The following is a 57,192-nucleotide window of genomic DNA, read 5'->3' as shown; positions in this document are numbered from 1 at the left end:
CGCGGCGGCATGCTGTCTTTGCGCCCCGACATGGCTTCGCTATCTGTAGGGTCCAACAACTTCCCCACCCGCGTGTATGAGAACCCGCCGGAGCTCGTGGACTGGTTGGCTTCCGAAATGCAAACCTATGAGGTTAAGCCCGAGATCGAAGCCTTTGATCTGAGCCATATCCACCAAGCGGTGAAAATGAATCAGGACGGGCGCATACAGGGCAAGCTCTATGTGCAATTTGTCATGGGCGTCAAAAACGCCATGCCGGTGGACCGCGAAACTTTTGATTTCTATATTAAAACCGTTCAACGCCTGGCGCCAGAGGCCGAATGGTGCGGCGCAGGGATCGGCCCCGGCCAGATCCAGATCAATGAATGGGCCATCGCCGCAGGGGGTCATACCCGCACCGGACTTGAGGATAACCTGCGCCTTACCCGCGAAACCCTTGCGCCTTCCAACGCTGCCCTGGTCCAGCGGGCCGTTGATCTGTGCGACAAATACGAGCGCCCCGTCGCCAGCTGGCAACAAGCCCGCGAGATACTAGGTTTGCGCCCACAATAATCAAGCTGCGCGGCGAAGGGCTGATCCTCATATCAGTCCTCGCCGCTCGTCCATTTTGGAACGCTGCCGATCCGCTATCGGGCAAGCGTCATGAAACTCAAACATTTCTGTCAAAAATCCATTACCGGTGACCGCTAGCTGCCCTCCAGACCAACTGGAGACACAGCCAATGCTGCACCCTGCCTTTGCCGCCCCCGGCACCTTTCATCGCGGAAATCTGCACACCCATTCCAACCGTTCGGATGGGGTTTTGGATCCCGCGGAGGTGTGCCGCCGCTACAAATCCGAAGGCTATGATTTCATCGCGCTGACCGATCACTTTGTTGGCCGTTATGAATACCCCATCACAGATACCGCCGCCTTTCGCGATGAGGTCTTTACCACCCTCCTCGGCGCTGAAGTGCATTCCGGAGCAATGGAAAACGGTGAATTGTGGCATCTGTTGGCCGTGGGCCTGCCCGCAGATTTTGCCCCCTCCAACTCCCCTGACTTCCATCCCGTCGAGGGGCAGGAAACCGGGCCGGAGCTAGCGCAGCGTGCGCGCGATGCCGGAGCCTTTGTGGCCGTGGCGCATCCCCATTGGTCCGGGCTGACTCGGACCGATGCCAATTCGATCAAGGCCGCCCATGCAGTGGAAATCTATAACCATGGCTGTGCCGTGGAATGTGACCGTGGCGAGGGTCTGCATGTTGCGGACCTGCTGCTGTCCGAAGGGCGCGATCTGACCTTCATCGCCACTGATGATGCCCATTTTTCAGGCCCCGACCATTTTGGCGGCTGGGTCATGGTCAAGGCCGAGGCCAATGAACCCGAACTGCTTCTCGAAGCCTTAAAGGCAGGGCATTTTTATTCTTCTCAGGGGCCTGAACTCAAAGCTCTCGCCGTGAATGATGGTTTTGTCGATCTGGCCTGTTCGGCGGTTTCCACCGTTATCGTTCAGGGGCACGGGTCTGCTGCCGTGTCGCAGCACGGTAATAGCCTGACCCAGGCACGCATCCCGCTGGACCGTTTCAAAGACAGCGCCTGGCTGCGGGTCACGGTGATTGATCGCGCTGGCAAGCGAGCTTGGTCCAATCCGATTTGGCGCTAGCCGCACCTCAGACAGTACAGGCCGCCCTGTTAAACCTTGCCGGAGAGATCCTTCAGGATCGGGCAATCAGGGCGGCTGTCACCTGCGCAGCAATGAACCAGCTCGGTCAGGGTGTCGCGCATCGCCTGAAGATCAGCGATCTTGGTTTCGATCTTGCACAGGTGTTCTTGGGCCAGGCGTTTCACATCACCGCTGGCCCGGCTTTCATCCTCGTAGAGCGCCATCAACATGCGGCAGTCTTCGATGGTAAAGCCCAGCGCCCGCGCCCGCCCCAGAAAGGCCAGCTTGTGCAGATCTGCCTCGACAAAACAGCGATAGCCGTTTTCGCTGCGCTGCGGTTTGATCAGCCCGATATCCTCGTAATAGCGGATGGTCTTGGCCGGCAGTCCCGAGCGGGTTGCAACATCACCAATATTCATGCGGACCTCATTCTATGCCATCAGGTAGCAGGGCGGAGCGAAGCAGCGCCGGGTTTCGGCAGCACTGCCACTTCATTTAAGCTAGATTTCACGTGATGCAAGCGCAGGGCGTTGCTGAGGACAAAGACGCTGGACAGGGCCATGGCCCCCGCCGCCAGGACCGGCGACAGCAAAGGTCCGCCAAAGGGATACAGCACCCCCGCCGCCACAGGCACCAGCAACACGTTGTAACCAAAGGCCCAGAGCAGATTCTGCTTGATATTGCGCAGAGTGGCACGGCTGACCGTCAAGGCATCCTCCACCGCGCGCAGATCACCCGAGACCAGCACCACATCTGCGGCTTCAATCGCCACATCTGTGCCAGTGCCGATGGCCATGCCCACGTCTGCTGCCGCCAAGGCCGGCGCATCGTTGAGCCCATCGCCAACAAAGGCAAGCGTCCCGTAGCCGTCTTGCAGATCCTTCAGCGCCGCGACCTTGTCGCCTGGCAGGCATTCAGCGCGGATCGCATCAATGCCCAGTCGCGCGGCAATAGCCTGCGCCGTGGCCTCGGCATCGCCAGTTATCATTGCCACCTTCAGCCCCTGCCCCTGCAAAGCCCGGATCGCCTCTGGCGTGCCCTCTTTGATCGGATCCGCCACTGCCAGAGCGGCAGCGGCCTGACCCTCAATCGCCACATAGAAGGGTGTCTCCCCTGCCGCGGCCCAGAGGGCTGCGGTCTTGGTCAACGGGCCAAAATCAATGCCTTCGCGCTGCATCAAGCGCGCAGCCCCAATCAGGATCTTCTGCCCCTCAACCTGCGCCTGTAGGCCATAGCCGGGAATGGCCTCGACACTGTCGGCCTTGGGCAGGTCCTTGCCTGCCGCCTGCACAAGCGCCTTGGCGATGGGGTGTTCCGACTGGGCCTCGGCGGCACCGATCAGGCGCAACACCGCGTCGCGGGTAAAGCCTGTGGCGGGCGCCAGATTGGTCAGGGCCGGATGTCCCTCGGTCAGGGTGCCAGTCTTATCCAAGGCAACCACCCGAACCGATTGCAGCTTTTGCAGGGCGTCACCTTTGCGAAACAACACCCCCATCTGTGCGGCGCGCCCAATACCCACCATGATCGAGGTCGGCGTCGCCAGTCCCATGGCACAGGGGCAGGCAATGATCAGCACCGACACCCCGGCCACCAGCGCCAGTGGCAAGGCCGGTTCCGGCCCAAAGACCAGCCAGACCACTACCGTCAGCGCCGCTGCCAGCAGCACTGCAGGCACAAACCACAGGGTGATGCGGTCCACCAACCCCTGCACCGGAAGTTTGGCGCCTTGCGCCTGTTCGACCATCTGGATGATCTGCGCCAGGGCTGTCTCGCGGCCCACATGGGTGGCGCGGAATTCCAGCACAGCGGATCCATTCACCGTCCCCGCGGACAGGCGCGCCCCCCGGCTCTTCTCTACCGGAACCGCCTCGCCGCTCAACATGCTTTCATCCACAAAGGAACTGCCCGAAGTCACCTCACCGTCCACCGCAATGCGGGCGCCCGGGCGCAGCCGGATCAGATCCCCCGGAGCGATATCTTCAACCGGCGTTTCAATCACGCTATCACCGCTGATCAATTCAGCGGTTTTGGGTTGCAGTGAAACGAGTTTACGGATCGCGGCCCCGGTCCGCCCCTTGGCGCGGGCCTCCAACAGACGCCCCACCAGGATCAATACCACGATGACACAGGCGGCCTCAAAATAGACATTGGCGGAACCCGGCGGCAAAAGCTGCGGAAAGAAGGTTGAGATCACCGAGAACCCATAGGCGGCCGCCGTTCCCAATGCCACGAGGGCATTCATGTCCGGTGCGCCGCGCAGCAGGGCCGGCACGCCTTTGCTGTAAAACTGACGACCCGGCCCGATCAGCACCAGAGTGGCAAGCACAAATTGCAACAGATAGCTGTTGCTATGGCCGATATTGGCCATCACCCAGTGATGCAAGCCCGGGATCATATGGCTGCCCATTTCGATGACAAAAACCGGCAGCGTCAAAACCGCAGCGACCATTACCTGACGGGCCAGCGTGGTGATTTCCTGCTCGCGGCGCTGTTTCGTCTGCTCCGCCGCATCCACTTCTGCGCCCCGCAAGGAGGCCGGATAGCCCGCTTTGGTGCAGGCCGCCCGCAGGTCCGCGGCACGAATGGCCCCTGTCAGATAGCTGATCTCTGCCCGTTCGGTGGCCAGGTTCACCTCAGCCGAGACGACACCGGGAACCGCCCGCAGGGCTGCTTCTGCCCGCCCCACACAGGAGGCGCAGCTCAGGCCTTCGACATCAAGGCTCAACCGGGACAGGGCGGCCGGGTAGCCGGCCTGTTCCAGGGCCGTGACCAGCACAACCGGTTCAAGGTCCGGCGCAGCCTGAACCTGGCCCTTGGCCGTCGCCAGATTGACTGAGGCCTCCGTCACACCCGGGAGCGCAGCCAGGGCTTTTTGAGCCCGCCCAGCACAGCCTGCACAGTTCAATCCGGTGATTTGCAAAGAAATTTGGCGCTGTTCCATGATGGGAATCCCGAGTGCTGTGCTGTTGTTGTGATCGGATATGGGGCTTCCAGCGAGGGGAAGGTCAAGCCCGTGAGCGGCAGAAAATTTGATTTATCTCTGCATCGTTTCCTCCTAAGCCAAGAGGCCATGATCCCAGAGGTTTGGCTGGAATACGTCATCATTCGTCGCATTTGGATGGGGCGCATTGAACTGAGAAAGATAGAGCCAAAGGCAAGGCTTGCCTGATCCCTGCAGCAAATGTAACGCTAGGCGGATCGGGCTCTGGTCAGGCCGGATGCGCCAATCCACAGGACCGGGCCGAACAGACATTCGCAGGGATCTATGCCAAACCATGGCGTGGCCCCTCACAACAGGACGAAGGATCGCAATCATGATGCGTACACGTGCAGCCGTTGCTGTTGCTCCGGGCAAGCCGCTCGAAGTGATGGAAGTGAACCTCGAAGGCCCCAAGGCCGGCGAAGTTCTGGTGGAGATTAAGGCAACTGGCCTGTGCCACACGGATGAATTTACCCGGTCCGGCGACGATCCCGAAGGCATCTTCCCTGCCATTTTAGGCCATGAGGGCGCCGGTGTGGTGATCCAAGTCGGCGAAGGTGTGACCAGCCTGGAAGTGGGCGATCACGTGATCCCGCTCTACACGCCTGAGTGCCGCGAGTGCGAATACTGCCTCAACCCCAAAACCAACCTGTGCCAGTCGATCCGTTCCACCCAGGGTCAGGGCCTGCTGCCTGATGGCTCCACCCGCTTCTCGATGCTGGATGGCACCCCCATTCATCACTACATGGGCTGCTCGACCTTTGCCAATCACACCGTGGTGCCGGAAATCGCCCTGGCCAAGGTGCGCAAGGACGCGCCCTTCGACAAGATCTGCTACATCGGCTGCGGTGTCACCACCGGTATCGGCGCGGTGATCAACACCGCCAAAGTGGAAATCGGTTCGACTGCCGTGGTCTTTGGTCTGGGCGGCATTGGTCTGAACGTGATCCAGGGTCTTAAACTGGCAGGTGCCGATCAGATCGTCGGCGTTGACCTGAACCCCGGCAAGGTCGAGATGGCGACGCATTTTGGCATGACTCATTTTGTCAATCCAGCCGAGGCCGAAGGCGATCTGGTGGCTCATCTGGTCGAGCTGACCGGCGGCGGTGCCGATTACACCTTTGACGCCACTGGCAATGTCAACGTCATGCGCACCGCGCTGGAATGCGCCCACAAGGGCTGGGGCGAGAGCATCATCATCGGTGTGGCCCCTGCAGGTGCCGAGATCTCCACCCGTCCCTTCCAGCTGGTCACCGGCCGCAGCTGGCGCGGCACCGCCTTTGGTGGCGCCTCCGGCCGCACCGATGTGCCCAAGATCGTTGACTGGTACATGGACGGCAAGATCGAGATCGATCCAATGATCACCCACAAGCTGACACTGGACGAGATCAACCACGGCTTTGATCTGATGCACGAAGGCAAATCCATCCGCGCCGTGGTGGAGTTCTAAGACCTCACCGCCGATAGCGGTATCCATAACGAGAAAGGCGCGACCCATCACAGGTCGCGCCTTTTTCAATGTTGCTCCACGGAAGTGCAGCAGGGGCAGCCCCTAGCTGCCGACAATGGTCAGCTCTTTGGGGAATTGGGTCAGCACCTGACAGCCCTCTTCGGTGATCAGCACGTCATCTTCGATCCGCACGCCAAACTTTCCGGCAAGATAGAGCCCTGGTTCGTTGGTGTAGACGGTGCCCGCAGGCAGCACCTGATGATTGCCCCGCATGATATAGGGAGCTTCATGCACATCCCGCCCCAAGCCGTGGCCTGTCTTGGTTTCGATGTGTTCGGCGTAAGGAGAGGCTTCCAGTACACCGATCACTACATCATCAATCTGATGCGCGGTGACCCCGGCCCGCGTCGCCGCAAGCCCCGCCATATTGGCCGCCAGAACCGTCTCATACACCGCGCGGGCCTCATCGCTTACCTCAGCGACAAAAACGGTACGGGTGATATCGGCGCAAAAGCCATCCTTGCGGGCGCCAAAATCAAACAGGAGCGCGTCACCGGACTGGATTTTATAGTCTTCGCGGGCATGGCCATGCACCCGTGCCGAATTGTCACTGGCCACCACAATCGGGGTAAATGCAAGATCATCAGCCCCCTCGGAAAAAAGCGCCTGAATGAGGCGACTCTCGATCTCCTTCTCGGTTTGGCCCTCCTGAACCTCAGCCAGAACCCGATGCAGCGCGCGTTCTGACAGGGCAATCGCCTTTTGCAAGGCCGCGACATCGGCTTCACTCTTAACCATCCGCAGCCCTGAGATTTGCTTTTCAGCGTCGATGATTTCCAGCTCCGGGCTGGCCTGTTTCAGCGCGTGATGCACAAAGACCCGCATAACCTGACCCTCGACCGCAAGACGCTTCATGGGCATATGGGCGGCAAGCGCATCAAAGGCGGCCTGGTAGCCATCCTGATCACGCCAGTCAAAAACCTTGCCCTCAAAGTTCACCAGCTCCCAAGACCCAAGTTCCAAGTTCGGCACAATGGCAGCCGGTGCACCCACTGCCGGGATCACCAACACAAAGGGGCGCTCATGGCTCATAAAGCTATGGCCCAGCGCCCGGGTGAAATTTGGCCCAGGGACCAGAGCCAGCGCATCCACTGATAGGGATTGGGCCAGCTGGCGATACTCAGCAAAAGAAGCAGTCATATGAATTCTCCAAAGGACAAAAACAAGGGTGACGAAACAGCCTGCGATCTTGGGGCGACAAAGACGCAATAAGAGGCGAGTTTTGTCCGACCACCCTTTTTGGAATATTGTATCCAATTCAATCTGAGCTCTGTCAATGCCGCTTGTGTCCACGCCCGGCGACAAGTATCAGCCTTGCAATTATCCTCCCTAGGGGGATAATGCGCCTATGAAACAGCAACACACACATCTCTCTCACCCGCGAATTTCCGCCCGGCTCAAACGCGCAAATGGCCATCTGTCCAGTGTCATCACCATGATGGCAGAGGGACGCCCCTGCGCGGAAATCGCCCAACAGCTGCAAGCCGTTGAAAAGGCGATCACCAATGCCAAGCGGGAGTTGATCTTTGATCACATCGATCATTGTCTGGAAAATACAGACGAAGGCGCCCGGGCTGAGGCGCAAAGCGAGACCTTCAAAGATATCGCGCGGTATCTGTGAGCCATGTTTACAGTCTTGAAAAACCGCACCTTTCGACATCTGTTTGCTGCTCAGGTCATCTCCATTACCGGGACCGGGTTGGCGACGGTGGCGCTGGGGCTCATTGCCTATGATCTGGCCGGAGCAGATGCTTCGATTGTTCTGGGCATTGCGCTCACCATCAAGATGATCAGCTATGTGACCCTGGCCCCGATTGCAGCGGCCCTTGCCAGCCAATATCCCCGCCGCAACTGGTTGGTCACCCTGGACATCCTGCGGGCCCTGGTGGCACTGGCCCTGCCCTTTGTCAGCGAGATCTGGCAGATCTATGTGCTGATCTTTGTGATGCAGGCCTCCTCTGCCGGCTTTACACCCGCCTTTCAGGCCACCATCCCCGATGTGTTGAGCAATGAGGAAGACTACACCAATGCACTGTCGCTGTCGCGGCTGGCCTATGACATTGAGAGCATGCTTTCCCCCTCACTGGCAGCGCTGCTGCTGACTTTGGTGGCGGCCAATGCGCTGTTTTTTGGCACCGCCCTTGGCTTTGTCGCCTCGGCACTCCTGGTGGTTTCTGTTGCGCTGCCCTCGCCCAAACCCAGTGAGCCAAAGGGCTTTTATGATCGGACCACCCTGGGCATTCGCATCTACCTGAAAACGCCCCGCCTGCGCGGGTTACTGGGGCTTTCGGCTGTTGCCGCCGCCGTGAGTGCAATTGTTATCATCAACACCGTGGTCATCATGCGGGCCGAGCTGGGATTGTCCGAACATATGGTTGCCCTGGCGCTGGCAAGCTTTGGAGCCGGGTCCATGCTGGCCGCCTTTACCCTGCCAAAGCTTCTGGCGCGGTTTCAGGATCGGCCGGTCATGATTTCCGGGGCGCTGATCGCCATCCTGGCCCAGACAGGGCTGGCCGCCTATGTCTCAATCTTTGGCGCAGCGGTGACCCCGGTGATGACCAGCTGGCTTCTCTCTGGCCTTGGCTATTCTACCATTCTCACCCCGTCGGGACGGCTGCTGAAACGCTCCGCCCGGCCTGAGGATCGCCCTGCGGTCTTTGCTGCACAGTTCACCCTGTCACATGGCTGCTGGCTGATCACCTATCCCCTGGCAGGCTGGAGCATGAGCAGCCTTGGCATGGTGCCCGCGCTTTTGCTGTTGAATCTCTTGGCGCTGCTGGGGTTGCTATTTGCCCTGCGACACTGGCCTAGGCATGACCCGGAAAGCCTGCTCCATGATCACCCGGAGCTGGCAGCCGATCATCCCCATCTGCAAGACGGCAGCGGGCAAAGCCCTCAGCGCCATGCCCACCCCTATGTCATTGATGACCTGCACAGGGCCTATCCGCCGCGCGACAGGTGAGGAGCCGGAGCGGCACGCAAGTGCCGCTCTGATGGAGACATCAGGGCTCGACCAAGGTTTCGACCGCATTCAGACAGACCTCATAGCCCCAGAGGACGCGCAGGTGTTTCAGAACCTCGCGCTTGTTGTCTTCCTCCAGGTGGATGCCATCGCGCACCGTATGGGACAGGATCAAGCGCCGATCACCGCTCAGATCCGCGTCCGTAACCTGGATGTCCGGCTCCAGATAAGCCAGATCATACTGCTGCGCCAAGGCCCGGCGGATCTCCTTATAGCCAGCACGGTTGTGGATCTGGCTCACCACTAGGTCCTTTTGCTCCTCCTGATCCACCAGGGCAAAGAGCTTGAACTTGCGCATCAGATGCGGCGAGAGGAACTGCTGGATAAAGCTTTCATCCCGGTAATTAGCCCAGGCATCGCGCAGCACCCGCCGCCAGTCTCCACAGCCTGCGATATCCGGGAACCAGTCGCGATCCTCCTGCGTTGGCTCTTCGCAGATACGCTTGATATCCATCATCATGGCAAAGCCCAACGCATAGGGGTTGATCCCCGAATAGCGCGGATCGTCATATTCGGGCTGCAGAACCACATTTGTGTGGCTGTGCATCATCTCCATATAGGCGCCTTCAGTGAGCCGCCCCTGCGAGAACAGCTCGTTGATAATGTAATAGTGCACAAAGGTGGCGCAGCCCTCGTTCATCACCTTGGTCTGTTTTTGCGGATAAAAATACTGCGCCAGCATCCGCACGATGCGCAGCAACTCACGCTGCCAAGGTTTCAGGATTGGGCTGTGTTTCTCTAAGAAATACAGGATATTTTCCTGCGGCAGGTTCAGGCTCTTGCGCCGCGCACTATAGGGTTCATCGTGATCCGCCTCATCCTTGTCCTTGCCCATCGTTGCATCGGTCCAGATGTCGAGCAGGCTACGCGCGCTTTCATGGCCGTCGCGCACCCGCTGCATCGCTTCCAACTCTTGCGAGGTGGGTTTGGGTGGGCGTCCATAGCGAAACACGCCCTGGGTCTGCAACGCATGCGCTGCATCCAGCACCTCTTCGACCGCATCCAGACCATAGCGCTCCTCGCAGGCCGAGATGTAGTTCTTGGCAAAGGCCAGATAGTCATGAATGCCATCGGCATCGGTCCACTGCAGGAACAGGTAGTTGTTCTTGAAGAAATGGTTATGCCCAAAGGCCGCATGGGCCATCACCAATGTCTGCATCGACATGGTGTTTTCTTCCATGTTGTAGCTGATGCAGGGGTTGGAATTGATCACGATCTCATAGGCCAGCCCCTGCCGCCCGGTCCGATAGAGCGCCTCGTCGCGGGCAAAGTGTTTCCCAAAGGACCAGTGCTGATACATCAAGGGCAATCCGGTGCAGGAATAGGCATCCAGCATCTGCTCGGCCGAAATGATCTCGATCTGGTTCTGGTAGACATTCAACCCTAGATCGTTCAGCGCGATCTCCTCAATGGCATCGCGGGCCTTTTCCAGCAGCTCAAAACTCCACTCTGGACCGTCAAACAACAGGTTTGATCCCGGTTTTGCGTCAAGCATTTTGACCTCCCCTCAGCCGTGGCAGGAAAAACTCCCTGAATATCGGATAGATATGGGCCGCGTGTGCCACCCGTTGCATCTCGAAATGCGGTGCCTGCGCTTTGACCAGGCGATAGTTCTGCCACAGGTCATCCCCAGCCTCGGTGTCATTCAGCAGTGTCTCAGCGCTCTCTTCCACGATCTCCATATAGGCGTAGTACTGGCAGACCGGCAGCAGATCCTCGAGCAGCAGTTTCTTGCACCGCGCCGAGTCGTTGCCAAAGTTTTCACCATCCGACACCTGCGCCCCGTAGATGTTCCATTCCTCCGCCGGGAACCGCTCGGCAATCACCTCACGCATCTTATCCAGGGCGGTCGAAACAATGGTCCCTCCGGTTTCTCGGGCATAAAAGAAGGTCTCCTCATCCACCTCTTCGGCCACATGGGTATGGCGGATAAAAACCAGCTCAGTCTGTTCATAGCAGCGCGACAGAAACAGGTGCAGCAGCAGAAAAAACCGCTTGCCCAGATCTTTTTCACGTTCCTGCATCGATCCCGACACATCCATCAGGCAAAAGACCACAGCACGGGATTTGCGGATCTTCTCCGGCACATGCGTGTCAAAGCGCAGATCAATCGGGTCAATGTAGCCTACCACCTTGCGCTTGCGTTGCAGACCATCCAGACGGGCCTGCAATTGCTCAAGCAGCTCAACCTGTGCCGCGGATCGGCTTGGCAGCGCCTCGAGCATGTCGATTTCTGCCAACAGATCCTTTTCGGCCTGAGCAGAGGGGCGCCGCAGGGCAATCCGCCGCCCCAGTGAGTTGCGCATGGTGCGCACCAGATTGAGGTTGTTTGGCGTTCCAGCCGTTGTAAGCCCCGCGCGCCGGGTGCCGATGGTTTCGGTCTCTACCGTGGATTTTTCCACCAGATCAGGCAGCTCCAACCCATCAAAGAGGATCTCAAGATACTCGTCTCGGGTCAGGGTAAAGGAGAACTCATCCTCGCCGTCCCCCTCTTCCGAGGCCTTGCGTCCGCCCTGCCCGGATCCGCCCTGTGGTTTGGGAATGGCATCCCCCACCACAAAATCCTTGTTCCCGGGCAGGACATGTTTGCGGTTGCCGCCGGATCCATGAAAGAACCGCGGCTCCTGCAACCCCCGCGAGGGGATTGTCACTTTTTCGCCATCTGTCGGAACGCCATCGCCATCTTGAATGGATCTGTCCCGCACCGACCGGTCAACACGCTCCTTGATATTCTCCCGGGCGCGGCGCAGAAATCTCTGTCGATTGCCGTGGCTCTTGCCCTTGGGATTGGCGCGTCTGTCGATGAATTGATGCATCTTTCAACGCCCCTTTTATCCGGCCTTATTGACCCGCATGTACCATTCAACCAGGCGTCGCACCTGACGGTCGGTATAGCCATGGCTGCGCATGCGCTCGACAAACTCCTGGTGCTTGCTTTCGGTCTTGCTGTCCTTCTTGCTGCCAAAGCTGATCACTGGCAGCAGTTCTTCGACCTGGCTGAACATGTGTTTCTCGATCACATCGCGCAGCTTTTCATAAGAGTTCCAAGCCGGGTTTGACCCGGTATTGGCGCGATGCCGCAACGCAAACTTGACCACCTCGTTGCGGAAATCCTTGGGATTGGCGATGCCGACAGGCTTTTCAATCTTGCTCAGTTCTGCATCCAGGATCTCACGATCATATAGCTGGCCGGTATCCGGATCCTTGTAGTCCTGCTCTTCGATCCAGGCGTCCGCATATGAGATGTAGCGATCAAAGACGTTCTGGCCATATTCGGTATAGCTCTCAAGATAGGCCTTCTGGATCTCATTGCCGATGAATTCCTCATAGCGCTGCGCGAGATCGGTTTTGATGAACTCGAGGTATTTGGCCTCGGTCTCTGCCGGGAATTGCTCGCGCTTGATCATCTGCTCCAGAACATACATCAGATGTACCGGATCGGCGGCAATTTCTTCGGTATCAAAGTTAAAGGTCGAGGACAGCACCTTAAAGGCAAAGCGGGTGGAGATCCCGTTCATCCCCTCATCAACGCCAGCCCGGTCCTGATACTCCTGCACCGTCTTGGCCTTGGGGTCGGTGTCTTTCAGGCTTTCACCATCGTAGACCCGCATCTTGGAATATAGGTTGGAATTCTCATGCGGCTTCAGCCGGGTCAGAACCGAGAACCGGCTGAGGATTTTGAGGGTTTCCGGCGCGCAAGGCGCCTCGGCCAGTTCGCTGTGCTGGATCAGCTTGTCATAAATCTGCGCCTCATCGCTGACGCGCAGGCAATAGGGAACCTTGACGATCGAGACCCGGTCGATAAAGGCCTCATTGTTCTTGTTGTTCTTAAAGGTCTGCCACTCGCTCTCGTTGGAATGGGCCAGCACCAAGCCAGTAAAGGGTATGGCCCCAAAGCTCTCGGTGCCCATGTAGTTGCCCTCCTGTGTCGCGGTCAGCAGTGGATGCAACATCTTGATCGGGGCTTTGAACATCTCGACAAATTCCAGCACGCCCTGATTGGCACGGTTCAAACCGCCCGAGAAACTATAGGCATCCGGATTGTCCTGGCTAAAATGTTCCAGCTGGCGGATATCCACCTTGCCCACCAGGGTCGAAATATCCTGATTGTTCTCATCGCCCGGTTCGACCTTGGCGACACCCATGCGCCGCAAACCCGAAGGATAGATCCGCGCCACGGTGAATTTACTGATGTCCCCCCCAAACTCATCCAACCGCTGCACCGCCCAGGGCGACATCAGCCCCGGCAGGCGATGGCGGGCAATACCGTATTCCTCTTCCAGGATTTTGCCCATCTTGACGGGATCAAAGAGACCCAGGGGGCTTTCAAAGATCGGCGACAGCTGGTCCCCGGCCTTGAGCACATAGATGGGCTGATCTTCGACCAGGCGCTTCAGCTGTTCAGCCAATGAGGATTTACCACCGCCCACAGGCCCCAGCAGGTAGAGAATTTGCTTGCGTTCTTCCAGCCCCTGGGCCGCATGCCGGAAATAGCCAACGATGCGCTCGATGGTGTCTTCCATCCCGTAGAAGTCTTTGAAAGCGCGGTATTGCTTGATCGTTCGGTTCTGAAAGATCGGCCCTAACCGGGCGTCCTTGGATGTATCAACCAGCTCCTCTTCGCCAATTGCCTTGAGCATGCGCTCGGCAACATTGGCATAAAGGCTTGGGTCGCTTCGGCAGGCATCCAGATAGTCATAGAGTGACATCTCCTGCTCACGCGTCTGGCCGTACTGCTCAACAAATATCTCGGCAATGTCTTTCATTGGGATCTAGCCTCCTGGGTTACGCTTCGCCCTTCCTCCTGGCGGTGGTGAAAACGCGCAGACATAGAGACCCCAGAGTCTGGGCCACGGATGTCCGCGGTCGTTTGTGGTTTTGATTTCTGCTCTTGGTCGACGGCGTCGTAAACACCGGATGCCCACTCTTATCAGGGGGGCTTGGTCCGGAAATTAAGGGTTTCGGACGCCATTCAGTATTCCGCGAGGATACACTATTTGTACGGTTCATACTATGAGGAACTGGTGTATTTTTAATTAATTGCCAGAAGATTTTTATCAAAAAATCTTCACGATCTCACCCAAACCTGTGAATTCCCCCGTTTCCCAGCCTTGCCATTGAGCGGGCTTTTAAGGCGTGCAAATCCGCCACCGCCCCGACATTTACTCCCCCGTGGAGGCGGGTCGGCATCGCCAAACACGCCCCCTCTCTCACCCTTTTTGGCCACGATTTTGCCTATGTCTCAGCCCCGGCGCCTCTTTACCTGCCTTGATTCCAAGCAGGTGCGTTTCTGTTAACCTTCTGTTAACAAAACCCGCGAAATCAGGGGGGCACAGCGCCCTGCAGCAGAAAATCTGCGGCAAACAAGACACTATAGAGCGCAATTCATCCACAGTTTATGCCAGCGCCGGCTGGACAATTGATTTAAATTCGACGCAATATACCCACAATATGGCCGCAAAGAACGGCCTTCGGCAGAAACATACAGGCACCGGATCCCCCGCAACCCCATGATTTAGGGCGTTGTGTGGTCCATAAGCGAGCGGCAAAAAAATGAGCACTGTTGGATTTATCACCCGTGATCTATCGGGTACCACGCGTCAAAGCACTTTTTCCGAGGGATCTCCCTCTCTTCTTAATGTCACCCATTCCAAGGACATCTCGCTGAATCTCAGCGCCTCGGACATCGACGCCTATGTAAGGCGGGGATCCGATCTCCACCTTATGCTGGCAGATGGCCAGATCCTTGTGTTGCAGAACTACTATAGCAACGGCACGCCAGGCGGTAAGAACCTATTCCTCAGCGAAGAGGGTAATTTTGTCGAAGTCGTGCTGGAAGACAAAGCCGAGGGCGCGCTGTTTGCGAGCTACGAGCCTTTGGACATTTCCGGCAAATGGTCGGCCTATGACGATATGGTCTTTTTGGATGTTGACCGCATCGAACCCGTGATCGCCCCCCTTGCTGCTCCCCTCTTTGGTGGCCTTGGCGCTGCTGGCGCGGCGGCAGGTGTAGCAGGTGCCGCCGTTATTGCCGGTGGCGGCGGTGGTGGCGGTGGTGGCGTGATCGTACCGACCGTCGATAACCCCGACGCCAACTTCCCCATCGCCGGGGCAACCACTGACCCGGTTGTGATCACTGGTACAGGTACTCCCGGCGCTGAAGTCGAAGTCGACATCGGCGGTGAGACACAGACGACAACCATCAAGGACGATGGCACCTGGGAAGTTTCCTTCCCAGTTACAGACCTGCCTGCCGATGGCAACTATGAAACCACAGTCAAGGTCACCGACCCCAACGGCACGACCCATGATCTAGACGGTCCTTCAGTCGTTATCGACACCACGCCCCCAGATCTTCAGGTGACGGGCGGCACTCAGTCCACAGGCGATATCGTCAATGGCAGCGAGCACTCCACCGGCACCGTGATCAACGGGACCGGCGAGGTCGGCGCGAGTGTCAGTGTGGTTGTCAACGGTCATACCCAGACGACAACTGTTGGCACTGATGGCAGCTGGTCCGTCACCTTTGACTCCAGCCAGATCAATACCGGCGAGTACACCACCGAGGTGGCCATCACCACAACAGACGATTTTGGCAATAGCGCCAGCTATACCGAAACGCTTGTTGTCGACACCATCGCGCCCCCGATCGGTATCGATACTGTCGAAGGTGACAACGTTATCAGCTTTGCCGAAGCCTCATCCGGCGTGACCCTTTCGGGGACGGGCGAAGCTGGGGCTTCGATCTCGGTTCTATTCCAAGGCGTCACCAGAACCACCACAGTGGCTGGCGATGGCACCTGGTCTGTTGACTACGCCAGCTCGGAAATTACCGGCGGCAACAACTATGCCAGCACTGTCGAGGTCACCTCGAGCGATACGGCTGGAAACAGCTCGACCAGCACGCATACGGTCCATATTGATACAGAAACCAGTGCAACACTGAACAGTGGTTTTGCAGGTGCCGATGACGTTTTGTCGGGCCAAGAAGCCCAGGGCGGCGTTCAGTTGACCGGCACGGCAGAGCCTGGCTCGACAGTGCAGGTGTTCTTTGGCTCCGCAGCGGGCCAGAACGCCACGGTTGATGCCTCCGGCAATTGGACAGTGCTTATCCCACAAAGCTCCATTCCCACGGGCACCACGGATGTCGATATCGAAGTCCACGCCACAGATTCTGTTGGCAACACGGATATCGTGACCCGCACCCTTGCAATCGACACCGAGGTTGCCCCCTTTACCGTCGAAGCCAATCAGACCGCAAATGATGTGGTCAACCAGGATGAGCTGAACGCTGGTTTTGCGCTTCAGGGCACGGTTGAACCCGGCTCGGAAGTGATTGTAACAATCCGAGGTGTGGCCAAAACGGCAACCGTGGATGCGGCAGGCAATTGGAGCGCCGAATTCTCGGCCAGTGATCTGCCAAGCGGTGAATATGCGGCAACGGCCACGATCGTAGCCACGGATCCGGCAGGCAACACCAGTACGCTGACCGAAAATTTTGAGGTCGATACCGTGTTTGAAGCTCCGGTTCTGGACTCGATCACCTATGAGATCGGCAGCCAGGATATCAACGAAATCAGCGTTGAAGGCATTGCTGGAACGGGCGAGTCGGTTATTGTCAACGCGCTCGAAGGAGACGGCTCCGTATCCAACCCCGGTGCGTCTGTCACCGAAGGGCGCGGCATCACAGAATTCGACTTCTCCAGCGCCATCCCAGACGGCACCGACTTGGTGGTGACCAATGTGGACAGCCTTGGCAACGGGTCCAGCACCCTGCTGGTTCTCGAAGACAATGCGACCACGGCAAGCACATTGAACCATGCCGGTCTCAGCCAGTTCAATATCGACGAGCTGGATCTGGGCGCAGCTGACAATGTATCGCTGGTTCTGACCGAAGCAGATATCAAGGCGCTGTCTGAGAATTCGGACACCCTGACCATCCACAGCGGCAGCACGCCGGGCGATGACAGCGTGACCGTCACAGGGGCAACACTGACCGGAACCCGCAATGTCGGTGGCGAGAACTACAATGTCTACACCGTTGGCAACGACGGCGCGACCCTGGTCATTGATCAAGACGTCACCGTCATCATCTGATCAATCGGACCGGCACCGATCCCAATCGCTGCCGGTTCCAACCAAAACCCTACAAAGGGGCGAGGGGCAGCATGCAATTGGCACGACCCATGGGCGTATTAGCACTTATGTGCAGTCTTTCCGGCTGCGCTGACGGTGTGCCCTTCCTGGCGGGCAATACTTCGGAGGAGACAGAGGTTTCTCGGCGTGGAGGCAACTTCGTGCAGCCCGAAGGCGAGACCACCTCAGAGGTTATCTCGACCCTGCTGGCGCGCCGCTCTCTGCTGCCCGAAGACACGGTCTACGATGCGGTAGCCGAGGCTGCTGTTGCCGCCTCAGCACGCGCCTCCGAAGCTGAATTGATCAGCGCCAAACTCCGCGCCGAAGCGAAATCAAAAAACTGGCTGCCCTCTATTGGCCCCTCCGTCAGCCTGACGGATCTGGGTGATCTGGTGGCTGGCATGCTGATTGAACAGGTTCTTTTTGACAACGGCCGCCGCAAAGCCGAGCGCGCCTTTGCCGCTGCCGATGTCGAAGTGGCTGCTGTCAATCTGTCGCAGGATATGAACGAACGGGTCGAAGATGCGGTCGGTCTCTATCTGGCCGGCCTGCGCGGCGACGAGAAGGCTGCCTATAATGGGCGCGCGCTGACCCAGATGCAGGAATTCCGCCGCATCGTGTCCGGTCGCGTTGACGGTGGCCTGTCCGATCGCGCCGACCTGAATGTGGTAGACAGCAAAATCAACGGCATGCGCAATGCCCGCACCACCGCTCAGGATGCCGCCAGCACCGCCCGCGCCGAACTCCAGGCGATGACCGGCGAAAGCTTTTCGGAAAAACCAGGCAAACTCGACCTTGGGGCACCGCCGGAAACAACGCAGTATCTTTCGGTTCTTAAATCAGAGGCCACCGCCAATCGCGGCGTGGCACAGGCTGTGATAAACCGGGCCGGGCTTTTGCCCCAGATCTCTGCCGCTGGCAACATCACTTCCGACGGATCCGGCGCGGGTTTGACCCTGGATCTCGCCGAACCCCTGGGTCTGGGCACCGGGGCAGCGCTGAAAGCCATCGACGTCTCCAAAGAAGCCGCCCGTCGTCAAATCGGTGAAGCCGAGGAAGACGCCAGGCGTAGTCACTCCCGTCAGGTCCAGCGCCTGGCCTCTTATCAGCGCCAAACCCTAGAGACCGCCTCGCTGGCGCGGGCCAGCCGCGAGACCTACCGGCTGTTCAAAGCACAGTTTGAAGCCGGCCAGCGGCCGGTGATGGACGTTGTTTCAATCTATGAAGAACTGGTTCAGCGCGAGCAGGATCACATCGAAGCGAAATACGAAGTCGTGTTGATCCAGCTGATGCTGGCGCGGGACATGGGCCTTCTGGCGGATGGGGATAAAATTTGACCGATACAACCATGCCCCCCCGCTCTGGAACCGGGCGCAAAGCCAGCAATCAGCCAGGCAAGCCAGCCACACCCCGCCTGCGTGCGGTGCCTCCCAGCCCTGCGCCCCTGTCGGATCACACTCCGGTCAACGGACAGATTCTTGAAGGCTCCGCAGGCCTCAAGCCCAGCCCCTCGGCCCCGACCTCTTCGGCCACGGCCAAACCGCAAGACTCTCTTGCCCCGGCCCAGCCGGAAATCGGCGCGCAAACCGAGATCGCAAAGGGCGGTCGCCGTGAAGTTGGCACCCTGATCGAAGGCGCTTCTGCCCGCATTCAACACCGCGCCTCTCTGATTGCCACCCTGGCCTCCCTGAAAGGCACCGAAGCCCATGCTGGCGATATCGCCAGCTTCATGTGGAGCAACAACCCCGGCGATTCTTCGGCCGAAAGCCTGGCGCAGGCCCTGGGCTCGACCGGGCTGCAGGTCAAGTTGCAGCGCCGCAGCGAATTGACCTCCGGCGACTGGCCAGCCTTGGCGATGATGAAGGGCGGGCAATGCGTGCTGGTTCTGGGCCAGGACCAGGGACGGCTCACCATTTTTGACACCACCTGCCAAGACAACCGCACCGAGGTGCCACTGGGCGAGTTCACACCGTTCTTCACCGGCACCCTGGTGGTGGCCCGTCCCTCGCTGAAACAGATGGCGGCCCGACATACGCCGCAGCTGGAAAGCGATCATTGGTTCTGGGGCGAATTCCCCAAATATCGCCGCCAGGTTGGCGAAATCATGCTGGGCTCACTGGTTGCTAACATTTTGGCGGTCTCGGTCGCGCTGTTCTCTCTGCAGGTCTATGACCGGGTGGTGCCACACCAGTCCCATGCCACGCTCTGGGTGCTGGCCCTTGGCGCCTTTCTTGCGATCATGCTCGAAGCCCTGCTCAAAGTGGCCCGTGCGCGGCTGACGGATGCTGCCGGACGTCAGATCGAGCTGTCTGTGCAGCATAATCTAATGCGCCGCCTAATCGGCATGCGTTCGGACAAAAAGCCGCTGCCCCCGTCTGGGCTGTTTGCAGCGATGCGCGATTTTGGTGCCGTGCGTGAGTTCTTTACGTCCTCGACCATTTCCACGCTGGCCGATATTCCCTTTATCGCCGTCTTCTTGCTGCTGGTGGCCTCCATCGCCGGACCGATTGTCTGGGTGATCATGGTGGGTGGCATCCTGATGCTGCTGCCAGCCTATTTCATGCAGCGCAAGATGATCGCGCTGACCCGTCAGACCCAGGGTGCCAATGCCAAGGCGGGCCGCTTGCTGCATGAGGTCATTACCGAGCTCGACACAGTTAAGACCCAGCGTGGCGAAGATCGCGTCATGCGCAACTGGGACGAGCTGAATGTGCTGTCGTCGCATTCCTCGACCGAGCAGCGCCGCCTGGCCAGCGCCCTCACGTTTTGGTCGCAGGGTATCCAACAGGCCACCTATATCACCGCCGTGGTTCTGGGCACGCTTCTGGTCTTTGCCGGAGAGTTCACCGTCGGCACCATCATCGCCACAGGTATCCTGACGAGCCGCACCCTGGCGCCACTAACCCAATTCGCGGCCACCCTGGCACGCTGGAGCAACGTCAAAGGCGCCCTGGAGGGGCTGGAGGCCATCGCCAGCGCGCCGCAGGAGATGGAGGCAGAACGCAGCTACCTGCGCCGAGAGCAGCTTCAGGGCCGCTTTGAGCTGCGCGAAGTGGTGTTCCGCTACGACGAGGACGCCGCTCCCACACTGGATGTGCCGGGCGTTGCTATTACTCCGGGCCAAAGGGTTGCCGTTCTGGGTGTCAATGGCTCGGGCAAGTCTACTCTGATCAAGCTTTTGTCGGGTCTCTACTCCCCTGATGCAGGCCGGATCATGATTGATGGCACCGATATGGGCCAGATCGATCCACGCGATCTGCGCCGCAACATTGGCTATCTCAGCCAGGATGTGCGCCTCTTTGCCGGTTCCTTGCGTGATAACCTCAACCTCAACCAATTGGAACGGGACGATACCCGCCTGATGGCAGCCTTGGACTTCTCCGGGCTCGGCGCCTATGTGCGCGGCCACCACAAAGGTCTGGATCTGGACATAGGTGATGGCGGTGGAGGCTTGTCGATTGGGCAACGTCAGTCAATTGGCTGGGCGCGGCTTTGGCTGCAAAACCCATCCATCGTGCTGCTGGATGAACCAACAGCGGCTTTGGACCAAACGCTGGAGCGCACCCTGGTCAGCCGCCTGGAGACCTGGCTGCAGGGCCGTACAGCCGTGATTGCCACCCACCGGATGCCGATCCTGTCGCTGACCAACCGCACTCTGATCCTACAGGACGGGCGCATGGTGGTGGATGGTCCCCGTGACAAGGTTCTGGCTCACCTGGCTGCAGGAGAAGGCAAATGACCTCATCCGCGCATTATGATCTCGCTGAAAGCGCCCGCGGCGCCAGCCGCATTGTCTATCTTGTCGGAGCCGCCCTGGTGCTGTTCATCGGCTGGGCGGCCTTTGCTTCGGTGGATGAGATCGTGCGCGGCGAAGGTGAAGTGGTCTCCTCTTCACGGGCACAGATCGTACAGAACCTCGAAGGCGGTATTCTGGCGGAGCTGCACGTGCGTCAAGGCGATGAAGTCCGCGCCGGGCAAGTTCTGGCCAAACTGCAGGACACCAAGTTCCGCACCATCGCCGATGAGTTGCAGGACCAGATCGACACGCTTGAAATCAAGCAGTTTCGGCTCGAAGCAGAAATGGACGGGGCCTATGAATTTACAGTGCCGCTTGATCTGGCAGATCGCTCGGCTGAGATCCTGGCCTCCGAACGGGCGCTGTTGAATGCCCGTCAGGGCGATTTTGACAGCCGCCGTACCAGCGCACGCAAGATCCTTGATCAGTTGAATGACGAACTGGCCAATATGCAAAAGCTCTACGAGCAAAACATCGTGGCCCTGATCGAAGTAAACCGCGCTCAGAAAGCGGCAACCGATGCCCAGGCCAAATTCAATGAGATCGGCACCCAAAACGAGCTGAAACTGGCAGAAGAATATTCTGAAGCCCTGCGTGAGTTGGCCTCTTTGCGGCAGGATCAGCGTTTGGCACAGGATCAGCTGGATCGCACGGTGATCACCTCGCCCATGTCTGGAATCGTCAACAGCCTGGGTGTCACCACAATCGGCGGCGTTGTGCGCCCCGGTGAAGAGATCTTTGAAATCATCCCGATGGGAGAAGAGCTGTTTGTAGAGGCCCGCGTCAATCCCAAGGATATCGCCAGCGTCCAAACGGGCCAGACCGCCACGATTAAACTCTCAGCCTATGATTACACGATCTACGGCGCCCTGAACGGTGAGGTCGATTTTGTCTCGGCTGACACCTTTGAAGATGAGCGCAACCCTCGTGCCGAACCCTATTACCGTGTCACGGTCCGGGTGGATCGTTCTGATCTGACCGAACGCCAGCAGGGGATCGAAATTCGTCCCGGCATGCGCGCCACCGCCGAATTGCAAACCGGCTCAAAAACGGTTCTCAACTATCTTTTGAAGCCTCTGTACAAATCCCAAGAGGCCTTCCGTGAACCCTAGATTGTCACATCCAGTTCAGCATTCAGCACGACAGGCTTCGGGGATTTCCGTGACTGTCCCTGAGGCCGTTCTGCCTCGCCCTGCTGACCAGGGGCGGCGCTCCAACAGACAATTCCCTACGCGCTCGAAACTACGGTACCCTACTGCCATTCTAGCAGCAGGTCCCGTGGGAACGTCGCTAAGGAAGGACGTATCTGTTGTTACCCGGCCTGTTGCATCAGGCGCCAGAGGGTTGAATCAAGCGCGGTCCCAATCGACACACGTCTGCTTCCCAATGCGGCCTTGGCAGAAATCACCGAGACAAGCCTGGGCAAATGGCCCGGTATTACCTGCAGCACTGGTGCACCAGAGGCCCCAAAGTCCACAAGGCAGGACATCACCAATGTCGTTCTCTGCTTTGCCAGAACCTCGCAGCTGCGTTCCAAATTGGGGCGCGTTGCATGGGTAAAGTTGTAAGAGAGCACTCCAACGGAGTCCCCGCGTGCGGCATTCAAAGACATCCTCAAAGGTTGGATCTCGTTCGAATTGATCGGTCGAGACAGCCGGAGAACCGCAATGTCGCTCCCCATCAAAGAGCCACCTCTTTGGCTATGCCGATAGCCTGGATGCACCACAGCCTTCGCAATGTTGCGTGCGGCTTTTGCGCGTCGCCCCATGAGGCCCGCTTCGAATTTGATCGTCGTCGGATCAATCGCGCGTCCAGATGCCGGATCATACAGGCAATGGGCCGCGGTCAGTACCAAGTTTGGCGCAATCAAGGATCCGGTACACATATTGCGTCCCGAGATATTCAGACGTCCAACCGCTTCCCACCCAGGTAACGATCGAGCTCCAAATTGCGGATCACCCGCCCTCGCGCCGCTGGGCATACTTGCAAGCAAGTAGGCCACAGCCACAGCGATTAGTCGTTTCATTTTCCACTCCAAATTCCCACATCGACATGTTTGTTCAGTCGTGCGGCTGGAATGGGGCCCAATCTTGTGCTTGGTGGACGAAATAATGGACAGAATGTGGCAGCGTTAACAATTCTCTAACCCCCCGGTTATTGATGCCCCAGAATGACGCTAAAACGGGGTAAAAAGCCACCCAGCGTTAAGACTCTCCCTAAGGTTTTAGTCAAATAGCTGTAAAAACTTGCATTTTTATTCCCACGCGACGTCCCAAAAGACCTGTTCGACCGCAAGACTTCGGTAAGAAATTGGTGGATTGCCACAAGATCTGGGGCAAATGGGGCAAGAATCAGTCCTGAGTCGCCGCCCAATGGCCCCGTGTTCTGTTGCCAAATCCATAACTGCGCCTCCGCCTGTTAAGACATGCGCCATCAGCGGCACGACGGCTCGCAACCGCAGCCGCGCTGCGGTTCTTTAGCGGTTTGATAACAAAGTGTACCCGCTAGGTTCTCCCCTCGCCTTGGGGAGGCCCTTGGCTCATCAGCCATAGAGATGCGACGGGTCGACGAAAACCTCCCAGACAGGCGCGCCGCGTTAATCCGCCTTAGGCAAACCTTAAGCCCGCACAGATGCGGTTCACCGTTAGAGCACCATCCGCCAGCCTCAGCCCTTTGCCGCTGGCGTCCGGCAACAGCAAGGCTCTCGCCCGCCTCCCCCCACGGGCGCGAGGGCGCAGGCGTCAATGTACAGGGCCGTGACAGCGCCCTGGGCGAGAAGTAAGTGCGCGGCTCAGGGCAGGGCTATGGCTTGTCAGGGCAACAGCGCCAGGCGCTTCATAAACAGGGATTTAACTGCCTGTGAGTCAACGCCCAGACAGACCGATACTGCCGCCCGACTGCCAATGCCAGCCTCCAGGGTTTGCCCCGATGTCTCGCCGGAACAGGAAACACGAATGGGCAGGTTCTTTGTATTGAACAATTCAGGGTGGCTACAGGCGATCACCGCCGCCGGGTCATGCAGAGAACAGCCGTCAAACTTTCCAACGGTTTCGTAAAAGTTCAGATAGAACTCGGACATGGTTTGCAGCATCCCGCCCATTTCCGGCGACAGAGCCGCGATAGAGGCAAAATCCGCCTTTGTGCACAGAATCCGGTGCGTGACATCGAGGCCAACCATCACCACTTCGGCCCCAGAGCCAAAGACCACATCCGCCGCATGAGGGTCATGATAGATATTGGCCTCGGCATGCGGCGTGATATTACCGCCCTCCTCCAGAGAGCCCCCCATGATGACAATACGTCTGACGTTTTTGACAAACTCCGGGTCGCGTTGAATGGCCAGAGCGATATTGGTCAGCGGCCCGATAGGACAGAGCACCAGCTCCCCCTTATGTTCGCGCGCCATACGGATCAGGAAATCAGCGGCCTCTTCCTCGATCGGTGCGCCCTTGGGCTGCATGGCCGGGATATTGCCAAACCCCTCTTCGCCATGCACCTGCGCAGAGGGCTTGAACGGCGGCAGGCGCAGCGGAGCTTTTGCGCCCTGTGCCACAGGCACATCCAGGTCCGCAGCTTCCAGCAGGCGCAGCGCGTTGCGGGTGGCAATCGCGGTGGTGACATTGCCAAAAATCGTGGTGAGCCCCAGTAACGAGATCTCTGGAGCTGCTGCCGCATAAAAAATCGCCATGGCATCATCAATGCCGGGGTCCGTGTCGATAATCAGTTTAATCATGGCAGCCTCTTTCTCACTTACCAAAGCCGCCTAACATTTCCTGCGCGGCCTCAGCAAGCACCGCAAAGATCGCACCTGGCCGCTGGGGCCAGGCCTGCGGCAAAAGAGAAGCGCCCCGGCAGGGTAACTGCGGGGGCGCTTGCAAATCGATTCCGATCTCTTCGTCCGAGCACAGCGGCCCAGAGACCCATTGGATCAGGTGTTGAACAGAAAGTGCATGACATCGCCATCTTTGACAATGTAGGTTTTGCCTTCGGCCCGCATCTTGCCAGCCTCTTTGGCCCCCTGCTCGCCGTCGCAAGCGATATAGTCCTCATAGGCAATAGTCTCTGCCCGGATAAAACCTTTTTCAAAGTCGCCATGGATGACGCCTGCGGCCTGTGGCGCAGAGGTGCCCTCACGGATGGTCCAGGCACGGGCCTCTTTCGGGCCGACGGTGAAATAGGTTTCCAGATGCAACAGCTCGTAGCCTGCGCGGATCAGCCGGTCGAGCCCGGCTTCCTCAAGCCCCATTTCCTCGAGAAACATCTGGGCCTCTTCGGCCTCAAGCTGGCTGATTTCTTCTTCGATCTGTGCCGAGATGACCACATGTGAATTGCCCTGAGCAGCCGCCATTTCCGCAACCTTGGCGGAATGATCGTTGCCTTCGGCAGATTCCGACTCGCCTACATTGCAAACATAGAGCACCGGTTTGGTGCTCAGGAGCTGCAACATTTTCCAGGCTTTGGCGTCTTCAGCGTCGACCTCAACCAGTCGCGCCGGCTTGCCCTCTTCGAGCATTGCCTGGGCTTCAGCCAACAAACGATCCTGTTGGGCCGCGTCTTTGTCGTTGCCTTTGATCTTGCGTACCAGGCCAGCACGACGCTTTTCGATGCTTTCCAGATCTGCAAGCATCAACTCCGTCTCGATGGTTTCAGCATCCGCTACTGGGTCAACGCGGCCATCAACATGGGTCACGTCGCCATCCTCGAAACAGCGCAAAACATGTGCAATTGCATCGGTTTCGCGGATGTTGGCCAGGAACTGATTGCCCAGGCCTTCGCCTTTTGAGGCGCCTTTGACCAGCCCGGCAATATCCACAAAGGTCATCCGGGTCGGGATGATCTGCTTGGAGGTGGCAATCGCGGCCAGCTTGTCCAGACGGCTGTCCGGCACGCCGACTTCACCCACATTGGGCTCAATAGTGCAGAACGGAAAGTTCGCAGCCTGCGCCGATGCGGTTTTGGTCAATGCGTTGAACAAAGTCGACTTGCCGACATTCGGCAGGCCGACAATTCCCATTTTAAAGCCCATCTCGGCCTCCTGATGCCATTTGGGAAAGGCTTCTAGGCAGCATTGCCGCCCGGCGCAAGACAGCATTCTCCTTTGGCCCAGCTCCTCGCTCCGTCTTGACCCCCGACAATTCTCCGTCAAAAGTGATCCTGCCCTCGCGTAAACTCTCATTGGCGTGAAGGCGGGTTTAAAACATGAATTGTGATCCTATGTACTGCCAAACTTTCGGACGTTGGGGAAAAAATGAAAAATAGTATTCTGCTCTCAGCCGCTTTGACTGTCGGCATTACGGGCTCTGCCATGGCTCAGGAAATCGTTCTTGGCGCTGGCTATTCTGACTATTCCCGTCAGGGCGCAGACGATGGTGTCGCCCTGTCAATGGAATACATCCATAGCCCCTTTTACGAAGGCCGCGTTTTTTCGGCGAGCCTGGCGGGTGCGCTCGAGGTGGTTGAAACCGGCGATGCCTTTGTTGGCGGCGGGGTAAGCGGCACCTGGGATCTGGAACATGACTGGTTTATTGAAGCCAGCGTGCTGCCTGGTGCCTTTGTCGAAGGCACCTCATTGAACGATCTTGGCTCCACCTTTGAAATCCGCAGCCAGCTCGCCATTGGCAAACGTTTCAAAAGCGGCAAGGCAATGTCCCTGGCTCTGAGCCATAAATCCAATGCCTCAACCGCCGATATCAATCCCGGTGTGAATACCCTGTCCCTGCGCTGGCACATTCCGATGAACTAGGCACTGCAAAACGCAAATGGGGCCTGGGTCGGGATTGATTTCCCCTGCAACTTTCGGCACACCGGAGCGGTAAGTTGCAAGAGGCCCCATCATGACCCGTATTGACGCAAAATTCGCCGAACTCAGAGCCGCCGGCAAAAAGGCCTTTGTGTCCTATGTCATGGCGGGTGACCCGAACTATGAAAGCTCGCTCGAGCTGGTAAAGGGCCTGCCCGCTGCTGGCGTCGATATTATCGAACTGGGCCTGCCCTTCACCGATCCGATGGCCGATGGCCCGACAATCCAGCTGGCCGGCCAACGAGCTCTGGACGGCGGCATGACCTTGGAAAAGACCCTGCAACTGGCTGCAGAATTCCGCAAAGAAGACGACACCACCCCAATTGTTCTGATGGGCTATTACAACCCAATCTACAATCGCGGGGTTGAGACCTTCCTGACGGATGCCAAGGCCGCCGGCATTGATGGTCTGATCGTAGTGGACCTGCCTCCGGAAGAGGATGACGAGCTGTGTATTCCAGCTCAGAAGGCCGGCCTGAACTTCATCCGCCTGGCCACCCCAACCACCGATGACAAGCGCCTGCCAACCGTTCTGCAAAACACCTCTGGCTTTGTCTATTATGTCTCTGTCACCGGCATCACCGGCGCCGCTGAAGCTCAGGCGGGTGACGTAGGACCCGAAGTGGCCCGGATCAAATCCTCTACCGATCTGCCAGTCATCGTAGGCTTTGGTATCAACACGCCGGAAAAGGCACAGAACATCGCCTCGATATCCGATGGCGCCGTTGTAGGCAGTGCCATCGTCAGCAAAATGGCCGAGAGCCAATCGGTCACCGACACCCTGGCCTTTGTCAAATCACTCGCGGATGGCGCCCACCAGGGCTAACACAACGCCTCTCTCATCCCATCATCATAGGGCCGCGCCTCCGGGTGCGGCCTTTTGCGTCTTTGGGAAACACCGGCCGCAGTATTGCAGAGAAGCAAAACAATTGGTAAGGAAATATTACCACATCAAAGCGAGGGTTCATCCGTGCCGGTCATTACCAACATTCAGGATCTGAAACGTATTTACGAGCGGCGGGTGCCGCGGATGTTTTTTGACTATGCCGAAAGCGGCAGCTGGACCGAGCAGACCTTTCGCGAGAACACCTCTGATTTCGAGCAAATCCGCCTGCGTCAGCGGGTGGCGGTGGATATGTCAGGCCGCAGCACCTCTGGCCAGATGATCGGCGAAGATGTCGCCATGCCGGTGGCGCTTGCCCCTGTGGGTTTGACCGGCATGCAGCATGCGGATGGCGAGATCAAAGCCGCCAAGGCGGCTGAGGATTTTGGTGTGCCCTTCACGCTCTCCACCATGTCGATCAACTCGATCGAGGATGTGGCCGAAGCCACCACCCGCCCGTTCTGGTTCCAGCTCTACACCATGAAGGATGACGACTATATCCGCCGCCTGATCCAACGCGCCAAGGATGCCAAATGTTCCGCCCTTGTTATCACGCTCGACCTGCAGATCCTTGGACAGCGTCATAAGGATCTAAAAAATGGCCTCTCCGCTCCGCCAAAACTGACCCCCAAAACCATCGCCAACCTGATGACAAAATGGACCTGGGGCCTGCAAATGCTGGGCGCCAAACGGCGGGAGTTCGGCAATATCGTGGGCCATGTCGACGGCATCTCCGATGCCTCCTCTTTAGGGGCCTGGACCGCAGAACAGTTTGACCCCTCTTTGGACTGGGGCAAGATTGCCAAGCTCAAGGAGATGTGGGGCGGCAAAGTGATCCTCAAAGGAATTCTGGACGCGGAAGACGCCAGGATGGCGGCCAAGGTTGGCGCCGATGCCATTGTGGTCTCCAACCACGGCGGCCGCCAGCTTGATGGCGCCCTCAGCTCCATCCGCATGCTGCCGCAGATCCTGGACGCTGTCGGCGATGAGGTCGAAGTGCATCTCGACAGTGGCATCCGCTCTGGCCAAGACGTGCTCAAGGCCCTGGCCATGGGCGCCAAAGGCACCATGATCGGTCGTGCCTTTGTCTATGGGCTCGGCGCCATGGGTCAACAGGGCGTCACCACCGCGCTGGAGGTGATCCAAAAGGAACTCGACACCACCATGGCGCTCTGCGGTGAACGTCATCTCACGGATCTGGGACGGCACAACCTGCTGATCCCGCGAGATTTCGAAGGCCAGTGGCAGGCCTGAGCCAGCCCCAGAAAGTCAAAATATCCGGTCCTGAAACCAGATCAGGGCCGGATAGGCACAGAGCCAGATCCAAAAGAACCGGTTGAGCCCAAAAAAGCAGGCGTTGGAAAAATGAAACCCGGCCGCACAGAGTAGCGCCAGCTTTAAGGCCACCGGGTCCAGCAGCGCCAGCGGAAAGACCAGCTCGAACAGGATCACCGCCCAGCCCATCACAAAGAGGAATCGCGGGCGATCCGCCAGCTCCCTCAGCCCCTCACTCACCGGATAGGCGGAAAAGCGAAACACGTCACGCAAGGCTTCACCGCGCTGCCATTCCGGGTTGACCACCTTGACCCAACCGGAAACAAAATAGGACAGCACCAGCTGCACTGCCAGATAGGACAGCGCCATCTCCTGCCAGAACGGCGTTGGCGCCAGGTGGGCGAGGCTGAGACAGCTGAGGATCAGCATGGTCATCTTGTCGCTACCGCCATTATAGGGCCCCTGATACCGCCAGAGCATCGCCAGGCTGATCACCCAGAGCCCCCAAAGGGGCCAGGCACCTCCCACCCCAAGCGCCATAAGCAGGCACAATCCCAGCCGCGGCACAAAGATCATCCGATCGCCCCGTGCCAAATGTTCCAGGCTCTGTTGGGCAATAGCAAAGGACAGCAACAGCTGCATCCAGCCCATGGCCTGCCCCAGTGTCAGCCCCTGTGTCAGCCCCTGCTGCATCAGCTCCTGAACGCTCATACTCGCCGCCCCTGCAGCGGCGCGAGCGGCACCGGCTTGCTTTCATATTCCACCAGCTTGACGATTTCCTCCCCCTCGCGCGACAGAAACACCAACCGGAACTGCAGCGCCTGCGCTGCCGCTCCCACCGGCAGGGCTTGGGCAACCCGTAGATTGATCTCATCCACGCTATGCTGACTTGGCGCCTCAATCAGCCGCTCGGAACAGCTGACCAGATAGAGCTGCTCGTTCCAGTCCGGATTCCACAGCATCCGCCGCAGGATCCGCCCCATCCCCAGATGGGCGGGCCGCGGCCGATCCTCTCGCCAGGCCCCGGCGCTTCCCTGCGCAATGAGGCGATATTCAATCCGCGGCGACGGCGCCACGGTTTTGAAAAACCGCCAGGATGGGATCACCGTCGGCAAAAAGAGAGAAAGAAGTCGCAGCACCTGGGCAGGCTCCAGCAAAGTAAGACCTGCGCCGCAGACTAGCGCACGGATTTTAACACTTCCTTTTGCACCAGCATTTCCTGCTCCACAGCTTCATTTGGCCCAAAATATCCCGGGGGGAGGCCGCAGGCCGGGGGGCAGCGCCCCCAACCACCACATCCGACACACGCCCCCTTGCGAGAATCCAAAATCCCCTGTAAGGGCAGGCCTTCACGTGGGGTGACAGCCTTGGAGGCACCCCGCTCAGATATATTGGAGACTTAAGATGGCAAAAGAGATTCCTGATCTCGTCGCCGAGGAACGTGCGGGGACGGGCAAGGGCGCCGCTCGCGCAGCACGTCGTGCTGGCATGGTTCCTGGTGTTGTTTACGGTGGTGACGCAGATCCTCTGTCGATCCAGATCCCTTTCAACGTTCTGTTGAAAAAGCTGAAAGCCGGCAAATTCAAGTCCACCCTGTGGAACCTGAAAGTTGAAGGCCAGGAAGACGTCCGCGTGATCTGCCGCGACGTCCAGCGTGACGTTGTCAAAGACCTGCCGACACACCTTGACCTGATGCGCCTGCGCCGCACTTCGGAAATCAACCTGTTCATTCCGGTTGAGTTCATCAACGAAGACACCTGCCCCGGCATCAAAAAGGGCGGCATGCTGGTTGTTGTGCGCCCCGAAGTCGAACTGGTTGTGACTGCAGGTGACATCCCTGAAAAGATCACTGTTGATCTGGCAAATGCCGCAATCGGCGATGTCATCACCATTTCGTCGATCGAGCTGCCCAAAGGCGCCCGTCCGACAATTGATCGTGACTTCGTTATTGCCAATATCGCGGCACCTGGCGGCATTTCTGCTGCTGACGAAGACGAAGACGGCGGCGACGAAGCTGCTGAAGAATAAATCATTCCCTTTGGGGTGTGATGAAACGGGGTCCTTCGGGGCCCCGTTTTGCTTTTGGTGGCCAGCTTCGCTCATTGGCCACCAAGATCTGGGTGCTGTTTTTGATCCGGAATCAATGTCAGCGCAAAAAAGTTAGACGCCCAAAAATTTCGCAAAAACCGATCAAAAAAAGGGACAATATCGACAGAGAATCTCCAAATTTGCAAACCTGTCGTTTGCCTTTTCCAGTCAGGCTTCCATCTCGTATGGCTTAGGGGTGATGTGACATGATGGATCGATTGGAGCGGGAAGAAGCAGAACTGCGCAGACGATTGCTGTTCAGGATTCTGCGCGGGTTCAACTTTGATGCCCCCAGATTTGGCGGTGAAACGATTTCCGACCCTATACCGCCCCATCTGCTGGGGCAGGATGCGGACTATCGCCTGCCCCAGCGCGGCGCCTAGGGGGCTAAACCTCCGCGCCCTGGCAGACAGGCCCTCACCGCACGCGAGATATTTCCGTTTCATGGCACTGGTTCCTCGCTCTGGGTCACTGCATTGGCTTGCCCGAAAATCCTCACTCTGGATTTTCGTCAAAAATCTCGTCATATAGCCCCGAGGTCTGAGGCCGGGCCGCAAAAACCGGGCCGGCAGACACAACGGCGGCACTGCCCCCGCAACGCGAAATGAGACAGGCTATGAAACTCTTTGTTGGGCTCGGAAATCCCGGTGCCAAATATGCCCAAAACAGACATAATATCGGCTTCATGGCGCTGGATCAGATCGCATCTGACCATGGGTTTTCTCCCTGGAAGACCAAGTTCCAGGCGCAGATCTGCGAGGGCACGCTTGGCGGCACCAAGGTCCTGCTGCTGAAACCGCAGACTTTTATGAACCTGTCAGGCCAGGCCGTTGGCGAGGCGATGCGTTTTTACAAGCTGACCAGCGAAGATGTCACTGTGTTGCACGACGAGCTGGACCTGGCCCCGGGCAAATGCCGGGTAAAACAGGGCGGCGGTCATGCGGGGCACAATGGGCTGCGCTCGCTGCACTCCCATATTGGCGCCAGCTATGGCCGCGTGAGGCTGGGCATCGGCCATCCCGGCCATAAGGATGCGGTTGCCGGCTATGTTCTGCGCGACTTCCCCAAGGCTGACGAGGCCTGGCTGGATGATCTGATGCGTGGCATTTCAGATGGGGCCGCAGCGCTGGCCGCCGGGGATAGTGGCAAATTCATGAATGCCGTTTCTCTGCGGGTCGCCCCACCGCGCAGCTCCACCGGATCAAAGCCCCCCAAAGACAAGCCCTCAGGCAAGCAACAGGCACCTCAGCAAGCATCCAAGCAGCCCATGGCAAAGCCAACTGCCACGCAGGACGAAGCCGCTGCAGAGCCGCGGCCCGATCAACGTTCCCCGCTGGAAAAGCTGGTCGACAAGTTCAAATAACCCGAGGCTTCCGCCGCGTCCTTCTTTGTCCCCTGCCCTGCTCGGTTTAAGGCTAGAAAAACGAGGGAGGCAATGGACATGAAGAAACATCTCAAACGACTGCTGCGGGCATTGGTGGTTTTTGCCATCATTTTGGCCGGTTTCGGGATTTGGAAACGCGAAGAAATCCAACGGCTCTGGGCCGTGAATTCGCTGTTCTCGGCTGACAAGATCGTCAGCAACTTCTCCAATATGAATGCCGCGTTTCTGACAACTCCTGTGGCGCGGGGCACCGAGCCTGTCAGCGCCCTCCCGGCAGGGAGAAAAATTACGCTCCCTGTTGAAACCGAGGCCTGGATCCAAGACCGAGCTGTCACCTCGCTTTTGGTGATGAAAGGCGGCGAAATCCGGCATGAAAGCTATCATCTGGACACCTCAGCCGAGGATCGCCGGATCTCCTGGTCAGTGGCGAAAAGCTACCTGTCAGCGCTCTTTGGGGTGCTGTTGGAGGAGGGCACCATCGCCTCGATCGACGACCCTGCAACCAAATATGCGCCTGAACTGAAAGGCAGCGCCTATGACGGTGCCTCGATCCGCAATGTGCTGAACATGGCCAGTGGCGTCACCTTTGACGAAGACTATCTGGACTATGACTCCGACATCAACCGTATGGGCCGCGAGATCGCTCTGGGCGGCACATTGGATCAGTTCACTGCCGATCTGAGCGAGACCTTTGTAAGCCCGGGTGAGCAATGGCAATATGTTTCGATTGATACTCATGTGATTGGCATGGTCATTCGGGGCGCAACGGGCCAAAGCATCGCCAGCCTTTTGCAGGACCGGATTATCGCGCCCTTGGGGCTGGAGCAGGATCTCTACTATGTCACTGACGGGGAGGGCGTAGCCTTTGTTCTGGGCGGATTGAACATCACCACCCGCGACTATGCCCGCTTTGGCCTGATGATCGAACAGGACGGGCAATACAATGGCCAGCAAGTGGTTCCGGCCGATTGGATCGCCGCCTCCACCACGCCCTCGGCGCCGACCAAGCCCGGCAAGATCGGCTATGGCTATCAGTGGTGGATTCCGGTTGGCGCCGAGCCAGGCGAATTCATGGCGCGGGGCGTCTATGGCCAATACATCTATATCGACCAAGCCCGTGATGTTGTGATTGTGAGTACCGCTGCAGATCGCAGGTTCCGGGAAAAGGGTGTAAACGAGATCAATATCGAAATGTTCCGAAAGCTGGCCCAAATGCTGTAGACTGCCCTGTATGAAACAGGACCAAAGCATAAACGTATTGGGCGGGGCGCTTGCGCCCTGCTCAAATCATCCCCTCACCGGCTTCTTTCGCGATGGCCATTGTAACACCTGCGCAGAAGATCAGGGCAGTCACACTGTTTGCGCCGTGATGACAGCCGAGTTTCTCGCCTATTCCAAATATGTTGGCAATGATCTGTCGACACCCCGCCCCACGTATGGCTTTGCTGGTCTAACCCCAGGAGATCGCTGGTGCCTCTGCGCCAGCCGTTTTCTGCAGGCGGCGGACGAAGGCTGTGCTCCGCTTGTCAATCTTGAGGCCACCCATCTGCGAGCGCTGGACATTGTCCCCTTGCGGCTGTTGCAAAGCCATGACGTCGGGACAATGGATCGTTAGGGCTAGAGCATAGTTTTCAACCCACAAGGTCTAGGTGATTGACCCGCCCCTCCCTTTGCCGCTATGGCAGGATCGTAGCCAGCAACCGCCCGTCCCTCGGTCGAAAATAGCCAGCCTCTTTGTCCAACCAAAGGAGACTGGTATGAGCTATATCGCCATGAACCGTTTCAAGATCCGTCCCGGCCGTACAGCCGATTTCGAAGACATCTGGAAGAGCCGTGAGTCCAAGTTGAAAGAGCTTAAAGGCTTTCGCGAGTTCCGCCTGCTGAAGGGCCCGGAAACCGAAGGACACACGCTGTATTCCAGCCACGTGCTCTGGGACAGCCGCGAAGATTTTGAGGCCTGGACCAAATCCCAGCAATTCCGCGATTCGCATCGCAATGCGGGTAAGCGCGAAGGCGAAAGCCCAATCATGGGTCACCCCCAGTTCGAAGGCTTTGAAACGGTCCTACACGAAGCCTGATCAGGCTTGTTGACAAGAAAAGGCCGACCCGGTTCTCCGGATCGGCCAAAATCTTTCTGTGCCCGCGCAGCGCAGCGCGGCCCAGGGCTTACTCCTCGAAAGTGCGGCCTTCTTCGGTATCGGACATGTCAAAGCCGAGGTGCTTGGCCACAGTAAAGACATCCTTGTCACCGCGCCCACACATGTTCATCACAATAATATGGTCCTTGGGCAGATCTGGTGCGATCTTCATCACATGGGCCAATGCGTGGCTGGGCTCCAGAGCTGGAATGATGCCTTCCATCGCACAGGACAGCTGGAAGGCCTCCAGCGCTTCCTTGTCAGTGATGGAGACATATTCGGCGCGGCCTGTGTCGTGCAGCCAGGAGTGTTCGGGGCCGATGCCAGGATAGTCCAGCCCGGCCGAAATCGAGAAACCTTCCTGGATCTGGCCATCTTCGTCCTGCAGCAGATAGGTCCGGTTGCCATGCAGCACGCCGGGGCGGCCACCAGTCAGCGAAGCACAGTGCTGCATCCGGTCATCAACACCCTTGCCGCCGGCTTCGACGCCGATGATATTGACGGATTTGTCATCCAGGAAGGGGTGGAACAGGCCAATGGCGTTTGAGCCACCGCCAATGGCCGCAATGAGCGTATCCGGCAGGCGGCCTTCGCCTTCCTGCTCGGCCAGCTGCCAGCGGACTTCCTTTCCAATGATAGATTGGAAGTCGCGCACCAGCGCCGGATAGGGATGCGGACCCGCCGCAGTACCGATGCAATAGAAGGTATCGTCGACGTTGGTCACCCAGTCGCGCAGGGCGTCGTTCATCGCGTCCTTCAGGGTGCCCCGGCCCGAGGTCACTGGAATGACTTCCGCGCCCAGCAGGCGCATGCGGAAGACATTGGGCGCCTGTCGCTTGACGTCATGCGCCCCCATGTAGACCACACATTTCAGACCAAATTTGGCGCAGACAGTTGCAGTGGCAACCCCGTGCTGACCGGCGCCGGTTTCGGCAATAATGCGGCTCTTGCCCATGCGGCGCGCCAGCAGAATCTGCCCCAGCACATTGTTGACCTTATGGGCGCCAGTGTGGTTCAGCTCGTCGCGCTTCATGTAGACCTTGGCGCCACCCAGATGGGTGCTCAGACGCTCAGCATGGTAAAGCGGGCTTGGGCGGCCAACATAGTGTTTCCACAGGTCATCCATCTCTGCCCAAAAGCTGGGATCATCCTTGGCCCGGTTATATTCCTCTTCGAGGCTGAGGATCAGCGGCATCAAGGTTTCGGAGACAAACCTACCACCAAAGATGCCAAAACGGCCCTTTTCGTCAGGTCCATTCATAAAGCTGTTGAAGAGATCGTTTGCCATGGTTCTTCCCCTTGTCGCAGCACTGATCGCAGCGCCCGACATGACTAGCGCGCAGGCGGCGGCGGGTAAAGAGAGGCCGGGCAGGATTCTGTTCTGCGGACCACAGTTTCACCTAAGGAAAGGGCGCCGCCTCTGCTTGCGGTCAGCCCGTGGCTGACAGGGCCGCAGAGGTGAAGCGGCTGATCAAATCAGCATCCTTTTGCCCAGGCACTGTCTCGACACCCGACGAGACATCAACCTGGCGCGCGCCGGTCATGCGCACAGCCTCGGCAACATTGTCGGGTGTCAGCCCCCCTGCCAGCATCCAGGGGCGTTGCCAGTATTTGCGCCCGGCCAGCAGGCGCCAGTCAAAGGCCAGGCCGTTACCACCGGGAAGATCGGCATCCCTGGGTGGCTTGGCATCAATCAGCAGCTGATCCGCAACCTGAGAGTAGAGATCAATCTGCGGCAAATCCTGGGCATCGGCAATGCCGATGGCCTTCATCACTGGCAAACCATAACGGGATTTAACCTCTGCCACCCGCTCGGGGCTTTCGCTGCCGTGCAATTGCAACATATCCAGCGGCACCACCTTGGTCAGCGCATCCAGCAGGGCATCATCGGCATTCACCGTCAGCGCCACCTTGCACAGGCCAACAGGCGCCTCTAACGCCAGCCCGGCGGCCTGTTCAACAGAGACATGTCGTGGTGATTTTGGAAAAAACACAAAGCCCACATAGCCCGCACCAGCGCTGGCAGCCGCAGCCACATCCTGCGGGGTTCTAAGCCCGCAGATCTTTACCCGAACAGCATTCATCCGCTTTGCTCAGCTGGCTTCTTCCAAAAGCGCGAGGACCTCGTCTTTGCCCTCGTTCTTTTGCTGTTTCAGCTTTTTCACTTCGCGCGACAGCTTCTTTACTTCGCGGCTCTGGGTGCTGACGGCACGACGGTGTTTATGCTCGCGCAGCCATTCCCAAACAAAGCCAATCGCCAAACCCGCACCCAGACCGCCCAGCACCACCACAAAGATCGGCAAAGAGATCGAAGGATTAATCCCGACAAATTCAGAAACAGCATCAGGCAGCAGTTTCAGCGAGATGACAGAGCGGTTTGCGATACAGACCGAAACCAACAGAATTCCCAGGATTCCCAGGACAGCATAGCGAATATAGCGCATTTAGGCCTTTCCGTTCAGGCGATCCCTCAAGAGCTTACCGGTCTTGAAGAACGGAACATGTTTTTCTTCAACTTGGACAGTTTCACCGGTGCGCGGGTTGCGACCAACCCGTGAGTCTCTTTGTTTAACCGAGAAAGCGCCAAAGCCGCGCAATTCCACCCGGTCACCCCGGGACATCGCATCAGTCACTTCCTCAAACACCGTGTTCACGATCCTTTCGACATCCCGCTGATACAGGTGCGGGTTTTCGTCTGCAATCTTCTGAATCAATTCAGAGCGGATCATACTTACTGCCCTCCCAGATGTACGCAAGCCTTTGTCGGCTAACGACAACTATAGGTACAAAAGCCTCATCTAGGAACCAAAACACTGGGCCCATGGATGATATTTGCCCCGCAAAATTCGTCAAACGACCATAAATTCTCGAATTTTCTTCCATCAATGGCTCTGTAAGGCGCTGCAAAGCCCTTTGCTGGCCGCACTGGGGCCCAAAAAGAATTGGTTGATTCGCAACGCCTTACCCTCTCTGTCGGACCGCTTTTGGCTGAGGTCACCGAACGGCAAACAGCTGCATCCCCCCCCGCAGCCATCAGCCCCTCCGCGTCTTGCGGGCTGGTGGAAATCCGCTCAAAAAGAAACGGCCCCGCCAAAAAGGCAAGGCCGCTCTATTCGTTTAAAACCTAAAGTGCAGGCCGAAACTTAGTCGTTGTTCAGAGCTGCGCCCAGGATATCGCCCAAGCTTGCGCCGGAATCCGAGGAACCATACTGCTCAACCGCTTCTTTTTCTTCTGCGATCTCGCGCGCTTTGATCGACAGACCCAGACGACGGGTCTTGCTGTCGACGTTGGTGACGCGAACGTCGACCTTGTCGCCAACATTGAAACGCTCGGGGCGCTGCTCGGCGCGATCACGCGACAGGTCGGAGCGACGGATGAAGCTCTTCATGCCTTCGTATTCGACCTCGATGCCGCCTTCTTCGATGGCTGTGACGTTCACGGTGACAATGGAGCCACGCTTCACGCCGCCAACGGCTTCAGCGAACTTGTCGCCACCCAGGGCTTTGATCGACAGGGAGATACGCTCTTTTTCAACATCCACTTCGGAGACAACGGCCGAAACCATGTCGCCTTTGCGGTAGTTCTGGATCGCATCTTCGCCGCGCTCGTCCCAGGACAGGTCGGACAGGTGAACCATGCCGTCGATGTCGCCTTCGAGGCCGATAAACAGACCGAATTCGGTGATGTTCTTGACTTCGCCTTCGACTTCGGTGCCCTCAGGGTTGCTCTCGGAGAACACTTCCCATGGGTTACGCTGAGTCTGCTTGAGACCCAGGGAAACGCGACGCTTGGAACCGTCGATTTCCAGAACCATGACGTCGACTTCCTGCGAAGTGGAGACAATCTTGCCGGGATGTACGTTCTTCTTGGTCCAGGACATTTCAGAAACGTGGACCAGACCTTCAACACCGGGCTCCAGCTCAACAAATGCACCGTAATCGGTGATGTTGGTCACGCGGCCTTTGTGGACCGAGGAGAGTGGGTACTTGGCGCCAACCAGATCCCATGGATCTTCCTGCAGCTGCTTCATGCCCAGGGAGATACGGTGGGTATCTTTGTTGATCTTGATGACCTGAACCTTGACGGTCTCGCCGATCGCCAGGATCTCGGAGGGGTGGTTCACACGACGCCATGCCATGTCGGTGACGTGCAGCAGGCCGTCAACGCCGCCCAGGTCAACGAATGCACCGTATTCGGTGATGTTCTTGACCACACCGTCAACAGAATCACCCTCAGAGAGTTTGCCGATAACTTCGGCGCGCTGTTCGGCGCGGGACTCTTCGAGGATCGCACGACGCGATACAACGATATTGCCACGACGACGGTCCATTTTCAGGATCTGGAAGGGCTGCTTCAGACCCATCAGAGGGCCAGCGTCACGCACGGGGCGGACGTCAACTTGCGAACCGGGCAGGAAGGCAACTGCGCCACCCAGATCGACGGTAAAGCCACCTTTGACACGACCAAAGATCGCACCTTCGACGCGCTCGTCGTCGGCATAGGCTTTTTCCAGACGGTCCCAGGCTTCTTCGCGGCGTGCCATCTCGCGGGAGATAACGGCTTCGCCACGGGCGTTCTCAGCGGAACGCAGGTAGACTTCTACCTCGTCACCGACTGCGATTTCAGGAGCTTCGCCAGGGTTTGCGAATTCTTTCAGGTCAACGCGGCCTTCCATCTTGTAGCCGACGTCGATCAGGGCCTGGCCCGCTTCGATCGCGATAACCTTGCCTTTGACAACCGAACCCTCGTTCGGGGTGTCCATTTCGAAGCTTTCATTCAGGAGGGCTTCGAAATCCTCCATAGATACGTTTTGAGCCATGAGGTCTCAGGTTTCCTTTACAAAGTTTTCTGGCCGTGCGGTTGTCTCCGCCGGTCTTGGGGTTTGGTCGCATGGGGCGTGGCGCAAAGACATCTGAAGCAAACAAACACAAAGGGCCGGAACTTCCCCCGACCCTGCTCAGATTGTCCTTCGTGCGTGAACCGCCTCTATACAGACAGCGCGCTTGATAAGCGGATTCCCCGCCGCGTGCAAGGAAAACCAACGCAAGCGCCAAGAATTACCCTTGTTTTTCTGGCTTCCGCAGGAAGAGAGGGGAAACCGCCCCCCCTTCCCAGAAAAGTCGGACCGAACAGCCGTGGCTGATGGATCGCAGGCTGTTAGTCGAGCTCGGTGACCAAGGTGGTCAGGGGCTTGCGAACCTTTTTCATCGGCAAAAGCCAATCACCAGCCTCTTCACGGTAGCCCAGTGGCAAAAGCAGGACTGAACGCAGGCCCTTTTCCTTGAGGCCGAGTATCTCATCCACTTGGGCGGGATCAAAGCCTTCCATTGGGGTGCTGTCCACTTCCAGCTCCGCTGCCGCCGCCATGGCAAAGCCCAGAGCGATATAGGCCTGGCGCGCCGCGTGAGCGTAGTTTTCTTCGGCGCTGCGGGGCAGATACATGGCTTTCAGATTGTCATAATAGCCCTTGAGCATGTCGTTCATGCCGCCACGCTCGGCCGCCATCTGCTCGACCACCGCGTCGATGCGTTCTTCGCTGTAGTTATCCCAAGCGGCAAAGACCAAGAGGTGCGAGCCATCGGTGATCTGCGCCTGATCCCAGGACACGGTGCGGATCGCCGCACGGATGTCCTTGTTGCGGATCACAAAGAGCTCAAAGGGCTGCAAGCCGCTGGAGCTGGGCGCCATCTGCACGGCCTCGACAATCTTGGCCACTTTGTCTTCGGGAACCGCTTTGTTGGGGTCCATCTTCTTGGTGGCATAGCGCCAGTTCAGCTTGTCTAGAAACATGTTCTTTCCTGTCATTGGAAGGTTTGTGCGCTCTATATCGGAACTGAACTGTTCAGTTCAATACGCCATTGGGAAAATCTTTCCGGTCCGCTGAAAGGACCGAAATGCACCCACAGCTGCCTTGACGAACAGGGGCATAAACGCTCTGTTCGGCCCATGCGGGTCTCAGCAATTTTTGACAAAGACTATCAGGGAGCACTCAGCGGAGCTGTTTGGCTTTTGGATACGCCAGAAAATCGAAATCGTTTCGAAGGATCTAGTGATCTCGATCGAAACAGCGCCTTATTTTCGAACACTAATTTCCACAGGTCGCCGTCTGCTTTGATCGAATTAATCTGGACTATCCACGATCACTTTCCTGAACTGAAAAGCATTACCGTCATTGGTGTCAAAGCTGGCCCGTTGATCGCTAGAAAGCTAGAAACTGACTATGCAATTGAGGAAACTATTGAAGGGTTCGTTTGCAGGCCCGCGCGCAGCAGCTAAATCCGCATTGCGGCCCTACCAAACTTCAGACAAGGCGTGCTCGGCACTCGGGGCCCCACTAGGTCTCCAAAAAACTTCAACGACGTGCGGCGACCTCTAGCAGGGCCCGAGCTACCGCCTCTTCAATGGCCAAATCACTGGTATCAATCACCACGGCGTCTTCGGCGGGTTTCAACGGCGCCTCAGACCGGTTCATGTCGCGTTCATCGCGGGCCTTCACGTCTGCCAGAACCTCTTCCAGCGTTTCCGCCTCACCTTTAGCCGAGAGTTCCAGAAACCGTCGCTGTGCGCGCACTTCAGCGCTGGCGGTGACAAAAAGCTTCACCTCAGCATAGGGGCAGATCACCGTGCCGATGTCACGACCATCCAGAACAGCCCCGCCCGCACGACGGGCAAAGGCGCGCTGGAAATCGACCAGTGCCGCGCGCACCTCAGCAATCACCGCGACCTTGGACGCGGCCTGCGCCGCCTCGGGGCCGCGCAGGTCATCGCGTTGCAGATCTTCTGGTGTAAGGCCCTGTGCTGCTTCAATCGCTGGCGTGCCTGCGAGCGTCTTGACCCCAACGGCGCGGTACAAAAGCCCGGTGTCCAGATGCGCCAGCCCCAATTCGGCGGCCACGGCCTTGGAAATGGTGCCCTTACCCGCTGCTGCGGGACCGTCAATGGCAATGGTGAAACTTGCGGTCATTTGCCCTGTCCTCCTGATCTCTCAGCCCTTGCTCAGCTTAGCGCCAAGACCCGTCATCAGCGGCTCAAAGATCGGGAAAGAGGTGGTGATCGGGTTGCCGTCATCCACAGTCACCGGGTTCTTCGCGCCCATACCCATCACCATAAAGGACATGGCGATGCGGTGATCCAGGAAGCTCTCGCAGGTGCCGCCACCGGGAACGCCATCCGGGCCCAGACCTTCGACGGACCACCAATCTTCGCCCTCGTCCACGGTGAGGCCATTGGCGCGCAGACCGCGCGCCATCGCATCAATGCGGTCGCTTTCCTTCACCCGCAGTTCCTTGACGCCAGCCATCATGGTCTTGCCAGTGGCAAAGGAAGCCACAACCGCGAGCACCGGGTATTCATCAATCATCGAAGCCGCACGCTCCGGTGGCACCGCGATGCCCTTCATATCAGGCGAGTATTTGGCGCGCAGATCCGCCACCGGTTCCCCGCCCTCTTCACGCATGTTTTCAAAGGTCAGATCGGCGCCCATGTCCTGCAGGGTATAGAACAGCCCCGCGCGCGTTGGGTTGAGGCCAATACCCGGTACCAGCACATCCGAACCAGGGGTGATCAGGGCCGCGCAGACCGGGAAGGCCGCCGAAGAGGGATCGCGCGGCACGGCGATCTCCTGCGGTTTCAGCTCAGGCTGGCCAGTCAGGGTAATCACCCGGCCCTCGTCGCTATCCTCAACGGTGATCTCGGCCCCAAATCCCGCCAGCATCCGCTCGGAATGATCGCGGGTGGCTTCTTTTTCAATCACCACGGTTTGGCCCGGTACATTCAGCCCGGCCAGCAGCACCGCTGATTTCACCTGCGCCGAGGGCACCGGCACCACATAGCGCACCGGAGTAGGCTCCGGTGCGCCAACGATGGTCATTGGCAGGCGCCCGCCCTTGCGGCCAACGGTCTTGGCGCCAAACAGCGCCAATGGATCGGTGACTCGCGCCATCGGGCGCCCATTGAGACTGGCATCGCCGGTAAAGGTCACAGAGATTGGCGAGGTCGCCATACAGCCCATGATCAGACGCACGCCGGTGCCGGAGTTGCCACAATCAATCACCTGCTCCGGTTCGGCAAAGCCCCCGACGCCAACACCATGAACCGACCAATTGCCGCCGCCGTGATTGACAACCTCGGCGCCAAAGGCCTGCATCGCCTTGGCCGTGTCCAGCACATCGTCGCCTTCCAGCAGGCCAGAGATCTTGGTCTCACCCACGGCCATGGCCCCCAGAATGAGCGAGCGATGCGAGATCGACTTGTCTCCCGGCACCTCGGCAACCCCTGTCAGGGGATCTGCACGGTGCGAGCTCATGGGGATGGGGGTACCGTGTCCGGACATGGCGTTTCCTTTATCTTTGTCTTGTCAGCCTGCCGCGTGTCAGTCTGTCTATGTTTCCGCTATCGGTACCGAATTGCGTCGCCAGCGTCTAGCACCGATCCCCAGCCCGAGGGAGCGCCTAACCGAGGCGGCGGAAGGTCAGATAGGTCGGTGTGCGACCTTCGCGCAGGGCCTTTTGCTCATAGCGGGTGGAAATCCAGTCCTCCCAGGGCTCGCGCCAATCTGCAGCCTCAGAGGCCAGCCATTCAAACCCGGCCTTTGGTACCTCTTCCAAGGTTTGACGAACGTAGTCGGGAATATCCGTGGCAACCCGGAAAATGGCCCCGGGTTTGAGACAACGCGCCAGCGGCTCCAGATGTTCCGGGGTGACAAAGCGGCGGCGGTGATGCCGCGTTTTGGGCCAGGGATCGGGGTAGAGCAAAAAGGCGCGTGCGATCGACTGCGGCGGGATCACATCCATCAAATCGCGCGCATCGCCGGGGTGTACTGCAATATTTTCACAGCCGGCTTTGCGGATCTTGCCAAGCAGCATAGCAACACCATTGATAAAGGGCTCAGCCCCGATGATGCCCACATCCGGGTTGCTACTGGCCTGATGCACCAGGTGCTCGCCACCACCAAAACCCACCTCAAGCCAGGTCTCGCGCCCACCAAACAAGGCGTCGAGATCCAGCGGTTTACGATCCGGGTTTTCCTCCCAGCCGACAGCACCGGGGCTCAGCCCCTCCAGGTCTTCGGCAATGTAACGGCGCTGGCTGTCTTTCAGGGTCTTCCCACTAAAACGGCCATAGAAATTACGCCAGGGCGCGCCGCTCACATGGGCCTCGGTTTCTGAACCGGCCGCTTTGGAAGCTTGGCCAGCGTCCCTGCCGCTCTCACTGGGTGTCTTATTCTCGGCCATGGCCTGGCATTTCCTTTGTTCAGGCGCCGTCTTTGACCCGTCGCGATCAAAGCGGCCTTTGCAGACAAGGCCCATGCGCAGTTGGCAGCTCATCTGCCGCAAGCAGAGGCGTAGGTCAAGAGAGGCACCGCCTCAGGGCTGTTTGCGCTGCTTCTTCTCTTGCAGTTCCACCTCTGACGCCTGCTGAACCCGCATCTCAGCATCGCTTAGCCCTGCAACAACCCCCGGCACCGCATCGCGCAACACCCCCGCCGCCTGCAGCTCGGCATGGGTGGGATACCAGACATTGCTGGCTGCCGTTTTCAAGGTTTCAATCACAAAACCCGGCTCGACCCCGCGCGAGATCATATAGATGAGGTGATCATGGATTTCGGTCTGGGTATCGGCATAGATCCAGGAGCCAAATTCAAAAGGCGTGTCCCAATTGTTGCGGTTCCGGTGGCTGCGGTAATAGCGCTGCACGGCTTCGGCGGCCCAGCTGCGTTGATGAAACCCAATTTTTGCCCCATGCGCCACATGCCGCCGATTGCCGGCCAAAAAGACATCGACGCAGGCGCTTGTGCATTCTCCCTCCACATAGGTGTCGAGCCTATACTTCATCACCAACTTGGCCATTTCAGTGCCAGCATGCACGCTGCCACCGCTGCTGTTGAGATGCAGTTCCTTGATTTCAGAGTAGTTTCTGAGCGACTGCTTTAGAGCACGAATGTCATCAACGAGGATCTCGCCACCATTCTTTTCGGTGTCATAGACCAGCACCTCCCCTTTGACTTCAAACTTATCAAAAACGCGCTCCTTAGCCTGCAAAACCACAGGTGTGAGCGTAAGAAACATGGCTGTGATCAGTCGGATCATTGGAGGCTGGCCCAGTGTTTTGTCGAAATCTCCCGCAATCATGGACCAAAAAAGGACGGTGCTCCAGAATCAAATCCCGCCCAGAAATTTGCGCACCTCAGCCCGCGAGCCCAGGCACAGGACCTGACGCCGTTCTTGCCAGCGATCCAAAAGCGCGGTCATCTTATTTCGCCCGTCAGCGTCGTAGCCCCAGGCAAAGCGAAGAAACTCCCAACTCATTCGTTCCGGACAGCCAGGGGTCATGTCAGGCCGCGACTGCCCGTAGTGGCGCAGGGTGCGCTTAAAGATACGCCACATTCTTAAGCGTCGCGGCATATCCAAAGAGACAATTAGATTGGCGCGTTCCGCCCGATACTCCCAGCTGTCGGAGTAGTTGCCCTCGATAACCCAGCAATCGGCGTCAGCTGCCTGACGCGTGGCCGCTTGAATCTGGCCTTCTGTCTGTTCGACCCAACCTGGCAACCAATAAATCTGGTCAAGGTGTACGCACGCTAGGCCCAGCCGGTTGGCCACGGCACGAGCCAGCGTGGATTTTCCAGATCCCGGACCGCCAAGGATCAGAATTCTCTGTATGTGTTTTGACATTCCCTACCCCCTTTGAAGGCCCACTTATGGCGGGCCTTGCACCAAAAGCTGGGGGCACAAAAAAGGCGGGCACCTGGCCCGCCTTCCTTAGGTCATGACTGAGGCTGGATCAAACCGCCTTTTTCAAGGCCTCTACCAAATCGGTACGCTCCCAGCTAAAGCCGCCATCGGCTTCAGGGTCCCGGCCAAAGTGACCATAGGCAGCGGTGCGCTGGTAGATCGGCTTGTTCAGACCCAGGTGCTGGCGAATGCCACGGGGGGTCAGATCCATGGTCTGATCAATAGCCCGCTCGATCAGAGCCGGCGCAACCTCTCCGGTGCCATGGGTGTCTGCATAGATCGACAGCGGCTTAGAGACACCAATCGCATAGGAGAGCTGAATGGTGCATTTCTCAGCCATACCTGCAGCAACCACATTCTTGGCCAGATAGCGCGCGGCATAGGCGGCCGAGCGGTCCACCTTGGTCGGATCCTTGCCCGAGAAGGCACCGCCCCCATGGGGCGCGGCACCACCATAGGTGTCGACGATGATCTTGCGGCCAGTCAGACCGGCATCCCCGTCGGGACCACCAATGACGAATTTGCCCGTTGGGTTGACGTGCCAGATGGTTTCATCTGTCAGCCAGCCTTCGGGCAGGACTTCGTGGAAATAGGGGGCGACAATGGCGCGAATATCATTCGAGGTCAGGCTCTCGTCCAGGTGCTGGGTCGACAGCACCAGCGAGCTGACCCGCACGGGCTTGCCATCTTCATACACCACAGAGAGCTGCGATTTGGCATCTGGGCCCAAAACGGCTTCGGTGCCGTTCTTGCGTACTTCGGCAAGTCGGCGCAGAACCGCGTGGCTATAGTGGATAGGGGCCGGCATCAGCTGCGGGGTCTCGGTGGTGGCATAGCCAAACATGATCCCCTGATCACCGGCGCCTTCGTCCTTGTCCGCCGAGGCATCAACGCCCTGAGCAATATGCGCAGACTGTTCGTGCAGCAGATTGGTCACTTCCACGGTCTCGTGGTGGAATTTGTCCTGCTCATAGCCGATGTCTTTGATACAGGCGCGAATGATCCCGTCGATCCGCCCCATGTAATCATGCAGCTTATCCTGATCGGACAGGCCCACCTCACCGCCGATGACGACGCGATTGGTGGTTGCAAAGGTTTCCGCAGCGACGCGGGCTTCTGGCTCTTCTGCCAGAAAGGCGTCCAGAACGGCATCCGAGATCTGATCACAGACCTTGTCGGGGTGACCCTCGGAAACGGATTCCGAAGTGAAAGTAAAATTCTTACGAGACATGAAATGCTCCATTGGGTTAACCTCGTCACGTCAGGAAGCCGTTGTGAGAGGACTTCGTACCAACTACGCTTGGCGGATCGAGAGGTCAAATACTATTCAACAGACGTTAAGCCGCTATGACCGCACTGCAGCCCAACGCCCACTTTTTTGCGCAGCCAAGACCATAGCCATACACAGCAGGAATACCGGCCAATCCCCGGTGCGACTGTAGAGCGTCGCCGCCAGGGGTTTTGGCAAGAGAGCATCAATGGCCCCCGCCTCCCCCAGCTGGATGTTTTCACGCAGGCGCCCATAGGGGTCGATCATCGCAGTTATGCCGGTATTGGCTGCGCGCAGCATTGGCAGCCCCTGCTCGGCTGCCCGCATCCGCGCCTGGACCAGATGCTGGTAGGGGCCAGAGCGGGTGCCAAACCAGGCATCATTGGTGATCTGGATCAGCACATCCGGGCGCGCTGGCGCGGCATTTACATCCCGGGCAAAAACCGCCTCGTAGCAAATCAGCGGCTGTGCCCGACCGATACCAAGATCCATCAGAACCGCGCCTGGCCCGGCGGAATAGCCCGCCCCCGCCTGCGAGGCAAAGCCATAGATGCCAAAGCGGGCCATCAGATCCCCAAAGGGAACATATTCCCCAAAGGGCACCAGATGCGATTTGTCATAGATCTGATCCACAAGCCCTTCAGCCTCCACCAGGATGGCCGAATTATAGTAGCGCCCCTCGACCCGGCGCTGGATCCCCAACAACACCGGCACACTCGCCACCCGTTCCGAAATCGCTGCCAGCGTATCCCCAGCATGGTTCAGCAATTGCGGCACCGAGGTCTCTGGCCAGACGATCAGATCCGGGAAAGCATGGTCTGAATACTGAGCTGAGACATCTGCTTCGCTCAGCTCTATTGCGCGGCGGACAAAATCCCAGCGCCGCTCCGGCAGCCATTTTTCCGCCTGTGGTGCATTGGGTTGTACCAGACGCACCAACTTGGGTGTCATTTTGGGCGCAGGCGGCTGCGGCAGAGCATACCCAGCCAGCGCCACTACCAAGAGCGGCGCCACCGCAAACAGGGGCCGCCTGCGCAGCAAAGCCAAGGGCAGCGTCACCGCAAGAGTAAGCAGCGCCAAGCCCTGCTCCCCAATCCAGGGCAGCAGTTGCGCCGCCGGAGTGTCAATCCAGAACTGCCCGAACCCGGCCCAGGGGAAGCCGGTAAACACATAGGCTCGCGCCATTTCCATCAAAGACCATAGCGCCAACAAGAGAAACAGCCGTCTGCCGTCCTGCCTGTCGCTTGCCCCCCTGGCGGGGCTCCATCGTGTGGCGAAACCAAAGGCCGCACCCCAAAACAGCGCCAGCCCTGCGGCCAAAAAGATCAGTGCAAATGGGGCCATCCAGGCGTATCGCGCTGCATCGACCTGAAAGGGCTCAACGATCCAGGAAAGTCCAAAGGCAAAATACCCCAGCCCTGCCAGCCAACCAATCACCGAGGCCTGCAGCGCAGAGCGTGCAAGAAGCGCAAGCAGCCCCAAGCCGCCAAAGGCCAGCGGCAGGCTCATCAGGAAATGCACTGGCGCAAGCGCCATGGACAGGAGCGCCCCAAGCCCAAAGGCCGAAAGCCCTGCCACCCAGCTTGACCTCTGGCCAGCTGCGCGCAGGCACCTGTTCCAGAGGCCAGGCCTCACGCGGTAGGCTCCGGCATCATGACCCGCAGCCTCTTGATGCGGCGCGGGTCTGCATCCATGACTTCAAATTCCGGCCCATCTGGGTGCACGATGACCTCGCCGCGCGCGGGTATCCGGCCCGACAACATAAAGACCAGCCCGCCAAGCGTATCTATTTCTTCGGCGTCGACATCTTCATGATGGGTCAGCGACTGGCCGATCTCTGTCTCGAATTCAGCCAACGGGGTACGCGCCAGCGCGATGTAGCAGCCCGCCTTTTCCTGATACCAGGTCTGATCCTCACCAGGGTCGTGCTCATCTTCGATCTCACCGATCACCTGTTCGATCAGATCCTCAATGGTCACCAGACCATCCACACCACCGTATTCGTCAATCACCAGGGCCATATGGCGGCGCTCTGCCTGCATCTTGGCCAGCAATACGCCGATCGGCATCGAGGGCGGAACAAACAGCAAAGGCCGCAGCATCTGCGACAGTTCAAAGGGTTTGCTGCCACCGTTGAACCCATGGGTAAGCGCGAAATCCTTGAGATGGGCAAAGCCCAATGGCGTATCCAGCGTGCCCTCGTAGACGGGGATTCTGGTATAACCGCTGTCGCGGAACACCTGCACCAAATCATCTCGATCGATAGAAACCGGAACCGAAAGGATTTCAGCCGAAGGGATAGCCACATCCTCAACCCGCATACGGCGCAGGTTTATCATCCCGTGAGACTGGGCCTCAGAGCTGGTCGCTTGCGGCTCCTCCTTTGGCGGATGCTCAGGTGCATCCGGCGCCAAGGAGCCAAAAATACGCTCCCAAAACCCTGGTCGTTGTGCAGCGGCGGCTTCTGCCACTGTGCTGCCTGTGTCCTGCAGCGCGCTATGCGCCGCGTTAGAACTGCCTTCTATATCGCCCATCTGTCCTGTCCAAAATGCCCCGCTAGAGGCTGTCATCCAACGTATATGGGTCATCCAGACCCATATTGCCAAGTATCTCGACCTCCAAGCCTTCCATCACTGTGGCGTCTGGGTCGCGAATGTGATCATAGCCCAAAAGATGCAACACTCCGTGAACAACCAAATGGCGCAAATGGTCCTCTAAAGGCTTCTTTGCGGCAGATGCCTCGCGCTGGCAGGTCTCATAGGCAATGGCGATATCTCCAAGCGGTATCTCGCCGGTGAAATCCGCCTCCGGCCGGGAGGGCTGCCCGCCCGGCTCTGGAGCGGCCAGATCCTCGGCGGGCCAGCTGAGCACATTGGTCGGCACAGGTTTTTCGCGAAACTCTGCATTCAGGTCTGCAATCTGATCATCACCACAGGCCAGCAAGGCAATTTCGCAATCTTCAGGATCAAGGTCAAAACGCCCCAGTGCAGCACCAACCGCCTGATGCGCGAGCTCTTCCAGTCCGGCGTCCTGCCAGCGACTGTCCTCAATTGTGATCTCCAAAGCCATCTCTGCCGTCACCTTCAAATCAACGCACACCTGTGCCACCTGCCAGAAACGGGTCAGCGCCCGGGCTCCATCAGCCTAGGCTGGTGGCGTCTCGGCGTCATAGGCTTCGATGATAGCGGCCACAAGCGGATGTCGCACGACGTCCCGCGCCGTAAAGTAATTGAAGCTGATCTTGGAAATCGGGCTCAGCAGGCGTTCTGCATCCGCCAGCCCCGAGGTCACCCCGCGCGGGAGGTCGATCTGGGTCCGGTCGCCGGTCACCACCATGCGCGAGCCCTCACCAAGACGGGTGAGGAACATCTTCATCTGCATCGAGGTGGCATTTTGCGCCTCATCCAGCACCACAAAGGCATTGGACAGGGTACGTCCGCGCATAAAGGCCAGCGGCGCGATCTCGATCTGCTTTTCCTCCAGCAGCTTTGCGAGCTGTTTTCCGGGCAAGAAATCATTCAGCGCGTCATACAGCGGCTGCATATAGGGATCGACCTTGTCCTTCATGTCTCCCGGCAGATAGCCGAGTTTCTCTCCGGCCTCGACGGCAGGGCGCGACAGAATGATCTTATCGACCTGACCGGTGATAAACAGGTTCACACCGACGGCTACTGCCAGATAGGTCTTACCCGTACCAGCAGGTCCGATGCCAAAGGCCAGCTCATGTTCGAACAATGAGCGCACATAGGCCTTTTGTGCATCAGTGCGCGGTTCAACCAGCTTTTTACGGGTCTTAATCTCGACGGGACCACCTTTGAACATTTCAAGCTGGTCATCTGCGATCTCATCCTCGGAATGGCCCATGCGCAATTCCCGGTCGACATCACTGTGTTCAACGCTGCGCCCTGTCTCCAGACGGTCGTACAAAGCGATCAGCACCTCGGCAGCTTGATCCCGCAGAGCCTCCTCTCCAAGAACCGAAAGCTGATTGCCCCGGCGCACGATCTGCACACCGATCTTTTTCTCAATTTCGGTCAGGTTGCGATCATATTCACCGCAAAGATCAATCAGCAGGCGATTGTCGGGAAATTCAAGCAGCACTTCATGTGTATTGCTGGTGATCGGCGGCTGGATCCGGGCGCTTGTGGCCAATGGGGGGAGCTCCTGGGTTTGGTGTATCTGCCCCCAGTCTGCATCTGCCATCAAGCGGGCGCAAGCGGGGGACAGATTTATTCACAGAAATAAAACAAAAAGGCCGCTCCAATCGGAGCGGCCAGTTCTTTGATCCATTAGATTGCTGCAAACCGGCGCGGTCTACAAAGAATCCGGGAAGCTGGATCCATCCTTGAACGGACCGGTTGCAACATTGCGCGGCAGCGGGCTGTTACAGACGGGCTTGCCATCCGGGGTGCGCCGCAGATCGGCATAGCCTTCCAGGCCGTCATCAATGATCCAGTGCTCGCATCCCTGCGGATCAACCCAAATCCCAGCTGTCATATTTGACAGGTGGGTATTCGAAGCGTCATCAGCGTGCTGGTCACGGGTTTTGTCATGAGTGACTTCACAGGCGGCCACGGCGGTCAGCGCAAGGGACAGCGCGGTTGCTTTAACTAGGTGCATCTTTTTGTCCTTCTTTAGCGCAGGCAATAGATTTCGACGCGACGGTTCTGCGCCATATTGGCGGCGCTGCTATTGGGCACACGCGGATCACGTTCACCATAGGCGCGAATATCAGAGATCCGTGCGCCAACCGATTTAGCAACCCCCGCAACCGCATTGGCGCGGCGCTGTGAGAGGCGAATATTATATTCATCCGAGGCGCGGCTGTCGGTATGACCCGCGATCACAAAAGAGCGCACATTGCCCTTGTTGGAGTTGAAAAACTCTTGCAGACGCGCCTTGCCGGCGGAATTGATGTAGTGCTTGTCGGTCGCAAAGAACTGGTCGGTTTCCATCACACCGCAGAGATTGCCACGACGGCAGACGGGTTTGCCATTTGGGGTGACATGCGGTGTCATATAGCCTTCGGCACCGTCGTCCATCACCCAGTGCTCGCACCCATCCGGGTCCACCCAAATGGTGGGAACGTAACGCTCGCCAATGATGGTGCGCTGTTGCGCTTCAACCGACCCTGTCGACAGGCTCACTGCGGCCACAGCAGCGGCCACCAGAGCGAGCATGTTTTTTGCATTAAATGTCATCACAACCAGATTTCCTTCACCTAAGTCCCCCTAGGGTTTCACCCAGGGAAGCTTGCCGCCCAAAATTCCTAACACTCAGGTTATCAGCTACAATCTACACGGCTTTTTCATAAAAACAGCCCCCGTAGCCGCAGGCTTTTCGCAAGACTATGCGCAATACGGCAACACTCATACTGTTTTATTTTAATTGTCTTCGATAGCGCTGCAATTATGACTCACTCTCAAATCCACCGACAAGGCGCATGCCAGTTTTTTGAGTAAAAGCAATCAAAAGCCATAGGGCCAGAGAATCGCTCGCCCGCCGTCCAGTCGCCCCAAGGCACAACCGTCAGTGGCTTCAGCTCCAAAGCAGATGCCCCCCCCCCGGTCGCTCCGTCAATCACTCAATCAGCTCGCCCGCCAGCGAGTTGGTACGGGAAGACACGATACGCACCCGGGCCAAATCACCGATCTGACGATCGCAGTCAGCAACATGGACGGCATGCAAATAGTCCGATTTCCCCAGCATCTGGCCTTCCAGGCGGCCTGGCTTTTCAAACAACACGCCAACCTCACGCCCAACCATACTGTCCTGAATTTCCCGCTGCTGACGGGTCAAAAGCGCCTGCAAGCGCTGCAAGCGGTCATCGGCTTCTACTGGATCGACCTGTGGACGCTCGGCAGCTGGGGTTCCTGGGCGGGTGGAATATTTGAACGAATAGGCAGTGCCGTATTTCACCTCTTCAACCAGATCCAAAGTCGCCTGGAAATCCTCGTCGGTCTCTTCCGGGAAGCCGACGATAAAATCACCCGAGATCAGAATATCAGGGCGCGCCGCGCGGATCCGCTCGATCAGGCGCAGGTAGCTTTCGGCGGTATGGCTGCGGTTCATCCGCTTGAGGATCTTGTCAGAGCCCGCCTGCACCGGCAGATGCAGATAGGGCATCAGCTTCTTGCAGGTGCCATGCGCCTCGATAAGGTCATCCATCATGTCGTTGGGGTGACTGGTGGTAAAACGAATTCGCTCCAGCCCGTCGACCTTGTCGAGCTCCCAGATCAGCTGCGCCAGAGTCAGATCGCCATTGGGACCGGCGCCGTGGTAGGCATTCACATTCTGCCCCAAAAGGGTGATTTCCCGCACGCCACGCTCTACCAGATCACGCGCTTCGGTCAGGATCCGATCCGCCGGACGCGAGACTTCGGCCCCCCGCGTATAGGGCACCACACAAAAGGCGCAGAATTTGTCACAACCTTCCTGCACGGTCAAAAAGGCGGCGGGCCCACGTTTTGCCTTGGGGCGACGTTTAAGCTGCTCAAACTTATCCTCTTCGGGGAAATCAGTATCGAGCACCTTTTCGCCGGTCTGCGCTTTCTCTTCCATCTCCGGCAGGCGGTGATAGCTCTGCGGACCTACCACCAGATCCACCAGAGGCTGGCGCCGCATGATCTCTTCGCCCTCAGCCTGCGCCACACAACCTGCAACCCCAATCTTCAGGTCCGGCTTTTGCGCCTTCAGCTTTTTGAACCGTCCCAGCTCGGAATAGACCTTTTCCGCCGCTTTTTCGCGAATATGGCAAGTGTTGAGCAGAATCATATCTGCCTCATCCGCTGACTTAGCCTCGGTATAGCCCTGCCCGCCCAGCGCTTCGGCCATGCGTTCACTGTCATAGACGTTCATCTGACAGCCATAGGTCTTGATAAACAGCTTCTTGGGCGCGGTCATGTCGGTGGTGCCTTTCAGCAGAGGTCGGGAACAGCGGCCTGCCATAACGGCAAATCTCGCGGCTTGCAATGCAGGCGGGATTACCTGATTTTAGGGGCAAATGCCAGAACGGCACCCAGAGAGCAGAGATTCAACAGCATGATGTATTCTTCACTGGAAGATTTTCTCGATCAGAAGAAGGCTCTATTGGTCAAGGGCCCCGTTGCGCTGATCTTTGTCGAAGACGATGTCGAAGTGGCCACGACCCTGCGCCATCACCTGCAATCGGGCTTCCAGTCTATCGTCGCTTTGATGCCGGATGCCTTTGACCTGCCGCGGGACATCAAATCCAAGATCCACCGCATTCCCTTCGATTGCAGCGCCCCCGAGACTGTCTTTCGGGCCATAAATCGGGTTATTGCGGCGGCAAACCCCGGCTGTTGGCTCTATTACTGCTATAATGCCGAATTCCTGTTCTTCCCTTTCTGTGAAACCAGAACCGTGGCGGAGATGCTCACCTTCCATAGTGAAGAACGGCGCTCAGCCATGCTGACTTATGTGATCGATCTCTATGCGGGGGATCTGCAAAAACACCCAAGCGCGGTCTCGCTGGAAACCGCCTTTCTAGACAAGTCAGGCTATTATGCCCAGGCGCGCTGGGACGAGACGGCCAATGCGCCGCGCGAAAGGCAACTCGACTTTTTCGGCGGCGTGCGCTGGCGTCAAGAGGAACACATCCCCTGGACCAGTCGCAAAATCGACAGGATTTCCCTCTTTCAAGCCAACGCGGGACTTGAGCTGCGAGAAAACCACACTTTCACCGACCAGGAGTACAATACCTATGCCTGCCCCTGGCATCACAACCTGACAGCTGCAGTCTGCTCCTTCCGTACTGCCAAGGCGTTAAAGAGAAATCCTGGGTCAGATTTTGCCATCGACAGTTTTAAATGGCACAATTCCACACCATTTGAGTGGCATTCACGCCAGCTCCTAGATCTTGGCCTTATGGAACCGGGACAGTGGTTTTAGAGCGGACCAAAGCCGCGAAATCAATTCTTCCCTTACACCTTTGCATCTGCCTCGATAAGGGGGCTTTGCCCCCTCGCGCCTAAGCGCTCACCCCCAGGATATTTGTGGCCAACTGAAACCCTAAGTCGAAGACCCTCATTCATTTGGCCTTAAATATCCCGGGGGAGTCGCCATCGGCGACGGGGGCAGCGCCCCCACACCTGATCCCTCTTTGCCCCTACCGTTGGAACAGAATAGGAAACCAATCTTCCCGCAAACGCTGGCCCGGTTTCATCTCATGGCCGGGATAGGGAGGGGATGTCGGGCCGGGACGCTCCACATATCGCGCGTCTTCCCCCACCAGCCGCAACGAAAAGGCACGGCGACGGGTTTCGCTGGTATTGGCACGAGCGCCATGCAGGGTTTTGTAGTTAAAGGCCACCGCATCCCCCGGCTCCATTTCCCACTCGAGGATTTTCATGCCTTCGGCCTCGGGATCGGGCACGGGCATATATTGGCCTTCATCGGCAAAGAAGTCTTCTTCCGACACCCAGCGGGTTGGCAGGACTTCTTTTTCCCATTTGTGAGAGCCTGCTACGCAGCGCAGAGCCGCTTCGCTCACCGGGTCAAGTGGCGACCAAAAACTGATGGTTTGGCGGCCTTCGACAAAGTAGTAGGGGCCATCCTGATGCCAGGGCGTCGCCATCGAGGTTCCCGGCTCTTTCACCAGAACATGATCGTGGAACATCTGCACCAGATCCGACTGCATCAAGTCGGCGGCGACCTCTGCCACGGGCGAGGCTTTGATCGCCGCCTCGAATTCAGGGATGCGCGGCCAGTTGCAATAGTCGTCAAAAAAGCGCCCGGTCTGGCCTGTTTTTTCGTTGTTGGAAGCATAGGGGCCAGGCGCGGCCATGTTTCTTTCAACACCGCGACGCAGTTGATCAACCTGATCCTTGAACAACCCCTTGATCAACACAACGCCATCGCGCTGGAACTGGTCAATGTGGTCCTGGGTGATGAGAGGGTGCACCATGCGGGTCTCCGTCAATATCTTGCCAACCCAGGCATCCCAGCAGCGGGCCATTCAGCACCGCCAAGCCTGTCGGGTTGGTCTTTGGTTTAAGTCAGAAAAGATGAATCTTCTTGTCACCAACACTGCCGTCCTCACATATTAGTTTCAAATAATATATTTCTAATATACCCATAACCCGATGCTATACCTCACGCTGCGCCACTACGAATACATCTGCGCCGTTGCGCAGCACGGCAGCCTTTCCGCTGCAGCTGAAGCCCTGCATGTCAGCCAGCCCGCCCTCTCGACAGCCCTGGCTCGGATCGAGGACCACCTGGGACATGCACTCTTTGTTCGCCGCCGAGGCGCCCCCCTATCGCTTACCCCGCAGGGGCGCGACTTTGCCAAGGCAGCGCAAAACCTGGTAGATCAGGCCGCCCAACTGGAAGCGCCTGACAATAACAACCCCGCCTTACAGAGCCTGGTCGTCGGCTGCTTTGCGGATCTTGCCCCCTTTGTCCTCGCCCCGGCTCTGCGCTGCCTGCGCGAGACTTTTCCTGAGGTGACCGTAACTGCACGGGCCTTGAATTTCGAGCAGCTCACCACAGGCCTCCTCCAGGGGGAAATTGACCTTGCCGTGACCTATGACTTGGGGCTGGACGCTGGATTTGACCGGCAGGTTATCCACCAGCGCGCGCCTTGGGCACTCTTGCCACCCAGCCATCCGCTGACCGGACACTCTAGCCTGACGCTGACCCAACTGGCAAACGAACCGTTGATCCTGTCGCAGGAAGGGCTATCGGTGCAGCATATGTTGACCCTATTCAAAAGCATTGGCCTGACGCCCCGCATTGCCCATCGCGCCGCCTCACTGGAGGTATTGCGCAGTCTGGCAGCCAATGGCGAGGGGCTTGGCATCAGCTATAGCGCGCCATTGATCACCCAAACCTATGATAGCAAGAGGCTTGTGAACATTCCGATCAGCGATCGCTGCGCGCGCGAACCGGTCATTGTTGCCAGCCATGGCAACCCCAAACCCGGCTCCCCCTTGGCCCGTGCCAAGCACAGGCTATCACAGGCCCTGAGCCAAAGACCCCAATAGCGCGATTAGGTTTTACGCAGACGAATGACCACATCCACCGAGGCAATTTCCATCCCTTCGGGGGCATCCGGCAGGCGCTGGATAACCAATTGATCAGAGGGGGCATCGGTGATCCGATTGCCATCTTCCCAATAGTAATGCGGGTGATCATGGGTATTGGTGTCGAAATAGCTCTTGGAACCATCCACGGTGATTTCCTGCAGCACCCCTGCTTCGCAAAAGGCGCGCAGCGTGTTGTAGACTGTCGCCAACGATACAGCAGTGCCTTTGGTTTTGGCCGCGTCAAACAAGCTCTCGGCAGTGACATGGCGATGGTTACCATCGCCCACCAAAAGCTCCGCCAGGGCAAGCCGCTGACGGGTCGGGCGCAGCCCGGCATCAACCAACCAATTTGTTGCCACGTCTTCGCTGTTTGGCGTCATGTGCGGATCCTGCATCGCGTTGCTATCGATGTTTATACTGCGAATGAATTGCATTTTACAAACAGAATCCCCAGCCTTGGTGAACAGCATCCCCCCCTGCCCGTT

52 protein-coding genes and 1 riboswitch (1 of these 53 running past the window's edge) are annotated in these 57,192 nt (G+C 58.1%); of the genes, 20 read left to right on the top strand and 32 right to left on the bottom strand.

Features of this window, described 5'->3' with window-relative positions; genetic code table 11:
• Together AN476_RS02850 and AN476_RS02845 are read left to right on the top strand one after the other, a co-directional pair.
• Positions 1–552, top strand: partial view of a 3-keto-5-aminohexanoate cleavage protein gene (locus AN476_RS02850; RefSeq protein WP_054459380.1) — the 3' portion only. 294 nt of this gene lie to the left of the window's left edge; 552 of the gene's 846 nt are visible here — the last part of the coding sequence; its start codon lies beyond the left edge, outside the window; its stop codon occupies positions 550–552.
• Positions 553–721: 169 nt separating this feature from the next.
• Positions 722–1,642, top strand: a complete 921-nt coding sequence (locus AN476_RS02845; protein ID WP_054459378.1) for a PHP domain-containing protein — start codon at positions 722–724, stop codon at positions 1,640–1,642.
• Positions 1,643–1,671: 29 nt separating this feature from the next.
• Here the strand turns inward: AN476_RS02845 and cueR are convergent, their stop codons facing one another.
• Together cueR and AN476_RS02835 are read right to left on the bottom strand one after the other, a co-directional pair.
• The gene (gene cueR, locus AN476_RS02840; protein WP_054459375.1) at positions 1,672–2,061 is read right to left on the bottom strand and encodes a Cu(I)-responsive transcriptional regulator; all 390 of its coding nucleotides are present in this window, start codon (positions 2,059–2,061) and stop codon (positions 1,672–1,674) included.
• 20 nt (positions 2,062–2,081) lie between these two features.
• Positions 2,082–4,583 carry a heavy metal translocating P-type ATPase gene (locus tag AN476_RS02835; protein ID WP_054459373.1) on the bottom strand — a complete coding sequence of 834 codons (2,502 nt, stop codon included), beginning with the start codon at positions 4,581–4,583 and terminating at the stop codon, positions 2,082–2,084.
• A 376-nt stretch (positions 4,584–4,959) separates the two neighbouring features.
• Here AN476_RS02835 and AN476_RS02825 point away from each other — a divergent pair, with 376 nt between their 5' ends.
• Positions 4,960–6,072, top strand: coding sequence for an S-(hydroxymethyl)glutathione dehydrogenase/class III alcohol dehydrogenase (locus AN476_RS02825; protein WP_054459485.1), 1,113 nt, complete (start codon positions 4,960–4,962; stop codon positions 6,070–6,072).
• A 102-nt stretch (positions 6,073–6,174) separates the two neighbouring features.
• Here the strand turns inward: AN476_RS02825 and AN476_RS02820 are convergent, their stop codons facing one another.
• Entirely contained in the window at positions 6,175–7,272 is a 1,098-nt protein-coding gene (locus tag AN476_RS02820; RefSeq protein WP_054459369.1) for a Xaa-Pro peptidase family protein, read from the bottom strand.
• Between the two features lie 208 nt (positions 7,273–7,480).
• On the opposite strand from AN476_RS02820, the gene AN476_RS02815 reads away from it, so the two are divergent.
• Both AN476_RS02815 and AN476_RS02810 read left to right on the top strand, forming a co-directional pair.
• A complete protein-coding gene (locus tag AN476_RS02815) occupies positions 7,481–7,753 on the top strand; it encodes a metal-sensing transcriptional repressor (protein ID WP_054459367.1) in 273 nt (90 codons plus the stop codon).
• Positions 7,754–7,756: 3 nt separating this feature from the next.
• Positions 7,757–9,094 carry an MFS transporter gene (locus AN476_RS02810; RefSeq protein ID WP_054459365.1) on the top strand — a complete coding sequence of 446 codons (1,338 nt, stop codon included), beginning with the start codon at positions 7,757–7,759 and terminating at the stop codon, positions 9,092–9,094.
• A gap of 40 nt (positions 9,095–9,134) precedes the next feature.
• Here the strand turns inward: AN476_RS02810 and AN476_RS02805 are convergent, their stop codons facing one another.
• The 3 genes from AN476_RS02805 to AN476_RS02795 are packed head-to-tail and all read right to left on the bottom strand — an operon-like array spanning position 9,135 to position 13,920.
• Positions 9,135–10,649: a SpoVR family protein gene (locus AN476_RS02805; RefSeq protein ID WP_054459363.1), complete on the bottom strand. Its 1,515-nt coding sequence runs from the start codon at positions 10,647–10,649 to the stop codon at positions 9,135–9,137.
• Entirely contained in the window at positions 10,642–11,970 is a 1,329-nt protein-coding gene (locus tag AN476_RS02800) for a YeaH/YhbH family protein (protein WP_054459361.1), read from the bottom strand. Before AN476_RS02800 ends, AN476_RS02805 begins: the two co-directional genes overlap by 8 nt.
• A 15-nt stretch (positions 11,971–11,985) precedes the next feature.
• Entirely contained in the window at positions 11,986–13,920 is a 1,935-nt protein-coding gene (locus AN476_RS02795) for a PrkA family serine protein kinase (RefSeq protein WP_054459359.1), read from the bottom strand.
• Between the two features lie 787 nt (positions 13,921–14,707).
• On the opposite strand from AN476_RS02795, the gene AN476_RS02790 reads away from it, so the two are divergent.
• The 4 genes from AN476_RS02790 to AN476_RS02775 all read left to right on the top strand — a co-directional run bounded on the left by AN476_RS02790 (position 14,708) and on the right by AN476_RS02775 (position 22,198).
• The gene (locus AN476_RS02790; RefSeq protein WP_054459358.1) at positions 14,708–17,251 is read left to right on the top strand and encodes an Ig-like domain-containing protein; all 2,544 of its coding nucleotides are present in this window, start codon (positions 14,708–14,710) and stop codon (positions 17,249–17,251) included.
• Between the two features lie 71 nt (positions 17,252–17,322).
• Positions 17,323–18,627: a TolC family protein gene (locus AN476_RS02785; RefSeq protein ID WP_054459355.1), complete on the top strand. Its 1,305-nt coding sequence runs from the start codon at positions 17,323–17,325 to the stop codon at positions 18,625–18,627.
• A complete protein-coding gene (locus AN476_RS02780) occupies positions 18,624–21,029 on the top strand; it encodes an ATP-binding cassette domain-containing protein (protein WP_054459353.1) in 2,406 nt (801 codons plus the stop codon). The genes AN476_RS02785 and AN476_RS02780 overlap by 4 nt, the downstream gene beginning before the upstream one ends.
• On the top strand, positions 21,026–22,198 hold the full coding sequence (locus AN476_RS02775) for an HlyD family type I secretion periplasmic adaptor subunit (protein WP_054459351.1): 1,173 nt from the start codon (positions 21,026–21,028) through the stop codon (positions 22,196–22,198). Before AN476_RS02780 ends, AN476_RS02775 begins: the two co-directional genes overlap by 4 nt.
• 200 nt (positions 22,199–22,398) lie before the next feature.
• Here AN476_RS02775 and AN476_RS02770 read toward each other — a convergent pair whose 3' ends face one another.
• The 3 genes from AN476_RS02770 to ychF all read right to left on the bottom strand — a co-directional run bounded on the left by AN476_RS02770 (position 22,399) and on the right by ychF (position 26,112).
• Positions 22,399–23,112: a serine protease gene (locus AN476_RS02770; RefSeq protein WP_083464203.1), complete on the bottom strand. Its 714-nt coding sequence runs from the start codon at positions 23,110–23,112 to the stop codon at positions 22,399–22,401.
• 786 nt (positions 23,113–23,898) lie between these two features.
• Positions 23,899–24,819: a nucleoside hydrolase gene (locus AN476_RS02765; protein ID WP_054459483.1), complete on the bottom strand. Its 921-nt coding sequence runs from the start codon at positions 24,817–24,819 to the stop codon at positions 23,899–23,901.
• 195 nt (positions 24,820–25,014) lie between these two features.
• The gene (gene ychF / locus AN476_RS02760; RefSeq protein WP_054459482.1) at positions 25,015–26,112 is read right to left on the bottom strand and encodes a redox-regulated ATPase YchF; all 1,098 of its coding nucleotides are present in this window, start codon (positions 26,110–26,112) and stop codon (positions 25,015–25,017) included.
• 222 nt (positions 26,113–26,334) lie between these two features.
• Between ychF and AN476_RS02755 the strand changes: the two genes are divergently transcribed.
• From AN476_RS02755 to AN476_RS02745, 3 genes are all read left to right on the top strand, one after another.
• Positions 26,335–26,829 (top strand): acyloxyacyl hydrolase, encoded by a 495-nt coding sequence (locus AN476_RS02755; RefSeq protein WP_054459348.1) that lies wholly within the window; start codon positions 26,335–26,337, stop codon positions 26,827–26,829.
• Between the two features lie 91 nt (positions 26,830–26,920).
• Positions 26,921–27,712, top strand: coding sequence for a tryptophan synthase subunit alpha (gene trpA / locus AN476_RS02750; protein ID WP_054459346.1), 792 nt, complete (start codon positions 26,921–26,923; stop codon positions 27,710–27,712).
• A gap of 144 nt (positions 27,713–27,856) precedes the next feature.
• Positions 27,857–29,023 carry an alpha-hydroxy acid oxidase gene (locus AN476_RS02745; RefSeq protein WP_054459344.1) on the top strand — a complete coding sequence of 389 codons (1,167 nt, stop codon included), beginning with the start codon at positions 27,857–27,859 and terminating at the stop codon, positions 29,021–29,023.
• Between the two features lie 15 nt (positions 29,024–29,038).
• Here the strand turns inward: AN476_RS02745 and AN476_RS02740 are convergent, their stop codons facing one another.
• Positions 29,039–29,755 carry an HTTM domain-containing protein gene (locus AN476_RS02740; RefSeq protein ID WP_253279821.1) on the bottom strand — a complete coding sequence of 239 codons (717 nt, stop codon included), beginning with the start codon at positions 29,753–29,755 and terminating at the stop codon, positions 29,039–29,041.
• Complete coding sequence (locus tag AN476_RS02735; protein WP_216598369.1) at positions 29,752–30,183, bottom strand: hypothetical protein; 432 nt, start codon at positions 30,181–30,183, stop codon at positions 29,752–29,754. The genes AN476_RS02740 and AN476_RS02735 overlap by 4 nt, the downstream gene beginning before the upstream one ends.
• 265 nt (positions 30,184–30,448) lie before the next feature.
• On the opposite strand from AN476_RS02735, the gene AN476_RS02730 reads away from it, so the two are divergent.
• The 6 genes from AN476_RS02730 (at position 30,449) to AN476_RS02705 (ending at position 34,594) form a co-directional block, all read left to right on the top strand.
• Positions 30,449–31,072, top strand: coding sequence for a 50S ribosomal protein L25/general stress protein Ctc (locus tag AN476_RS02730; RefSeq protein ID WP_054459339.1), 624 nt, complete (start codon positions 30,449–30,451; stop codon positions 31,070–31,072).
• Between the two features lie 266 nt (positions 31,073–31,338).
• Entirely contained in the window at positions 31,339–31,515 is a 177-nt protein-coding gene (locus AN476_RS02725; protein ID WP_054459337.1) for a hypothetical protein, read from the top strand.
• A gap of 233 nt (positions 31,516–31,748) precedes the next feature.
• Positions 31,749–32,495: an aminoacyl-tRNA hydrolase gene (gene pth / locus AN476_RS02720; RefSeq protein WP_054459335.1), complete on the top strand. Its 747-nt coding sequence runs from the start codon at positions 31,749–31,751 to the stop codon at positions 32,493–32,495.
• Between the two features lie 78 nt (positions 32,496–32,573).
• Positions 32,574–33,737, top strand: coding sequence for a serine hydrolase (locus tag AN476_RS02715; protein ID WP_054459333.1), 1,164 nt, complete (start codon positions 32,574–32,576; stop codon positions 33,735–33,737).
• Between the two features lie 10 nt (positions 33,738–33,747).
• On the top strand, positions 33,748–34,131 hold the full coding sequence (locus AN476_RS02710) for a DUF2237 family protein (protein WP_054459331.1): 384 nt from the start codon (positions 33,748–33,750) through the stop codon (positions 34,129–34,131).
• A 142-nt stretch (positions 34,132–34,273) separates the two neighbouring features.
• Positions 34,274–34,594, top strand: a complete 321-nt coding sequence (locus AN476_RS02705; RefSeq protein ID WP_054459329.1) for an antibiotic biosynthesis monooxygenase — start codon at positions 34,274–34,276, stop codon at positions 34,592–34,594.
• An 88-nt stretch (positions 34,595–34,682) separates the two neighbouring features.
• On the opposite strand, the gene trpB is transcribed toward AN476_RS02705, so the two are convergent.
• The 19 genes from trpB to miaB all read right to left on the bottom strand — a co-directional run bounded on the left by trpB (position 34,683) and on the right by miaB (position 53,561).
• Positions 34,683–35,942, bottom strand: a complete 1,260-nt coding sequence (gene trpB / locus AN476_RS02700; RefSeq protein WP_054459327.1) for a tryptophan synthase subunit beta — start codon at positions 35,940–35,942, stop codon at positions 34,683–34,685.
• Between the two features lie 142 nt (positions 35,943–36,084).
• Positions 36,085–36,738, bottom strand: a complete 654-nt coding sequence (locus AN476_RS02695; protein WP_054459325.1) for a phosphoribosylanthranilate isomerase — start codon at positions 36,736–36,738, stop codon at positions 36,085–36,087.
• A gap of 9 nt (positions 36,739–36,747) precedes the next feature.
• Complete coding sequence (locus AN476_RS02690) at positions 36,748–37,098, bottom strand: lipopolysaccharide assembly protein LapA domain-containing protein (protein ID WP_054459323.1); 351 nt, start codon at positions 37,096–37,098, stop codon at positions 36,748–36,750.
• The gene (ihfB, locus tag AN476_RS02685) at positions 37,099–37,383 is read right to left on the bottom strand and encodes an integration host factor subunit beta (RefSeq protein ID WP_009811081.1); all 285 of its coding nucleotides are present in this window, start codon (positions 37,381–37,383) and stop codon (positions 37,099–37,101) included. It lies immediately after the preceding gene.
• Positions 37,384–37,797: 414 nt separating this feature from the next.
• The gene (rpsA, locus tag AN476_RS02680; protein ID WP_054459321.1) at positions 37,798–39,474 is read right to left on the bottom strand and encodes a 30S ribosomal protein S1; all 1,677 of its coding nucleotides are present in this window, start codon (positions 39,472–39,474) and stop codon (positions 37,798–37,800) included.
• Positions 39,475–39,812: 338 nt separating this feature from the next.
• Entirely contained in the window at positions 39,813–40,445 is a 633-nt protein-coding gene (locus AN476_RS02675; protein ID WP_054459319.1) for an NAD(P)H-dependent oxidoreductase, read from the bottom strand.
• Positions 40,446–41,007: 562 nt separating this feature from the next.
• On the bottom strand, positions 41,008–41,619 hold the full coding sequence (locus AN476_RS02670; RefSeq protein ID WP_054459317.1) for a d(CMP) kinase: 612 nt from the start codon (positions 41,617–41,619) through the stop codon (positions 41,008–41,010).
• A 21-nt stretch (positions 41,620–41,640) separates the two neighbouring features.
• On the bottom strand, positions 41,641–42,987 hold the full coding sequence (gene aroA / locus AN476_RS02665; protein WP_054459314.1) for a 3-phosphoshikimate 1-carboxyvinyltransferase: 1,347 nt from the start codon (positions 42,985–42,987) through the stop codon (positions 41,641–41,643).
• A 118-nt stretch (positions 42,988–43,105) separates the two neighbouring features.
• Positions 43,106–43,888, bottom strand: a complete 783-nt coding sequence (locus AN476_RS02660) for a tRNA (guanosine(46)-N(7))-methyltransferase TrmB (RefSeq protein ID WP_054459478.1) — start codon at positions 43,886–43,888, stop codon at positions 43,106–43,108.
• A gap of 132 nt (positions 43,889–44,020) precedes the next feature.
• Entirely contained in the window at positions 44,021–44,743 is a 723-nt protein-coding gene (locus AN476_RS02655; protein ID WP_054459476.1) for a hypothetical protein, read from the bottom strand.
• Between the two features lie 69 nt (positions 44,744–44,812).
• Positions 44,813–45,328, bottom strand: coding sequence for an AAA family ATPase (locus AN476_RS02650; RefSeq protein WP_253279820.1), 516 nt, complete (start codon positions 45,326–45,328; stop codon positions 44,813–44,815).
• Between the two features lie 109 nt (positions 45,329–45,437).
• Positions 45,438–46,619, bottom strand: coding sequence for a methionine adenosyltransferase (gene metK / locus AN476_RS02645; protein WP_054459311.1), 1,182 nt, complete (start codon positions 46,617–46,619; stop codon positions 45,438–45,440).
• A 4-nt stretch (positions 46,620–46,623) separates the two neighbouring features.
• Positions 46,624–46,672, bottom strand: a riboswitch (SAM-SAH riboswitch).
• A 61-nt stretch (positions 46,673–46,733) separates the two neighbouring features.
• Positions 46,734–48,236 carry an apolipoprotein N-acyltransferase gene (gene lnt / locus AN476_RS02640; RefSeq protein WP_371257278.1) on the bottom strand — a complete coding sequence of 501 codons (1,503 nt, stop codon included), beginning with the start codon at positions 48,234–48,236 and terminating at the stop codon, positions 46,734–46,736.
• A gap of 53 nt (positions 48,237–48,289) precedes the next feature.
• On the bottom strand, positions 48,290–49,192 hold the full coding sequence (locus AN476_RS02635; protein ID WP_054459309.1) for a hemolysin family protein: 903 nt from the start codon (positions 49,190–49,192) through the stop codon (positions 48,290–48,292).
• Between the two features lie 22 nt (positions 49,193–49,214).
• Complete coding sequence (gene ybeY, locus AN476_RS02630) at positions 49,215–49,727, bottom strand: rRNA maturation RNase YbeY (protein ID WP_054459306.1); 513 nt, start codon at positions 49,725–49,727, stop codon at positions 49,215–49,217.
• Between the two features lie 75 nt (positions 49,728–49,802).
• Positions 49,803–50,810 (bottom strand): PhoH family protein, encoded by a 1,008-nt coding sequence (locus AN476_RS02625; protein ID WP_054459470.1) that lies wholly within the window; start codon positions 50,808–50,810, stop codon positions 49,803–49,805.
• A gap of 162 nt (positions 50,811–50,972) precedes the next feature.
• A complete protein-coding gene (locus AN476_RS02620) occupies positions 50,973–51,278 on the bottom strand; it encodes a hypothetical protein (protein WP_054459304.1) in 306 nt (101 codons plus the stop codon).
• Between the two features lie 14 nt (positions 51,279–51,292).
• Entirely contained in the window at positions 51,293–51,859 is a 567-nt protein-coding gene (locus AN476_RS02615) for an OmpA family protein (protein ID WP_054459302.1), read from the bottom strand.
• A gap of 379 nt (positions 51,860–52,238) precedes the next feature.
• Entirely contained in the window at positions 52,239–53,561 is a 1,323-nt protein-coding gene (gene miaB / locus AN476_RS02610; protein ID WP_054459467.1) for a tRNA (N6-isopentenyl adenosine(37)-C2)-methylthiotransferase MiaB, read from the bottom strand.
• Between the two features lie 138 nt (positions 53,562–53,699).
• Here miaB and AN476_RS02605 point away from each other — a divergent pair, with 138 nt between their 5' ends.
• A complete protein-coding gene (locus AN476_RS02605; protein ID WP_054459300.1) occupies positions 53,700–54,569 on the top strand; it encodes a glycosyltransferase family 2 protein in 870 nt (289 codons plus the stop codon).
• A 217-nt stretch (positions 54,570–54,786) separates the two neighbouring features.
• Here the strand turns inward: AN476_RS02605 and AN476_RS02600 are convergent, their stop codons facing one another.
• On the bottom strand, positions 54,787–55,584 hold the full coding sequence (locus AN476_RS02600) for a phytanoyl-CoA dioxygenase family protein (protein WP_054459464.1): 798 nt from the start codon (positions 55,582–55,584) through the stop codon (positions 54,787–54,789).
• 178 nt (positions 55,585–55,762) lie between these two features.
• Between AN476_RS02600 and AN476_RS02595 the strand changes: the two genes are divergently transcribed.
• On the top strand, positions 55,763–56,665 hold the full coding sequence (locus AN476_RS02595; RefSeq protein WP_054459297.1) for a LysR family transcriptional regulator: 903 nt from the start codon (positions 55,763–55,765) through the stop codon (positions 56,663–56,665).
• A 5-nt stretch (positions 56,666–56,670) separates the two neighbouring features.
• On the opposite strand, the gene irr is transcribed toward AN476_RS02595, so the two are convergent.
• Positions 56,671–57,087, bottom strand: coding sequence for a Fur family transcriptional regulator Irr (irr, locus tag AN476_RS02590; RefSeq protein ID WP_054459461.1), 417 nt, complete (start codon positions 57,085–57,087; stop codon positions 56,671–56,673).
• Between the last annotated feature and the right edge of the window lie 105 nt (positions 57,088–57,192).

This window comes from Phaeobacter sp. 11ANDIMAR09 (assembly GCF_001294455.1).
Taxonomy (GTDB): Bacteria; Pseudomonadota; Alphaproteobacteria; order Rhodobacterales; family Rhodobacteraceae; genus Pseudophaeobacter.
The sequence above is the reverse complement of the archived record's forward strand: the minus strand, read 5'-3'. Positions and strand labels throughout refer to the sequence as shown.

What these genes read in the sequence shown, in the direction of transcription:
- AN476_RS02845 (WP_054459378.1), top strand. Translation starts at nt 722, where the DNA reads ATGCTGCACCCTGCCTTTGCCGCCCCCGGCACCTTTCATCGCGGAAAT.
- cueR (WP_054459375.1), bottom strand. Translation starts at nt 2,061, where the DNA reads ATGAATATTGGTGATGTTGCAACCCGCTCGGGACTGCCGGCCAAGACC.
- AN476_RS02835 (WP_054459373.1), bottom strand. Translation starts at nt 4,583, where the DNA reads ATGGAACAGCGCCAAATTTCTTTGCAAATCACCGGATTGAACTGTGCA.
- AN476_RS02825 (WP_054459485.1), top strand. Translation starts at nt 4,960, where the DNA reads ATGCGTACACGTGCAGCCGTTGCTGTTGCTCCGGGCAAGCCGCTCGAA.
- AN476_RS02820 (WP_054459369.1), bottom strand. Translation starts at nt 7,272, where the DNA reads ATGACTGCTTCTTTTGCTGAGTATCGCCAGCTGGCCCAATCCCTATCA.
- AN476_RS02815 (WP_054459367.1), top strand. Translation starts at nt 7,481, where the DNA reads ATGAAACAGCAACACACACATCTCTCTCACCCGCGAATTTCCGCCCGG.
- AN476_RS02810 (WP_054459365.1), top strand. Translation starts at nt 7,757, where the DNA reads ATGTTTACAGTCTTGAAAAACCGCACCTTTCGACATCTGTTTGCTGCT.
- AN476_RS02805 (WP_054459363.1), bottom strand. Translation starts at nt 10,649, where the DNA reads ATGCTTGACGCAAAACCGGGATCAAACCTGTTGTTTGACGGTCCAGAG.
- AN476_RS02800 (WP_054459361.1), bottom strand. Translation starts at nt 11,970, where the DNA reads ATGCATCAATTCATCGACAGACGCGCCAATCCCAAGGGCAAGAGCCAC.
- AN476_RS02795 (WP_054459359.1), bottom strand. Translation starts at nt 13,920, where the DNA reads ATGAAAGACATTGCCGAGATATTTGTTGAGCAGTACGGCCAGACGCGT.
- AN476_RS02790 (WP_054459358.1), top strand. Translation starts at nt 14,708, where the DNA reads ATGAGCACTGTTGGATTTATCACCCGTGATCTATCGGGTACCACGCGT.
- AN476_RS02785 (WP_054459355.1), top strand. Translation starts at nt 17,323, where the DNA reads ATGCAATTGGCACGACCCATGGGCGTATTAGCACTTATGTGCAGTCTT.
- AN476_RS02775 (WP_054459351.1), top strand. Translation starts at nt 21,026, where the DNA reads ATGACCTCATCCGCGCATTATGATCTCGCTGAAAGCGCCCGCGGCGCC.
- AN476_RS02770 (WP_083464203.1), bottom strand. Translation starts at nt 23,112, where the DNA reads ATGAAACGACTAATCGCTGTGGCTGTGGCCTACTTGCTTGCAAGTATG.
- AN476_RS02765 (WP_054459483.1), bottom strand. Translation starts at nt 24,819, where the DNA reads ATGATTAAACTGATTATCGACACGGACCCCGGCATTGATGATGCCATG.
- ychF (WP_054459482.1), bottom strand. Translation starts at nt 26,112, where the DNA reads ATGGGCTTTAAAATGGGAATTGTCGGCCTGCCGAATGTCGGCAAGTCG.
- AN476_RS02755 (WP_054459348.1), top strand. Translation starts at nt 26,335, where the DNA reads ATGAAAAATAGTATTCTGCTCTCAGCCGCTTTGACTGTCGGCATTACG.
- trpA (WP_054459346.1), top strand. Translation starts at nt 26,921, where the DNA reads ATGACCCGTATTGACGCAAAATTCGCCGAACTCAGAGCCGCCGGCAAA.
- AN476_RS02740 (WP_253279821.1), bottom strand. Translation starts at nt 29,755, where the DNA reads ATGAGCGTTCAGGAGCTGATGCAGCAGGGGCTGACACAGGGGCTGACA.
- AN476_RS02730 (WP_054459339.1), top strand. Translation starts at nt 30,449, where the DNA reads ATGGCAAAAGAGATTCCTGATCTCGTCGCCGAGGAACGTGCGGGGACG.
- AN476_RS02725 (WP_054459337.1), top strand. Translation starts at nt 31,339, where the DNA reads ATGATGGATCGATTGGAGCGGGAAGAAGCAGAACTGCGCAGACGATTG.
- pth (WP_054459335.1), top strand. Translation starts at nt 31,749, where the DNA reads ATGAAACTCTTTGTTGGGCTCGGAAATCCCGGTGCCAAATATGCCCAA.
- AN476_RS02715 (WP_054459333.1), top strand. Translation starts at nt 32,574, where the DNA reads ATGAAGAAACATCTCAAACGACTGCTGCGGGCATTGGTGGTTTTTGCC.
- AN476_RS02710 (WP_054459331.1), top strand. Translation starts at nt 33,748, where the DNA reads ATGAAACAGGACCAAAGCATAAACGTATTGGGCGGGGCGCTTGCGCCC.
- AN476_RS02705 (WP_054459329.1), top strand. Translation starts at nt 34,274, where the DNA reads ATGAGCTATATCGCCATGAACCGTTTCAAGATCCGTCCCGGCCGTACA.
- trpB (WP_054459327.1), bottom strand. Translation starts at nt 35,942, where the DNA reads ATGGCAAACGATCTCTTCAACAGCTTTATGAATGGACCTGACGAAAAG.
- AN476_RS02695 (WP_054459325.1), bottom strand. Translation starts at nt 36,738, where the DNA reads ATGAATGCTGTTCGGGTAAAGATCTGCGGGCTTAGAACCCCGCAGGAT.
- AN476_RS02690 (WP_054459323.1), bottom strand. Translation starts at nt 37,098, where the DNA reads ATGCGCTATATTCGCTATGCTGTCCTGGGAATCCTGGGAATTCTGTTG.
- ihfB (WP_009811081.1), bottom strand. Translation starts at nt 37,383, where the DNA reads ATGATCCGCTCTGAATTGATTCAGAAGATTGCAGACGAAAACCCGCAC.
- rpsA (WP_054459321.1), bottom strand. Translation starts at nt 39,474, where the DNA reads ATGGCTCAAAACGTATCTATGGAGGATTTCGAAGCCCTCCTGAATGAA.
- AN476_RS02675 (WP_054459319.1), bottom strand. Translation starts at nt 40,445, where the DNA reads ATGTTTCTAGACAAGCTGAACTGGCGCTATGCCACCAAGAAGATGGAC.
- AN476_RS02670 (WP_054459317.1), bottom strand. Translation starts at nt 41,619, where the DNA reads ATGACCGCAAGTTTCACCATTGCCATTGACGGTCCCGCAGCAGCGGGT.
- aroA (WP_054459314.1), bottom strand. Translation starts at nt 42,987, where the DNA reads ATGTCCGGACACGGTACCCCCATCCCCATGAGCTCGCACCGTGCAGAT.
- AN476_RS02660 (WP_054459478.1), bottom strand. Translation starts at nt 43,888, where the DNA reads ATGGCCGAGAATAAGACACCCAGTGAGAGCGGCAGGGACGCTGGCCAA.
- AN476_RS02655 (WP_054459476.1), bottom strand. Translation starts at nt 44,743, where the DNA reads ATGATCCGACTGATCACAGCCATGTTTCTTACGCTCACACCTGTGGTT.
- AN476_RS02650 (WP_253279820.1), bottom strand. Translation starts at nt 45,328, where the DNA reads ATGTCAAAACACATACAGAGAATTCTGATCCTTGGCGGTCCGGGATCT.
- metK (WP_054459311.1), bottom strand. Translation starts at nt 46,619, where the DNA reads ATGTCTCGTAAGAATTTTACTTTCACTTCGGAATCCGTTTCCGAGGGT.
- AN476_RS02635 (WP_054459309.1), bottom strand. Translation starts at nt 49,192, where the DNA reads ATGGGCGATATAGAAGGCAGTTCTAACGCGGCGCATAGCGCGCTGCAG.
- ybeY (WP_054459306.1), bottom strand. Translation starts at nt 49,727, where the DNA reads ATGGCTTTGGAGATCACAATTGAGGACAGTCGCTGGCAGGACGCCGGA.
- AN476_RS02620 (WP_054459304.1), bottom strand. Translation starts at nt 51,278, where the DNA reads ATGCACCTAGTTAAAGCAACCGCGCTGTCCCTTGCGCTGACCGCCGTG.
- AN476_RS02615 (WP_054459302.1), bottom strand. Translation starts at nt 51,859, where the DNA reads ATGACATTTAATGCAAAAAACATGCTCGCTCTGGTGGCCGCTGCTGTG.
- miaB (WP_054459467.1), bottom strand. Translation starts at nt 53,561, where the DNA reads ATGACCGCGCCCAAGAAGCTGTTTATCAAGACCTATGGCTGTCAGATG.
- AN476_RS02605 (WP_054459300.1), top strand. Translation starts at nt 53,700, where the DNA reads ATGATGTATTCTTCACTGGAAGATTTTCTCGATCAGAAGAAGGCTCTA.
- AN476_RS02600 (WP_054459464.1), bottom strand. Translation starts at nt 55,584, where the DNA reads ATGGTGCACCCTCTCATCACCCAGGACCACATTGACCAGTTCCAGCGC.
- AN476_RS02595 (WP_054459297.1), top strand. Translation starts at nt 55,763, where the DNA reads ATGCTATACCTCACGCTGCGCCACTACGAATACATCTGCGCCGTTGCG.
- irr (WP_054459461.1), bottom strand. Translation starts at nt 57,087, where the DNA reads ATGACGCCAAACAGCGAAGACGTGGCAACAAATTGGTTGGTTGATGCC.